Annotated in this window: 36 protein-coding genes and 1 pseudogene; 14 read left to right on the forward strand and 23 right to left on the reverse strand. The window is 73.5% G+C overall.

Annotation, left to right across the window (positions count from 1 at the left end; translation table 11 throughout):
* Positions 1 to 185: 185 nt before the first annotated feature.
* The 3 genes from AC07AL_RS23370 to AC07AL_RS23380 all read right to left on the reverse strand — a co-directional run bounded on the left by AC07AL_RS23370 (position 186) and on the right by AC07AL_RS23380 (position 2,979).
* Complete coding sequence (locus tag AC07AL_RS23370; RefSeq protein ID WP_400988649.1) at positions 186 to 389, reverse strand: EF-hand domain-containing protein; 204 nt, start codon at positions 387 to 389, stop codon at positions 186 to 188.
* 287 nt (positions 390 to 676) lie between these two features.
* The gene (locus AC07AL_RS23375; protein ID WP_400988650.1) at positions 677 to 1,468 is read right to left on the reverse strand and encodes a WD40/YVTN/BNR-like repeat-containing protein; all 792 of its coding nucleotides are present in this window, start codon (positions 1,466 to 1,468) and stop codon (positions 677 to 679) included.
* A 968-nt stretch (positions 1,469 to 2,436) separates the two neighbouring features.
* A complete protein-coding gene (locus tag AC07AL_RS23380; RefSeq protein ID WP_363586371.1) occupies positions 2,437 to 2,979 on the reverse strand; it encodes a CGNR zinc finger domain-containing protein in 543 nt (180 codons plus the stop codon).
* Positions 2,980 to 3,055: 76 nt separating this feature from the next.
* On the opposite strand from AC07AL_RS23380, the gene AC07AL_RS23385 reads away from it, so the two are divergent.
* Positions 3,056 to 4,660, forward strand: a complete 1,605-nt coding sequence (locus tag AC07AL_RS23385) for an FAD-dependent monooxygenase (protein WP_400988652.1) — start codon at positions 3,056 to 3,058, stop codon at positions 4,658 to 4,660.
* A 138-nt stretch (positions 4,661 to 4,798) separates the two neighbouring features.
* Here AC07AL_RS23385 and AC07AL_RS23390 read toward each other — a convergent pair whose 3' ends face one another.
* The 5 genes from AC07AL_RS23390 to AC07AL_RS23410 all read right to left on the reverse strand — a co-directional run bounded on the left by AC07AL_RS23390 (position 4,799) and on the right by AC07AL_RS23410 (position 10,961).
* Complete coding sequence (locus AC07AL_RS23390; RefSeq protein ID WP_400988654.1) at positions 4,799 to 5,275, reverse strand: SRPBCC family protein; 477 nt, start codon at positions 5,273 to 5,275, stop codon at positions 4,799 to 4,801.
* A gap of 279 nt (positions 5,276 to 5,554) precedes the next feature.
* The gene (locus AC07AL_RS23395) at positions 5,555 to 6,799 is read right to left on the reverse strand and encodes a DUF7507 domain-containing protein (protein WP_400988656.1); all 1,245 of its coding nucleotides are present in this window, start codon (positions 6,797 to 6,799) and stop codon (positions 5,555 to 5,557) included.
* 97 nt (positions 6,800 to 6,896) lie between these two features.
* On the reverse strand, positions 6,897 to 9,200 hold the full coding sequence (locus AC07AL_RS23400; RefSeq protein WP_363586375.1) for a condensation domain-containing protein: 2,304 nt from the start codon (positions 9,198 to 9,200) through the stop codon (positions 6,897 to 6,899).
* A gap of 62 nt (positions 9,201 to 9,262) precedes the next feature.
* The gene (locus tag AC07AL_RS23405) at positions 9,263 to 10,051 is read right to left on the reverse strand and encodes an SDR family NAD(P)-dependent oxidoreductase (RefSeq protein WP_363586376.1); all 789 of its coding nucleotides are present in this window, start codon (positions 10,049 to 10,051) and stop codon (positions 9,263 to 9,265) included.
* A gap of 91 nt (positions 10,052 to 10,142) precedes the next feature.
* Positions 10,143 to 10,961 (reverse strand): AfsR/SARP family transcriptional regulator, encoded by an 819-nt coding sequence (locus tag AC07AL_RS23410; protein WP_363586377.1) that lies wholly within the window; start codon positions 10,959 to 10,961, stop codon positions 10,143 to 10,145.
* A 286-nt stretch (positions 10,962 to 11,247) separates the two neighbouring features.
* Between AC07AL_RS23410 and AC07AL_RS23415 the strand changes: the two genes are divergently transcribed.
* The gene (locus AC07AL_RS23415; protein ID WP_350884975.1) at positions 11,248 to 11,775 is read left to right on the forward strand and encodes an NUDIX hydrolase family protein; all 528 of its coding nucleotides are present in this window, start codon (positions 11,248 to 11,250) and stop codon (positions 11,773 to 11,775) included.
* A 66-nt stretch (positions 11,776 to 11,841) separates the two neighbouring features.
* Here AC07AL_RS23415 and AC07AL_RS23420 read toward each other — a convergent pair whose 3' ends face one another.
* The 5 genes from AC07AL_RS23420 to AC07AL_RS23440 form a co-directional block, all read right to left on the reverse strand.
* Positions 11,842 to 13,560 carry an ABC transporter ATP-binding protein gene (locus AC07AL_RS23420; protein ID WP_363586400.1) on the reverse strand — a complete coding sequence of 573 codons (1,719 nt, stop codon included), beginning with the start codon at positions 13,558 to 13,560 and terminating at the stop codon, positions 11,842 to 11,844.
* Between the two features lie 11 nt (positions 13,561 to 13,571).
* Positions 13,572 to 14,561, reverse strand: coding sequence for an ABC transporter permease (locus tag AC07AL_RS23425; RefSeq protein WP_363622942.1), 990 nt, complete (start codon positions 14,559 to 14,561; stop codon positions 13,572 to 13,574).
* Entirely contained in the window at positions 14,558 to 15,631 is a 1,074-nt protein-coding gene (locus AC07AL_RS23430; protein ID WP_478318053.1) for an ABC transporter permease, read from the reverse strand. Before AC07AL_RS23430 ends, AC07AL_RS23425 begins: the two co-directional genes overlap by 4 nt.
* Positions 15,632 to 15,663: 32 nt before the next feature.
* The gene (locus AC07AL_RS23435; protein ID WP_363586380.1) at positions 15,664 to 17,382 is read right to left on the reverse strand and encodes an ABC transporter substrate-binding protein; all 1,719 of its coding nucleotides are present in this window, start codon (positions 17,380 to 17,382) and stop codon (positions 15,664 to 15,666) included.
* A gap of 144 nt (positions 17,383 to 17,526) precedes the next feature.
* Entirely contained in the window at positions 17,527 to 17,619 is a 93-nt protein-coding gene (locus tag AC07AL_RS23440) for an Ms4533A family Cys-rich leader peptide (protein ID WP_317620150.1), read from the reverse strand.
* A 350-nt stretch (positions 17,620 to 17,969) separates the two neighbouring features.
* On the opposite strand from AC07AL_RS23440, the gene AC07AL_RS23445 reads away from it, so the two are divergent.
* Together AC07AL_RS23445 and dhaL are read left to right on the forward strand one after the other, a co-directional pair.
* Positions 17,970 to 19,007 (forward strand): dihydroxyacetone kinase subunit DhaK, encoded by a 1,038-nt coding sequence (locus AC07AL_RS23445; protein ID WP_063345848.1) that lies wholly within the window; start codon positions 17,970 to 17,972, stop codon positions 19,005 to 19,007.
* A pseudogene (gene dhaL / locus AC07AL_RS23450) lies at positions 19,004 to 19,660 on the forward strand (dihydroxyacetone kinase subunit DhaL); the annotation flags it as partial. The gene AC07AL_RS23445 and the pseudogene dhaL, both read left to right, overlap by 4 nt.
* A 217-nt stretch (positions 19,661 to 19,877) precedes the next feature.
* Here the strand turns inward: dhaL and AC07AL_RS23455 are convergent.
* Together AC07AL_RS23455 and AC07AL_RS23460 are read right to left on the reverse strand one after the other, a co-directional pair.
* Positions 19,878 to 20,570: an HAD family hydrolase gene (locus AC07AL_RS23455; protein WP_363586382.1), complete on the reverse strand. Its 693-nt coding sequence runs from the start codon at positions 20,568 to 20,570 to the stop codon at positions 19,878 to 19,880.
* A 250-nt stretch (positions 20,571 to 20,820) separates the two neighbouring features.
* Entirely contained in the window at positions 20,821 to 21,762 is a 942-nt protein-coding gene (locus AC07AL_RS23460; protein ID WP_478318055.1) for a ScbA/BarX family gamma-butyrolactone biosynthesis protein, read from the reverse strand.
* A gap of 114 nt (positions 21,763 to 21,876) precedes the next feature.
* Between AC07AL_RS23460 and AC07AL_RS23465 the strand changes: the two genes are divergently transcribed.
* Together AC07AL_RS23465 and AC07AL_RS23470 are read left to right on the forward strand one after the other, a co-directional pair.
* On the forward strand, positions 21,877 to 22,536 hold the full coding sequence (locus AC07AL_RS23465; RefSeq protein WP_478318056.1) for a ScbR family autoregulator-binding transcription factor: 660 nt from the start codon (positions 21,877 to 21,879) through the stop codon (positions 22,534 to 22,536).
* A gap of 113 nt (positions 22,537 to 22,649) precedes the next feature.
* Positions 22,650 to 23,387, forward strand: coding sequence for an MgtC/SapB family protein (locus AC07AL_RS23470; protein ID WP_363586385.1), 738 nt, complete (start codon positions 22,650 to 22,652; stop codon positions 23,385 to 23,387).
* A gap of 25 nt (positions 23,388 to 23,412) precedes the next feature.
* On the opposite strand, the gene AC07AL_RS23475 is transcribed toward AC07AL_RS23470, so the two are convergent.
* From AC07AL_RS23475 to gcvPA, 5 genes are all read right to left on the reverse strand, one after another.
* The gene (locus AC07AL_RS23475; RefSeq protein ID WP_363586386.1) at positions 23,413 to 24,066 is read right to left on the reverse strand and encodes a GntR family transcriptional regulator; all 654 of its coding nucleotides are present in this window, start codon (positions 24,064 to 24,066) and stop codon (positions 23,413 to 23,415) included.
* A gap of 49 nt (positions 24,067 to 24,115) precedes the next feature.
* The gene (locus AC07AL_RS23480; protein ID WP_363586387.1) at positions 24,116 to 24,862 is read right to left on the reverse strand and encodes an SDR family NAD(P)-dependent oxidoreductase; all 747 of its coding nucleotides are present in this window, start codon (positions 24,860 to 24,862) and stop codon (positions 24,116 to 24,118) included.
* A gap of 99 nt (positions 24,863 to 24,961) precedes the next feature.
* Positions 24,962 to 26,101: an ATP-NAD kinase family protein gene (locus AC07AL_RS23485; RefSeq protein ID WP_478318058.1), complete on the reverse strand. Its 1,140-nt coding sequence runs from the start codon at positions 26,099 to 26,101 to the stop codon at positions 24,962 to 24,964.
* Positions 26,102 to 26,184: 83 nt separating this feature from the next.
* Positions 26,185 to 27,783 (reverse strand): aminomethyl-transferring glycine dehydrogenase subunit GcvPB, encoded by a 1,599-nt coding sequence (gcvPB, locus tag AC07AL_RS23490; protein ID WP_478318060.1) that lies wholly within the window; start codon positions 27,781 to 27,783, stop codon positions 26,185 to 26,187.
* Entirely contained in the window at positions 27,780 to 29,138 is a 1,359-nt protein-coding gene (gene gcvPA / locus AC07AL_RS23495; RefSeq protein WP_478318062.1) for an aminomethyl-transferring glycine dehydrogenase subunit GcvPA, read from the reverse strand. The genes gcvPB and gcvPA overlap by 4 nt, the downstream gene beginning before the upstream one ends.
* Positions 29,139 to 29,234: 96 nt before the next feature.
* On the opposite strand from gcvPA, the gene AC07AL_RS23500 reads away from it, so the two are divergent.
* The 7 genes from AC07AL_RS23500 to AC07AL_RS23530 all read left to right on the forward strand — a co-directional run bounded on the left by AC07AL_RS23500 (position 29,235) and on the right by AC07AL_RS23530 (position 39,280).
* Positions 29,235 to 30,641, forward strand: a complete 1,407-nt coding sequence (locus AC07AL_RS23500; protein ID WP_478318063.1) for an ABC transporter substrate-binding protein — start codon at positions 29,235 to 29,237, stop codon at positions 30,639 to 30,641.
* Positions 30,642 to 30,652: 11 nt separating this feature from the next.
* Entirely contained in the window at positions 30,653 to 31,585 is a 933-nt protein-coding gene (locus AC07AL_RS23505) for a carbohydrate ABC transporter permease (protein ID WP_350884942.1), read from the forward strand.
* The gene (locus tag AC07AL_RS23510; protein ID WP_478318064.1) at positions 31,582 to 32,472 is read left to right on the forward strand and encodes a carbohydrate ABC transporter permease; all 891 of its coding nucleotides are present in this window, start codon (positions 31,582 to 31,584) and stop codon (positions 32,470 to 32,472) included. The genes AC07AL_RS23505 and AC07AL_RS23510 overlap by 4 nt, the downstream gene beginning before the upstream one ends.
* A gap of 8 nt (positions 32,473 to 32,480) precedes the next feature.
* The gene (locus AC07AL_RS23515; RefSeq protein WP_478318066.1) at positions 32,481 to 34,583 is read left to right on the forward strand and encodes a beta-galactosidase; all 2,103 of its coding nucleotides are present in this window, start codon (positions 32,481 to 32,483) and stop codon (positions 34,581 to 34,583) included.
* Complete coding sequence (locus tag AC07AL_RS23520; RefSeq protein WP_478318067.1) at positions 34,580 to 36,796, forward strand: MGH1-like glycoside hydrolase domain-containing protein; 2,217 nt, start codon at positions 34,580 to 34,582, stop codon at positions 36,794 to 36,796. Before AC07AL_RS23515 ends, AC07AL_RS23520 begins: the two co-directional genes overlap by 4 nt.
* A 42-nt stretch (positions 36,797 to 36,838) precedes the next feature.
* On the forward strand, positions 36,839 to 37,561 hold the full coding sequence (locus AC07AL_RS23525) for a ribonuclease H family protein (protein WP_478318069.1): 723 nt from the start codon (positions 36,839 to 36,841) through the stop codon (positions 37,559 to 37,561).
* Between the two features lie 165 nt (positions 37,562 to 37,726).
* Positions 37,727 to 39,280, forward strand: a complete 1,554-nt coding sequence (locus AC07AL_RS23530; protein WP_363631983.1) for an alpha/beta fold hydrolase — start codon at positions 37,727 to 37,729, stop codon at positions 39,278 to 39,280.
* Positions 39,281 to 39,336: 56 nt separating this feature from the next.
* Here the strand turns inward: AC07AL_RS23530 and AC07AL_RS23535 are convergent, their stop codons facing one another.
* The 3 genes from AC07AL_RS23535 to AC07AL_RS23545 form a co-directional block, all read right to left on the reverse strand.
* Positions 39,337 to 40,446 carry a Rieske 2Fe-2S domain-containing protein gene (locus tag AC07AL_RS23535; RefSeq protein ID WP_478318070.1) on the reverse strand — a complete coding sequence of 370 codons (1,110 nt, stop codon included), beginning with the start codon at positions 40,444 to 40,446 and terminating at the stop codon, positions 39,337 to 39,339.
* Between the two features lie 356 nt (positions 40,447 to 40,802).
* On the reverse strand, positions 40,803 to 42,332 hold the full coding sequence (locus AC07AL_RS23540; protein ID WP_363586398.1) for an MFS transporter: 1,530 nt from the start codon (positions 42,330 to 42,332) through the stop codon (positions 40,803 to 40,805).
* 163 nt (positions 42,333 to 42,495) lie between these two features.
* Entirely contained in the window at positions 42,496 to 43,272 is a 777-nt protein-coding gene (locus tag AC07AL_RS23545; protein WP_363586399.1) for a hypothetical protein, read from the reverse strand.
* A 546-nt stretch (positions 43,273 to 43,818) separates the two neighbouring features.
* Here AC07AL_RS23545 and AC07AL_RS23550 point away from each other — a divergent pair.
* Positions 43,819 to 44,254, forward strand: a 436-nt coding sequence (locus AC07AL_RS23550) for an SDR family oxidoreductase (RefSeq protein WP_478318074.1), incomplete at its 3' end; no start/stop codon positions are given.

Below are 44,254 nucleotides of genomic sequence, written 5' to 3' on the forward strand. Positions count from 1 at the left end.
GCGATGATTGTCAAGGGGAGGCTGTCCCCCCCCCCCCTCCCCCCCCTCCCCCCCCCCCCCCCCCCCCCCCCCTTCTCCCCCCACCCCCCCCACCCCCCCCCCCCCCCCCCCCCGACCGCGCGCGGAGGCGGCGATCACCCCGGGGCTCGTTCCTGTCCTGCTCCCGAGGGCGGTCCGCCCGCGTGCTACTTGACCAGCGTGTGGAACTCCTCGAAGTCGAGGACGCGGTCACGGTTGCTGTCCGCCGCCATCGCCTCCTTGACCTTCTCCTTGAGCTTCCCCTGGTGGCCCTCGCTCTTGAAGTGGTTGGCGAGTTCGACGATGCTGATCTGCCCGTCGGAGTCGCCGTCGATCTTGTCGAACAGTTCCCTGGCCTCGGCTTCGGTCATGGCGCGTCCTTTCAGTCATCATCAGGATCCTGAAGATCCATCTGGCCGCAGCCACATTGGCAGAGGTGTGCCGCGCATTGCACATGAGCGTGGGGCCATGTGGGTGAAAGGGTGACAGGCTTTCAGTCAACCCCGGCGCCGACCTGTGCAGCCGGCCTGGTGCACGCTGACGAGCACCAGGAGCACGGGCTGCTACACGCCGAGGTCCGTCCGGGCGTTGCACTCCGGGGCCCCGGGCCGCCGGTTACCGGGCCGGACTCACCGAACCCGGCACACGGCGCTCCGGCCTACAGGGCCAGCCGGTGGACGCTGCCTCCGCGCAGACCGGCGTACAGGCACGGTCCGTCGGGGTCGACAGCCAGGGTGCGGACGTCCAGGTTGGGCAGGTCGCCGGAGGCGTCGTGCCAGGTGCTGCCGTTGTCCGTGGAGCGCAGGACACCTTGACCGGCGGTGATCACCGGCGGGTTTCCCGGGTACCAGACGCCGGCGGTGGCGGCGAACAGGGCGTTGCCGTGCTGGGCGAACGCCACCACGCGGACGGGACGGTCTCCGTGTTCAAGACGGGCGTCGTGGAACGTGGCGCCGCCGTCGGCGACCTCACGGTCGGCGGTGAGGTCCTCGAACTTCCAGGTGTCGCCTCCGTCCCGGCTCACCTGCATGCTGCCCTCCGCCGTCACCGCCACCAGGAACCTCCCCTCCCGGTGCGCGCAGACCGACCGGAAGGACTCACCCGGCGCCGGCTCGGTTGCGAGCCGCTGCCAGGTCGAACCCTTGTCGTCCGTGCGGAAGATGCCGCTCTCGTGCGCTTCGGAGAGGGCGCCGGTCGACAGCCACCAACGGCGCGGATCGGCGTGGCTGCCGACCAGGCAGGTGGTCACCGGACAGCGCGTCGGCGGCACGATGACCCGCCAGGTGCCCCCGAGGCCCCCGCTCCAGAAGCCACCCACCGTTTCGGGGGACGAAACCAGCAGCAGGGATCCGCCCTCCGGGCGCGAGATCGCCTCGACCGTCGCGGCCGAGGCGAAAGGACCCAGGGCCTCCCACTTGTCGCTTCCCGCTCGTACCGTGCTCGACGCCATCACATCTCCTCAGTTCCGGCCAGGAGGCCCGACCATCGAGGACCCTGCACAGAACATGACGAGCTGCATGCGTACGGTGATCCAGCCGCGCCTGCATGCCCCTCCTGCCTGAAGAAATAACCGAAATCCGCCCCTTCCGGTGCGTACGTTCTTGCGTTCCTCGTACACCGCTCGCGACGGCTTTATGTTTCAGGTCGGGCAGTGAGGCAGGGGGTGAAGCCCCGAAGGGCCGGCCGCTGGGTACAGGCCTGCCGGAAGGCTTCGGATCCTCCTTCCGCGAAGCCGCCGGTTTCAGTGGCGTGCGGTGGCCACTATCGGCCCGCTGTCGACGGTGGGCGGCGGCGCGGCCCGCTCAGGGTGCGTGGCCATCGGAGTGAACGATGCTGAGTCGACGCTCTGTCGGACAAGTCAGCAAGAGGTCGGCATCGGGATGGGTGCACCCTGCTGCACACGCGAACACATGAGAGCGCTCGTCATCCATGCGGTGTTGCGAGGGGACGTTCGGAGGCCTGCTCCGGGCCGTCTCGTGCGACTCGGGCGAGATCGTCTCAGATTCGTCACACGGCAACCCCGACTTTCGATCGGGGAGGTATCTCCGCAGGTCAGCGCATCCATGTCCCGAGCGTCAGCCGTACCTGCCGTGCGGCTGACGTGCGTCTGGTCATCCGCTCAACCACGCACCTCGCCCGGATCTCACCTTCTTCCCCTGCCCCTCTCTCGTCCGTACGGTCTCCCTACCGGATCGGCCGACATAGTTCGCCCAGTTCCACCGCGACTGCCTCTCCCGGGCCTCGTACCTGATCGCCGACGAGCGCACCGGCCGCGCCGGCGGCCTCCGCTCCTCCGTCGCCGCGAGCCTGCTGCGCCACCACGGCCACGCCGAGGCCTGCGACCTGCTCGGCGGCTACGCGGCCTGGGAGGCCGCCCGGACCGGCTGAAGGGTGGGGGAGGGGCGGGCCGGCGGGCCGTCAGTCGGTGGCGCGCTGGGCCCGGTGGGCGGCGACCCGCACCCGGGTGGCGCAGCGCGGGGTGCAGAAGCGCTGCGGGGTGCGGCGGCCGGTGTCGATGAAGAAGCGGTTGCAGTCGGGGGCGGCGCACTCGCCCCAGGCGCAGGTGCCGCGCTCGCTGAGCCACAGGCCGAGGGCCAGGGCGGAGGTGGAGAGCAGCCAGTGGGTGAGGCCGGCGGCCGGGGGCGCCTGGGTGTGCATCGACCAGGGGCGGCCGGGGAGGCGGACGAGGCGGGGGCGGGCCGGGTAGTGGTCGAGCAGGGTGTTGATCGCTTCGGCCGCCTCGTCCTCGTCGTGGAGGGCGAGGATGCCGATCAGCGGGGCGGCGGCTTCGCGCAGCTCCCGGGCGTCGGCGTCGGTGAGGCGGAAGGGCGGGCCTCCGTGGCGTTCCAGGAGGGCTTGCAGATCGGCGGCGCCCGCCTCGGGGTCGGCGCGGACGGTGTTCGCGAGCTCGGTGACGAAGTGGAGGCCGCGGGGGTTGCCGCCGTCGTGGTCCTGGGTCATGGGTGCGCCCCTTCCGATCGTTTGCGCATCCCATGGTAACGTCAAAATCAAAGATTAGGCGTTACGAAGGAGTGGCATGCGATTCCCGGCAACGACGTCCGTCCTGATCGTCGGCGCAGGCCCGGTCGGCCTGACCATGTCGCTCCTCCTCTCCGGGCACGGCGTGCCGCACCTGCTCGTCGAGGCGCACCAGGGCACCTCCCGCCACCCCAAGGCCCGTGGCGTGTCCGCGCGTTCGATGGAGATCTTCCGTAGGCTCGGACTGGAAGCCGACATCCGGCAGGCCGGGCTCCCGGCCTCGCACGTCTTCTTCTACCGTGGCCGCGACCTCGTCGACCCGGACTTCGTACGCACCGGCGTGGCCGGCGCCCCGGACGGTGGCGCCGAGCGCACCCCGTCGCCGGGGCTCATCTGCTCGCAGGACGCCCTGGAGGCCGTGCTGCTGCGCCGGGCCCGTGAACTCGCGCCGGACGGCGTGCGGTTCGCCACCCGGCTGCTCTCCTTCACCGAGTTCACCGAGTTCACCGAGTTCACCGAGCCCGCCGCCGTCGGCGCATCCGCAGGCGGCGGCGAGGGCGTGCACGCGGTGCTGGAGGACCGGGCCACCGGCGACCGGCACACCGTGCGCGCCGACTGGCTGATCGGCTGCGACGGCGCAGCGAGCACCGTCCGCACCGGCGCCGGGATCGCCATGGCAGGGCCGACCGGCCTCGGCCACTTCCTCAGCATCCGCTTCGAGGCGCCGCTCGGCGAGGTCGTCGCCGACCGGGCCAGCGCGTCCTACTTCCTCACCGAGCCCGGCCGCGGCGGCTTCCTGGCCGTGGACAACGACCGGCACTGGATCTACCAGCACCCCTACGACCCCGGGCGCGACGACCTCGCCGACCTCCTCGGCGACCACCGGCAGCTGGCCCGGCTGGTGCGCGACGCCGCCGGACTGCCCGACCTCGACGTCACCGTCCGGGACACCCAGACCTGGCGGCTGGACGCCCAACTCGCCGACACCTACCGCCGGTCACGGGTCCTGATCGCGGGCGACGCGGCCCATGTGACGCCCCCCACCGGTGGACACGGCATGAACACCGGCATCGGCGACGCCGACAACCTGGCCTGGAAGCTCGCCGCGGTCGTGGCCGGGTCGGCCGGCGAAGCGCTGCTGGACACCTACCAGGCCGAGCGCCGCCCCGTCGCCAGCCAGGTCATCGACCTGTCCCTCGCCAACTCCCGCGCCCGCACCGGCTACCGGATCGACGACGAACTGCTGCTCACGGCGGCCTACCGCTCCACCGCCGTCCACGCCGACCCCGACGCACCCGCTCGCCCGCCGCTGGACCCGGACGGCGAGCACCCCGACGGCGGGCCCGGTGGCCGCCTCCCGCACCTGTGCCTGGCCGGACTCCCCGGGGCGGCGTCGACGCTCGACCTCGTCGGCCCCGGCTTCACCCTGCTCACACCCACCGGCGACCCCGCCTGGCAACGCCAGGCCGACACCGCCGCAGCGGCAGGCCTGCCCGTCGTGCTGCGGCCACTGCCCGCAGCCGACTGGCCCGGCCTCTCCGGCCTCCCCGCCACCGGCGCGCTCCTCACCCGCCCCGACGGCCACATCGCCTGGCAGGCGCCACACCCGCCCGCCGGCGACCGCGAGTTGCGGGAAGTCCTGCGGCGGATCCTGTCGGCGTAGGCGGCCGGCCCGAGGCCACCGGCCGACCCGACGCCACTGGCCGGGACCGTCACCGAATGCCGGCGGAGTACGACCGCGTCACGGTCGACGACGACCCGCGCGGGTACGTCCGCCGGCAGTACCGGCTCTGGCGCGACGTCAGGCCGTAGGGGGTCCCGCCCCCAGCAGCTGGTCCAGCACCCGGCCGAAGACCAGGCGCCCGGCGCGGGCCACGAGCGGGTCGAGCGGCGCGGGCAGGCACGCGACCCGGAGTTCCTCCGTCCAGGTCACCTCGGATCCGCCGGTCTCCCCGGTCTGCCCGGTGTCCTGGCCGGGGGCCCGTACGCGCAGTTCGGCCCAGCCGAGCACCAGTCGGCCCCGCTTCTCCAGCCGGCACAGCCCGTCGCGCCCAGGTGCGGGGGCGGCCAGGCCGACGATCTCCATCGGGTCGTCGAACCGGAACGGCCCGATGACCGTCCGGGCCAGGATGGCGTCCCCCGCCTGCCCGCCACCGCCCCGCACCACGGTGACCCGGGTGAACGGCACCCGGTCCCCGTGCCGGGGCCAGGCGGTCAGCCGCTCCCAGCAGACGGCCGGGGGCAGCGGCGAACGGCGGGTCAGGACGAAGCAGGCCATGCCTCACCTTAGGGTCCGCCGCACCGCAGGTGCTGAAGACGGAGCCTGGCGCCCTTCGCCAGCAGGTCGCGGCCGATCAGGGAGATCGCGGCCAGGCCTTTGCGAACCGGCGCACCAGTGCACCAGTGCACCAGTGCACCGGTCCGGGCACTCCGGGAGCTGACCCGCCCGCCACGTTCACGTCCCCGCCGGAGCGTGGCCGAACCCCCCTCACCCGTCTGGGAGGGCCTGGCAGGCCCGATGGCGGAGTGAGAGGGGTCCGCGGATTTCCTCGTGCCGTCAGCGGCGTCGGCGTCGCGGCCTCGGCCTGCCGAACCAGGCGGCACCCGCCCCCGTGGCGATGAGGGCGGCGGCAATCCACGCTGCCGGGCCGACGTGTGCTCCGGTCTCGGGCAGTTCAGGCCCGGTCGCGGTCGCGGTCGCGGTCGCGGTCGCGGGCGTGGTGGTCGTGGTCGTGGAGGGCGACGGCGACGGCGGCGCGGTGGTCGTGGAGGGCGAGGGGGAGGCCGACGGCGACGGTGAGGAGGAGGGGGACGCCGACGGTGAGGGGGACGGGGACGGGCTGGCGGTGGTGATGTTCAGTCGGGCGGTGGCGGGGCCCGAGGTGACCGTGGCTCCCGTGGCGAACGGCCTGGTCCCGTCGACGCCGGAGGCCGTGGCGGTGTTGGTGACCGATCCGGCGCTTCCGTCCGCCGCGGAGGGGGTGTAGGTGGCCTGGCAGGTCTGACTCTGCCCGGCTGCGAGGGGTGTGCCGGGGCAGCTGATCGACGACAGCCCCGGGAGCGGATCGTCGACCGCGACCGCCGTCCACGGCACGGGGCCGGTGTTGGTGACGGTGTACTGGTAGGTGACGGTCTGGCCGACCTGCGCCGTGGTGATCGGGGCTCCGCCGGCGGTCGCCGACTTGGCCAGCGACAGGCCGAACGGGTCGGGGATGGCGACCTGCACCGTGGTGCCGGTCACCGTTCCCGAGGGGTTGGTGCCGACCGCCCCGACCTGGTTGGTGCAGGCGCCGCCGCTGTCGCTGGAGACGATGTTCCACCCGGTGGCGTACTGCGGCACCACCGCGCCGGCCACGGTGCGCTGTTGCAGCGCCTTGGAACACCCGCCACTGCTCGCCTCGCCCGCCGGGAGCGCGGGCAGCGCCGGGCTGCCCGTCACCGTCGGGTTGGAGAACCCGGCCGTCGAGCCCTGGGTGACGTCCGTGAGCAGTTCGCTGTACGTGCCTGCGGCGCCGACGTACACGACTGCCGGGTCACCGGTCACGGTGACGTCCGCGACTTGGGTGCCCTGCGGGCCGGTGAGCTGAAACTGGCAGGGATCGCCCGAGGTCCCGATCGGCTCGACGATGAAGTAGGCGACTCCGGAAGCGTCGGTGTCGGAGAAGGACAGCGAGCAGTTGCCGGCGATATCCAGCTGGGTCAACGTCGGTGCCGCGGACGCCGTCGTGGGGACGGCCAACCACAGACTTGCGATGAGCAGGCCGAGGCAGGCAAGGGCGGTTCTACGGGCGAGCCAGATCATGCTGGTGACGCTAAGTGACCCAATTCGGCCGTGGGGGCGAGCCACGCGCCCTGGTCACTCGTCCGGCTGATGGGAACGATCGGGCGTCGGGCGCGGATCACGGCGGGGGCGTGCCGCCGAGGAGGGGGGCCAGGGCGAACAGGTCGGACGGGGCGGCGTCGTCGGGGAGCAGGACGACCAGCGGGGGGCGGGCCGGCGGGCCGAGCCGGGCGACCTCGTAGGCGGTGACGCCGCTGCCGGGCGCGGCGACCAGGGCGACCGGGGCCGGGGACTCCAGCAGCGGGGCGAGGACCGGGCGGTAGGCGGCCGGTGAGGGCGGGCCGGCGGCCGGGCGGAGCACGCCGAGCGCCTGCGGCCCCGGCCAGCCGCGCGCGGTGCCGGGGTAGCGGGTGTGCGGGGCGTCGGGCGGGGGCAGCAGCAGCACCCAGCCCGCGCCCGGGCGGGCGGCCCGGCGCAGCACCTCCAGCCGGACGGCCGGGCCGTCCGTCGGCGCGTCCGAGGCCGGCGGGTGGTCGGCGGGCCCGCCGGGTCGGGGAGCGGGGTGTCCGGCGAGGGTGGAGCGCAGCACCTCCGTGGTGCTGAGGCCGCTCGGCAGGTCGGGGAAGGTGCGCAGCAGGTGGGCGCTCTGGCTGAGGAGTTCGACGGCGTCCCGGTCGGCCAGCAGGGCGCGGTCGTGGGTGGTGGTGAGGACGAGTCCGCCGGTGGCGTCGTAGTGGGCGGCGAGGGTGATCGGGTACGAGGTGAAGGTGCCGGCCGGTACGGGGTTCTCCACGTGGATGCCGTGCGCGGCCAGGTCGGTCTCCAGCCGCAGGTGGTGCGGGGCGGTCGGCTGGTGTTCCAGGACGACCAGGCTGTGCGGCCGCTGCCCGCGCGGGGTGGCGCTCCAGCGGTGGGCCTGTCCGGGCGAGACCCACTCGTAGGCGGCGAGGTCGAGCACGCCGTCGCGCAGGGCCGCGAGCAGTTGCGGCACCGTCGTGCCCGGGTGCACCCGGACGGAGATCGGCAGCGGGTTGCGCAGCGCGCCGGGCAGCCGGTCGATGCCGTCCAGCGGGATGCCCCGTCCGGAGACCGTCACCGCGAAGCCGACCCGCACCGCCCGGGCCGGTCGGTGCTCGCGGGACTGCGCCGCGCGGTAGAGCAGCAGTGCCCAGGCGGCCTGGAGGGCGCTGCTCTCGCCCGCCCCCCAGGCGGCCGCCCAGCCGCGCAGCCGGACCGCCTCGTACGGGGTGAGCCGGCGCCGGGCGCGTCCGCTGCCGCGCCGGGTCGGGTCGGGGGCGAGCGGGAGGACGGCGCCGGCGGCGGTCCGGGTGGCCCAGAACTGCCGGGCGGCGTCGCTTCCCTGGGCGTCGAGCCAGCGGGCGTGGTCGCGGACGTCGGGGCGGCGCTCGCCGCCGGGCAGGACGCCGCCGGTCAGGTAGGCGCGGTAGAAGGCCTGGAGGAGCAGCCGCACGCTCCAGCCGTCGAGCATCGCGTGGTGGTAGGTGAGCAGGACCCGGGTGGCCGGCCCCTCGTCCTGGTCCTGCGGGCCGGAGTCGAGCAGGGTGGCGCGCAGCAGGGCGGGTCGGCGCAGGTCGAAGCCGCGGTGCCGGTCGGCTTCCAGCAGGTCGTCCCAGCCGACCGCGCCGTGCGGGTGCCGGGTGACTTCGGGGACGGCCCGTTCGTGCAGCACCATCCAGGGGTCGCCGGCGGTGTCGTCCCAGTCGAAGGCGGCGCGCAGCACCGTCTCGTGGTCGAACACGGACTGCCAGGCGGCGGTGAACCGGTCGGTGTCCAGCGGCCCGTGCCAGTTCCAGGACAGCTGTTCGACGTGCCGCCCGCCGTGGTCGGCGCGCCCGATGACCTGGCGCAGCATCTCCCGTTGCAGCGCGCTGGTCGGCACCGTGACGGGCTCCGGCGGGTGCGCCAGCGCCTCCCGCAGCCGCTCCACGAGTTCGGCGGCGCGCGCGGACGGTCCGGCGGCGATGCCGACGAACAGGCGCCGGAGGCCGTCCCGGCGGTCCTCGACCAGGACGGCGCGCAGCCGCGCTCCGGCGGCGAGGGCGCGTCCGAGGTCGGCCAGGACCCGGTCGAGCCCGTCGGGGCCGTCCACCGTGCGCTCCCAGAGCGCGTCCGCCCGGTCCTGGGGCGTGGGACTGGCCCCGTCGACGGCGCGCAGGGCGGCGCGCAGCACGTCGGCCTCGTAGGCCTGTTGCAGCTCGACCAGCAGGAACTCCGGGGGCCGGCCGGCCCCGCGTGGCTGCGGCGGACGCCACCGGCGGGTGGCGGTGCGGGCCAGCGCGGCGTTGACCGCCCCGGTGTCGAGCCGTCTTGGCGGACGGGCGGCGGGCAGGCAGGGCTCGGGCGACGGGGCGCCGGCCACCAGCAGGGTGACGGGTGCGCTGGAGAAGTGACGGTTCGTCATCGCTGATCAGCGGGCACCGGAGCCCGGTTCCTTCCCGTGGGCCGGCCAGGGTTGCGCCGGGGTTACTGGGTGGCGAGGCCGCCGCAGACGTTCAGCGCCTGGGCGGTGATGCTGGCGGCGGTCGGGGAGGTGAGGTAGCCGGCCAGCGAGGCGACCTCCTCCGGGGTGGTGTAGCGGCCGAGCGGGATGTGCGTCTGGAAGTGCTGGTGGATGGTCTCGGGGGTGGTGTTGTAGGCGGTGGCGTACTCGTGGTGGATCCGGGTGGTGTGCGGGGTGTGCACGTAGCCCGGGCAGATGGCGTTGACGGTGGTGCCGGTCGGGGCCAGTTCCTTGGCGAGTGCCCGGGTGAAGCCGATCACGGCGTGCTTGCTCGCGGTGTACGGGGCGCCGAGGGTGACGGCCTGCTTCCCGGCGGTGGAGGCGATGTTGATGATCCGCGGGTGCGCGGTGCCGGTGAGGTGGCCGTGCTTGAGGGTCTCCCGGGTGACCAGGAAGACGGCGTTCAGGTTGGTGTCGATGACGTCGTACCAGAGGTCGTCCGTGGTGGTGGCGATCGGCCCGCCGCCGGTGCGGCCGGCGTTGTTGACCAGCACGGTGATCGGGCCGTGCTCGGCCACCACGTGCCGGATCAGCGCGCTGACCTGGGTGGGGTCGCGCACGTCGCAGGTGGTGCCGTCGGCCTGGTGGCCCTCGCCGCGCAGGGTGGCCAGCGCGTCGGTGATGTGCGGGCCGGTGCGGGCGCAGATGAAGAGGCGGTGGCCGCGGCTGCCGAGCTCGCGGGCGATGGCGAGGCCGATCCCGCGGGTGCCGCCGGTGATCAGGGCGAGGGGTTGCTCGGGTGCGGTGGTCATGGCGGGTCCTGGGGGTGAGGGCGGGCTGGGAGCTCGGGCCGGTGGTGGGTGGTCGGTGGTCGGGGGTCGGTGGGGTGGTCGGGGCGGGAGCTCAGGCCGGGTAGAGGTTGTAGGTGGTCGGGTGGGCCGTGGTCGGGGTGTTGAGGGTGGGGTCGAGGGTGAGGATCGCGTGGTGCAGGTGTTGCAGGTGCGGGGAGGGCTGGATGCCGAGCTCGGTGGTGAGGCGGTGCCGCAGGTGGTGGTAGGTGGCGAGGGCGGTGGTCTGCCGGCCGGCCCGGTAGAGCGCGACCATGGCCTGGGCGTGCAGGCCCTCGTGGTGCGGGTGCTGGTGGGTGAGGTGGGTGAGTTCGGGGATGAGCTCGTTGTGCCGGCCGAGCCGCAGGTCGGTGTCGATGCGGCGTTCCAGGGTGATCAGGCGGCTCTCCTCCAGGCGCATGATCTCGATGGCGAGGATCGGCCCGGGCCGCACGTCGACCAGGGCCGGGCCGTGCCAGAGCGCGAGGGCCTGCCGGAAGTGGGTGGCGGCCTGGTGGTCGTGGCCGTGGTTGAAGGCGTGCTGCCCCTGGGTGGTGAGCAGGCTGTAGGTGTGGACGTCGAGGTTGTCCGGGTGGGTGGTGAGCTGGTAGCCGCCGTGCCGGGTGGTCAGGATGTCCTTGGCGGTGATGTGCGGGGTCGGCCCGAGGCCGTGGGTGATCCGGCGGCGCAGTTGCAGGATGTACGTCTGCATGGTGGTGAGCGCCTGTCTGGGCGGGTCGTCGCCCCAGATCTCCTCGATCAGGGTGGCGGTGGGCAGGATGCGGTTCGGGTAGAGCGCGAGGAGGGCCAGGATCTGGCGCTGCTTGGCGGCGGTGGGGACGACGGAGATGCCGTTGAGGTCGGCGGTGAGGGGGCCGAGGACCTTGAGGTGCATGGCGGTTCTCCTCTCGGGCGCGGGGCGTCCGCTCGGGTGGGCGTCATTCGGCTGCTTGTTCGGGTCGACGGAATGGTGGGGCGGACGCGTCGCACCCTAGTTGGGCCGAGGGGTGGGGGCCGGATTCCTCAAGTGCCCGTCGAGCGCGGTTCCGGGCGCTCTGGTGGGGCGCCTCCGGGCGGAGCGGTGCGGCGGGCCGGTGCGGCGGGCCGGCGCTCGACGGTGTGACGGGCGGGGCGCCCGGCGCGGACGGGGCCCGGGAACGTACGATCGGCGAATGGCTGACATGACGGAAACCACGCCAGGCTGGCTCGCCCCCGAGGAACTAGAGACCACCCGCGCCAAGATGCCGATCCTGTACGTCGAGGCCGTGCCGGTCCGCGTCGACGACGCCGGCGAGGTCACCCAGATCGGCCTCCTGCTGCGGATCGGACCGGACGGGACGGTCAGCCGCACGCTGGTCTCCGGCCGGGTGCTGCACCACGAGCGGATCCGCGACGCCCTGCTGCGCCATCTGGAGAAGGACCTCGGCCCGGTGGCGCTGCCCCGGATCCCGGCCTCGCTGCAACCGTTCACGGTCGCCGAGTACTTCCCGACCCTGGGGATCACCGAGTTCCACGACCCGCGTCAGCACGCGGTGTCGCTGGCGTACGTCGTGCCGGTGGCCGGCGACTGCCGGCCGCGCCAGGACGCGCTCGACCTGGTCTGGTTCAGCCCGCAGGAGGCCGCCTCCCCGCTGGTGCAGCAGGACATGCCCGGCGGTCAGGGGGCGCTGCTCAAACGGGCCCTGGCGCACGTCGGCTGCCTGAGCTGAGCACTCCGGCCGGGGCCCGCACCTCACCGGATGCGGGCCCCGGCCGGGAGCCGGTCAGGGAGCCGGTCAGGCTCCGGCGGATGCCAGGCGCGCGTTGCGCCGGGCGGTCGCCTCGACCGGGTCCAGCACCGGCACGGCCGCCAGCAGGCCCTTGGTGTACGCGTGCTGGGGGGAGTCGTACACGGCGTCGGCGTCGCCCTGCTCCACGATCCGCCCGGCCTGCATCACCGCGACCCGGTCGCTCACCTGCCGGACCACGGCGAGGTCGTGGGCGATGAAGACCAGCGCGAGGCCGAGGTCGCGCTGCAACTCGCCGAGCAACGCGACCACCTGGGCCTGGGTGGTGACGTCCAGTGCGGAGACCGGCTCGTCGCAGACGATCAGTCGCGGCTGCGGGGCGAGCGCCCGCGCGATGCCGACCCGCTGGCGCTGTCCGCCGGAGAACTCGTGCGGATAGCGGTGGTACCAGTCGGCGTCGAGGCCCACCCGTTCGAGGAGCTCGCCGACCCGGGCGCGGATGCGGCGCTCGTCGCTCCCACCGGCGATGCGCAGCGGGTCGGCGATGGACTCCCCGATGCTGCGGCGCGGGTTGAGCGAGGACACCGGGTCCTGGAAGACCATCTGCAACTCCCTCCGGAGTGGGCGCAGTTCGTTCTCCCCGAGCGCTCCGATGTCCCGGCCGCGGTAGTGGAGCCGGCCGCCGGTCGGCTCCAGCAGCCGGACCAGCATCCGCCCGAGTGTGGTCTTGCCGGAGCCGGACTCGCCGACGATGCCCAGCGTCTCGCCCGCGTGCACGGTGAGCGAGACGCCGTCCACGGCGGCCACGGGGGCCGCGCGCCGGGTGAGGCCGCCGCGGGTGGCGAACTCACGGCGCAGGTCGGTGGCTTCGAGCAGGACGTCGCCGTCGGTGCGCCCGGCGGCTCCGTCGGCGGCGGTGCCCGCGGCAGGCCCGGCAGAACCGGCAGGCCCGGCGGGCCCGGTCGGTGCGCCCGGAGCGTCGACCCGGGGCACCGCCGACAGCAGCGCGCGGGTGTACGGCTCGCGCGGCGCGCCCAGCACCTCGGTGACCGGGCCGTGTTCCACCGCCCGGCCGTCCTTCATCACCAGCACCCGGTCGACGCTCCCGGCGACCACCCCCAGATCGTGGGTGACCAGGACCAGCCCGGCCCCGGTCTCGGCCCGCAACTCGTGCAGCAGGTCGAGGATCTGGGCCTGGACGGTGACGTCCAGCGCGGTCGTGGGCTCGTCGGCGACCAGCAGCCGCGGCTCGCAGGCCAGGGCCATCGCGATCAGCACCCGCTGGCGCATGCCGCCGCTGAACTCGTGCGGGCGCGACCGCGAGCGCCGTCCCGGGTCGGGGATGCCGACGCGGCCGAGCACCTCGACGGCGCGGGCCCTGGCGGCCCGGCGGGAGACGGCCCGGTGGACCCGTACGACCTCGGCGATCTGGTCGCCCACGGCGTAGTACGGGTCGAGGGCGGAGAGCGGGTCCTGGAACACCATGGCCGCCAACCCGCCGCGCAGCCGCCGCAGTTCGTCGCCCTCGGCGGTGACGGCGTCGATGCCGGCGACCCGGACGGAGCCGCCGACCCGGGCGCCGGTGCCGCGGTGCAGGCCGAGCAGTCCGTAGGCGACGGTGCTCTTGCCCGACCCGGACTCGCCGACGATGCCGAGCGCCTGCCCGGCCTCCAGGGTGAAGCCCACGCCGTCGACGGCGCGTACGTGCCCGTCGCCGACCGGGAAGTCGACGACGAGATCCCGGACGTCGACCAGGGGAGGAGCCAGGGGTTCGGCGCTCACGTCAGGACCACCCTTCGATCGGTCACCGCGTAGAGCACGTCCGCGACGACGTTGGCGAGGACCACGGCGAACCCGGTGACGAGGGTGAGGCCGACGACGGTCGGCAGGTCGATCAGGCTGACCGAGCTGACCAGCAGCTTGCCGAGCCCCGGGAGCCCGAACAGCGACTCCGTCAGCACGGCGGAGCCGAACATCGTCCCGAGGTCCATGGCGGTGAGCGCGATCACCGGGGTGAGCGCGCCGCGCAGCGCGTGCCTGGTCACCAGGCGCCGCTCGCTGACGCCGTACGCCCGGAAGGTCCGGATGTGGTCGTCGGCGAGGGTCTCCAGCATGGACGAGCGGGTCAGCCGGGCGTACTTGGCGGACTCGATGAGCGCGAGCGAGACCCAGGGCAGCAGCAGGCCCCAGAACCACTGCTGCGGGTCCTCGGTGAGCGGTACGTAGCTCGGGAACGGCAGCCACTGGAGCTGGGCGCACAGGACGATGAGCAGCACCAGGCCGATGACGAAGACCGGGATGGAGTTGCCGGCCAGCGTCAGCGCGGTCAGCAGCCGCTCGCTGAGCCGGCCCCGGCGCAGCGCGGAGAGCAGCCCGGTACCGACCCCGAGGGCCAGCCAGAGCACCATCGCGCCGAGTGCCAGCGAGGCCGTCACCGGGAGCCGGGCGGCGATCATGTCGGTGACCTGCTCGCCGCTGCGGTAGGAGACGCCCAGGCACGGCGCCGGGCAGTGCAGCAGGCCCGTCCCGGCGCTGAAGTCGCGGCCGGCGACGACGCCCTGGAGGAAGTGGGCGTACTGGAGGTAGACCGGTGCGTCGAGGCCGAGGCGTTCGCGCACCTGGAGGACCTGGGCGGGGCTGCACTTCTCGCCGCAGGCCAGCTGGGCGGGGTCGCCGGGGGCGATGTAGAAGACCGCGTAGACGATCAGCGAGATGGCGAGCAGGACGCCGACCATGCCGATGGCCCTGCGGAGCAGGAAGCGGGTCATGCGGTGGCCTCCTCGGTGGCGGCCGACGGGCCGGGGCGGGCGGGGTCCGGCGTGCCGCTGCCCGGCGATGCGGTGCCCGACGGTCCGCTGCCCGACGAGCCGGCGCCGCGCGCCGTTCCGACCCGCAGCCGGGAGGCCGCGCGGGGGTCGAGCTCGGTGCGGACGGCGTCGCCGAGCACGGTGAAGGCGAGCACCGTGGCGAACAGCAACGCGGACGGGAGCAGCACGTACATCGGGTCGGCGCGGAACCAGGTGGTCGCGCCGGAGAGCATCTGGCCCCACGACGAGGTCGGCGGCTTGACGCCCACGCCGAGGAAGGACAGCCCGGCCTCGGCGATCACGTTGGACGGCAGCAGCACCGCGGCGTAGGTGATGACCGGCGCGGCCAGGGACGGCAGCAGCTCCCGGCGGGCGATCCGCCAGCGGGTGGCGCCGGCGAGCCGGGCCGCGGCCACGTAGTCGAGCTGGCGGAGGCTGAGCGTCTGCGCCCGGACCAGCCGGGCGGTGCCGGCCCAGCCGAGCAGCCCGATGACCAGGGTCAGCAGGAGCGGGCGGGGGAAGTCGGAGGGCACGACCGCCATCAGCGAGATGGCGAAGACCAGCGAGGGCAGCGCGAGCATCACCTCGGTGGTGTTGCCGATCAGCTGGTCGAGCAGCCGGCTGCCGAGGCCCGCGGCGAGGCCGAGCAGGACGCCGATGGCGACCTGGACGAGGGTGGCGCCGACGGCGACGAGCAGCGAGATCCGGGCGCCGTGGACCAGTCGGGCGAACACGTCGCGCCCGGTGCCGGGTTCGACGCCGAGCCAGTGCTCGGCGCTGACGCCGCCGAAGGAGCCGGTGGGCACCCCGCCGGCCGCCGAGTCGAGCAGGTCGTTGTGGTAGCTGGTGGGGTCCTGGCCCTCGATCGCGCTGAGCAGCGGTGCCGCTGCCGCGATCAGGGCGAGCAGGGCGATGACGAGGACGGCGGCGAGGACGGCGCGCCGCGCGAGCAGCCGCCGCCACACCGTCCGGCCCCCGGCGGCCGGGGAGGCCGCGAGGGCCTCCCCGGCCTGGGGTTCCTGTGGAGCCATGGTTGTTCGACCGATCCGTCCGATCCCGTCCGCTACTTGACCGCGACCTGGGAGATGTCGAGCACGCCGGTCCAGTCGCTGATGACGATGTTGCGGACGTCCTTGCCCGACAGCCGCTTGTAGACGGGGTGGAACAGCGGGACGGTCAGGGCCTGGTCGCCGATCCGCTTGTCCAGGGCACCCCAGCGCTTGGCCGCCTCGGCGTGGTCGGTGATCTTGTTGATCTGGTCGATCTCGTCGTTCACCGACGGGTCGTCCAGCTGCGCGGAGTTGAAGTTGTAGCCGTCGGTGACGATCTGCCGGCCGTCGAAGATCGGCGCGAGGAACGGGCCGCCGGAGGGCCAGTCGGCGCCCCAGCCGGAGAGGAAGAGGCCGGGTTCGGTGCTGACGGTGTGGATCGTCTTGGAGTACCTGGTGGAGTCCAGGGCGTCGAGCTGGACGGTGATCCCGGCCGCCTTCAGGCCGTCCTGGACGGCGGTGGCCAGGTTCGGGCCGTAGCCCTTGCCCGATTCGGTGGAGTGGGTGAGCGTGATGGTCAGGCCGTCCGGGTAGCCGGCCTCCTTCAGCAGCTCCCTGGCCTTCTCCGGGTTGCCGGTGGCGCCGGCCGGGAACGGGTCGTAGGGCGTGTACCCGAAGGTCTCCTGGGCGGGCAGGTAGGTGGTGGCGGCCTCGGCGAGCGAGGAGCCGCCGGCGGCGTTGACGACCGAGGTGCGGTTGAGCGCGTAGGCGACGGCCTGCCGGACCTTGGGGTTGTCGAAGGGCTTGACCTTGGGGTTGAACGCCAGGTAGTTGACGTAGCCGAAGTGGCCGGTGCCGACGCGGGCGGCGAGCGCCTTGTCGTCCTTCACCTGGGCGAGCTCGGAGGGGCCGAGGTTGGTGTCGGTGGTGACGGCGGCCGCGTCGGCGCCGGTGCCGGCGGAGAGCCGCTGGTTGATCACCGCCGGGTCGAGCCCGGACTGCACGTCGACGGTGTCCGGGTACGCCTTGCGCTGGTCGTCATTGGCCGCGGACCAGTTGGGGTTGCGCTTGAGGACGAGGTGTGCGCCGTCGTTCTCGTTCTTGACGACCTGGTAGGGGCCGGAGGAGACGGGGTGCTCCTGGTACTTCGTCCCGGTGTCCTTGGCCTTCGGGACGGGGGCGAACTGCGTCTGGGTGGCCAGGTAGGGGAAGTCGCCCTCGGGCTTGTTGAGACGGAAGGTGATGGTCTTCTCGTCCGGCGTCTCGATCGCGTCCAGACCGCGGCCGTCCTTGTACGGGCCCTGGTAGTCGGCGGCGCCGACCAGCCAGTCCCTCAGGAATGGCGCCCCGCCGGAGAGTTCGGGGGCGAATGACCTTTCGATGCCGTACTTGATATCGGCGGTGGTGATCGCCGAGCCGTCCTCGTACTTCAGGCCGTCCTTGAGGTGGTACGTCCACACCGTCGCGCCCTCCGAGGGGGTGCCGGTGTCGGTGGCGAGGTCGGGGACGACCTTGGTGCCGGCCGCGCCGTCGGCCCGGTTGCGGGTGGTGAGGGTGCGGAAGACCAGGGAGGGCACGTTGCCGCCGCCGGAGGTGTAGAGCCGTGCGGGGTCGAACTGGTCCTGCGGGTTCTGGTTGAGGACGGTGAGGGTGCCGCCCTGCTGCGGCGCGGCGTCCTTGCCGGTGCTTCCACCGCCGTCGCCCTTCGGTCCGCACGCCGCCACTCCGACGGCCAGGGCGACGGTGACGGTCGCCGCGGCGAGGCGGCGGGGGGTGAAGGTGGTTCGAGACATCGGAAAGGGGGCCTTTCGCTACCGATGGTGTACGGAGGAAGGCGGGCGACAGTGAGGCCGTGAGGAGAGTGAGCGGCACCGCGCCCGCAGGAAGGGGCGACGTCCCGGGGCGGCGATCACCGCTACGCGTCGGGACAGGCGGATTCAGCGACAGAGATTGTCGGAAACGCAGTGCGCGGCCACGCCGATCAGCGCCAGCTCAATGGCGGCGCACTCGATCGGGTGACGGTCAGACATGCCGAGAAGACTGTATGACTTTAAGCGGAATGTCAAAACTCCGGATAGCATCCGGCCGCCGCGGGAACGCCGGGAACGGATTACGGCCCGGGCGCCGGGAGATCGTGCGGAAGCGGGGGGAAACCGGGGCCCGTGCCCGCCGGACCGGCGGGCGCGACATCACCCGAGTGGGTGCCGCGACCCTTCGGGGCGCCGGCGCCCCGAAGGCCCGGAACCGCCCGCCGGGCGGCCGTTCCGGGCCCTCGCGCACTTCCGTCTGCGGGTTGCCGCGCGCGGGCGCCTGCCCAAGCATGGGTGAACGTGATCGGCGATCGCGCGCAGCGCGGCCGCCCTACCGAGCGGAGCCGGACGTGGCCCCTTACCTCGAAACCGATCAGGACGCCCTGGTGGCGAGCGCACTCGCCGGATTCGCCCGGGCCCACCCATCGCTCGTCGTCCACGACCCCGACCTCGGATTCGTCCGCGCCCGTGACCGGGCCCCCGGGCGCCGGGTCGGACTGCTCTCCGGTGGCGGCTCCGGGCACGAGCCCCTGCACGTCGGATTCGTCGGCCGGGGCATGCTCGACGCCGCCTGCCCGGGCCGGATCTTCGCCTCACCGCACAACCGGCAGATCTTCGAGGCCTCGCGCGCGGTCGCCGGCGAGGACGGCGTCCTGCACATCGTGAAGAACTACACCGGCGACCGGATCAACTTCGGCATCGCGGCCGAACGGCTGCACCGCCAGGGCATACCGTGCGCCAGGGTCCTGGTGGACGACGACCTCGCCTCCGAGTCCGAGTCCGTCGCCGCCGGCCGGCGCGGGACGGCAGCCACCGTCCTGGTGCAGAAGATCCTCGGAGCGGCCGCCGACCTCGGGCTCGGACTGGCGGAACTCTCGCTGCTGGGAGCGGAGTTGGCCGGGCGCTGCCGCAGCATCGCGGTGGCCGGTGCCGCACACACCTCCCCGGCCACCGGCCGGCCGGCCTTCGAGGTGTCGGACCGGACGGTCGAGTTCGGCGTCGGCATCCACGGCGAACGGGCCGAACTCTCCCTGGAGTGCGAACCGCTGGCCGTCCTGGTGGGCCGGATGGCGCTGCGCCTGCTGGAGGCGCTGCGCCCGGCCCGCGCCCCCCTGGTCGCGCTGGTCAACGGGCTGGGCGCGACCACCGGCCTGGAGCTGTACGCGGTCCTGTACGAACTGGCCGCAGTCCTGGACGCCGGCGGGCGCCGCCTGGCGCGCAGCCTGGTCGGCGACTACGTCACCGCCCTCGACATGCGGGGGTTCTCGATCACCCTGCTCGCCGCCGACGAACAGACGCTCGCGCTGCTCGACGCCCCCGCGTACACGGCGGCCTGGCCGGTCGCGCAATCGGCGCCGGCCCCCGGTCACCAGGAGGTCAGGAGATGACGGGCACGAAGGCCTTCGACGGCCTCTTCACGGCGGGCTGGATGCGGCGGTTCGCCGAGACCGTCGCGGTCACCGAGGAGGAGCTCACCCGGCTCGACCAGGCCGCCGGGGACGGCGACTTCGGCGTCAACCTGCTCACCGGCGTGCGGTGCGCCCTGGCCGCGCTGGACCGGCTGCCACCGGGGCGCCAGGCCGCGGCGGTACCGCTGGGCGCGGCGGCGGGCGCGTTCCTGGACGAGGTCGGCGGGACGAGCGGGCCGCTGTTCGGCCTGGTGCTCCAGGAGCTGGCGGCGGCCGTCGGCACCGGCCCGCTGACCGGCCCGGCCCTGGCCCGGGGAGCGACGGCGGCGCTGGAGGCCGTCCAGCGGGTGGGGGAGGCGCGGCCGGGTGACAAGACGCTCGTCGACGCCCTGCACCCGGCCGCACTGGCCCTGCGCGGCTGCACTCCCGATGCCCGCCCGGACGACTGCCTCGCGGCGGCCGCCGCCGCCGCGGCGGCGGGCGTCCGCCGGACCAGGGCCCTGCGGGCCCGCCGCGGCCGGGCCAGCTATCTCGGCGAACGGGCCTCGGGAGTGCCCGACCCGGGCGCCGTGGGCATCGCGCTGCTGTTCGCCTCGGCGCACGCGGTGCCGCGGACGCTGGACGGAGTGCTGCGCGATGACAGCGCTGCTGACCGCGCGTCCACCGGCAGCGTGTCTACCGACACCGCGCCGACCGACACCACGTCCACCGACACCGCGTTCGGCGGGCCCGATCCGCTGTGCGGCCCCGAGCCGGCCCCCGCCGGACCGTGACCGCCTGGCCGGGTCCCCACCCGGCTTGCGCTCCGCCGGGCGCTGCTCCGCCGGGCGCTGCTCGGCCGGGGGCCGCTCAGCTGGTGAGGGCGAGAGCGCTCCGGCGCCGGACCCAGTCGAGCAGTCCCGGCTCGCCCAGGGTGGCGACCCACAGGTCGACCGCGTCCCGCGCCTCGGCCGACGGGTGCGGTCCGACACCGATCACCCGCAGCCCCGCCAGGACGGCCGAGCGGATGCCGCAGAAGGTGTCCTCCACGGCGAGGCAGTCGGTGGGCTCGGCGCCGCAGAGCCGGGCGGCGGTCAGGTAGACGTCCGGCGCCGGCTTGGGCCCGATCCCCTCGGCCGGGACCACGATGTGCTCGAAGTGTTCGAGCAGTCCGGCGCCGCCGAGTCCGGCCTCGATCACGTCGCGCGGGCAGTTGCTGGCGACCGCCAGCGGGACGAACCCGCTGAGCCGGCCGACCAGTTCGGCCGCGCCCGGCATCGGGACCGGGTCGGCGTCGACGAGCGCCCGGAAGCTCGCCAGCAGCCGGTCGGTCAGCTCCGGCGCCAGCGAGGGGTCGCCGGCGGTCTCGGCCATCAGCCGCCCGCAGTCCGAGTAGTGCAGCCCGGCCGCGCGCGCCGTGAACTCCGGTCCGGCCGTGAGTCCGTAGCCCCGCAGCACCTCCGCACGGGCCTCGTGCCAGTGCGACTCGGTGTCCATCAGCGTGCCGTCGCAGTCGAAGACGACGGCTGCAGGGGTCCAGTCGTTGATTCTCTCCACGGTCATGCCTACGCCCTTCAGGTGGGATTGGCTCTGTGGGATTCGCCGGGGTGCGCGTCGGGACGAGGGGGGGCGGCCACGGCCTGGGGCCGTCGCCGCTTGCCGACCTGTCCGGGGCCGGAATCTGGAGCGCGGCAAAACGACGCGCATCGGCGTCCGGGCCGGAGAAAACGACCCGGAACATAACGATCGCAACGTTACGATCGATATGTTTCGCGGTCAAACTTGGCGGCCCTAGATTTGCCGGGTCTTTACTTCAATAGCCCAACGACCCCACGGCGGTGATATGACCGTTCTGACGAATATGAAAAACACACAAATGCTCGTACTCGGTGATGCCGACTTCCGGGAGGGGGGCGAACTCGGTGAACCGCACGGCCTTCATCCGGTAGTCGACGGGGTGCGACAGCCGCCCCGCGCTCCGCAGTGCCGCGGCCTGCCGGGCCGCCTCCAGCAGCACCATGCCGGGCATGTGGTCGGACGGGTGGTCGAAGAAGAACGGGTGCGCCGGATCGGCCGGGCAGATCAGGAGGGGGCCATCCGCCCACGAACGACCGGCCGCGCGCGTCACCAGCACGTCGGAGGGCAGGGCGACGCCGACCTCCGCCGGTGACGGGGGGTCGGGGGGCGGGCCGGAGTCCGCGGGGTCCCCGGCCAGCGCGGTGCCGCGCAGGGCCGGGTAGGCGGGCCGTTCGACGAAGCGCGTGCCGCCCTCGATCCGGGCGAACACCACTCCCCGCGCGGAGCAGTCGACCCGCAGCCGCATGCCGGTGGGCCGGTGGTTTCCGGCCGAGGTCCGCAGGTCGTGCACCAGGGCCCGGCAGAGGACCGCCGCCGGGCCGTCGCCGCGCGGCTCGGCCGCCGGGTCGACCCGGCAGGACACGTCGGTGATCAGCAGGTGCGTGTCGGCCGGTACGCCGTAGTGGCGCAGCGGCAGGTAGATGCCCAGCTGGCGGGCGGTCTCCACGGCGATCAGCGGGTCGTGCCGCTCCCCGCGTCCGCGCGGGAAGGTGGGGTGGGAACGGGGCCACTGGGCCGCCGCCTCGAAGCGGTCGCCGCCTCGGGCCCGGACGTCGGTCAGCAGCACCTCCGCCACGGCGGCGCGGTGGACCAGTTCACGGGGGACCGTGCGGGACCAGCTGAGCGGTCGGGCAGGATGCCGGGCCGCCGAGGAGGGGAGGAAATCCAGCATCTTCATATTTACAGAAAATATCAATCCCCTTGGTTTCGCATGTCGTCAGTTGGCGATCCGGCCCGCGGATCACTACAGTGCGTGCGAAAAGCCGAGGTGATCTTGAAAAGGCAGAGGCGCGTGCAGAATCGGGCGGAGACGACACGGAGGTCAGTCCTCGAATCAGCTGCGCGATTGTTCGACGAACGCGGGTACGCGGGCACCAGCATCAGCGACATCAGCGCGGCCTCAGGCAGGACGAGCGGGGCCATCTACTTCCACTACACCAGCAAGGAGAACCTGGCCCGCGCCGTGATCGAAGCGCACTTCGCCACCTGGCCGGAGCTGGTCGCGCGCCACACCCGCACGCCGGTGCCGGCGCTGGAGCAACTCGTCCGGCTGAGCTTCGCGGTGGCGCGGGCCTTCCGCGACGACGTCGTGGTCAGGGCCGGCGCCCGGCTCTGGTCCGAGCGCGCGGCCATCGACGCCGACCTCCCGGTGCCGTTCGTGGGGTGGATCGACACCGTCCGCGTCCTGCTCGAACGGGCGGGCAGCGAGGGCGAGCTCGCCGCCCGGGTCGACCCGTCGACCGCGGCCCACGGCGTGATCTGCGCGTTCTTCGGGCTGCACACCGTCTCCGACGCGATCGACGGACGGCGCACCATCGAGGAGCGCCTGTGCGACCTGTGGGAACTGCTGCTGCCGGGCCTCCAGAAGAACCCCGACCCGGCCGCCCTGCTCGCCTCGGTCCGGCCCAGGCCGTCCGTGCGCGCCGACGGGTGGGGACTCGACGGGAATTGACGCGGAATCGACCCCCGGCCTGCCGGGAGGAGGCCACGCCGCCGGGCACCGGGCCCTAGCATGAATCACCACGTCCGGGGCCGGCGGTGCGGCGGAGAAGAGGCGTCAGGGCTATGGCAGCGGTTCAATGGGCGGCCGGGCCGTCCGGTCAGGGGTCGGTCCAGGTACTGGAGTTCCTGTTCGCCTTCCTGCTCTCCGGCCTGATCGGGGTCGAGCGGCAGATCCGCCAGAAGTCCGCGGGCCTGCGGACGTACACGACGGTGGGCAGCGGCGCGGCGCTGTTCACCCTGGTGAGCAAGTACGGTTTCGCCGACGTGGTGCGCGCGGGCACCGTCGAGCTGGACCCGTCCCGGATGGCCGCGCAGATCGTGTCGGGGCTGGGCTTCATCGGCGCCGGGGTGATCTTCGTGCACCGGGGCTGGGTGCAGGGCCTGACGACGGCGGCCACGATCTGGCTCACCGCGGCGGTGGGCTCCGCCGCGGCCGCGGGCCTGCCGCTGCTCGCGGCGCTGACCGTCGCGGCGTACTTCCTCGCGTCCTACGCGATCAGGCCGTTGCTCAACCGCCTGCCCGCGCTGCACCGGCCGCCGGTCTCGTACCGCATCGTCTACCGTCCGGGCAGGGGGGTGCTGCGGGACGTGCTGGACCAGTGCACCCGGGCCGGCTTCGCCGTCTTCGAGCTGCGCACGCTGTCCGGCACGGACGGGGAGCTCCCCGGCGAGGTCTCCGAGAAGCCCGTCGAGGTCGCCCTGTCGGTGCAGGGGCAGGGCGACGCAGGCGGGCTCACCGCGCAGATCGCGGCCGTGGCCGGAGTGCTGACCTGCGTCCGCGGCCGGTCCGACGAGGAGTGACGTCCCGGCCGCGGGGGAGAGCGCGTCAGCGGGCGCCGAGGGCCGGCAGGCGCTCCATGATCCGTTCCATGCCGCTGGTCCAGTTCGCCTCCAGGGCGGCGACGGCCTGCTCCACGTCGTCGTCGAGGAGGCACTGGGCGATCCGCTCGTGCTCCTCGGCGGCGCGTTCGAGGATCTCGTGGTCGCCGACGACCACCCGCTCGTAGCGGTGGAGGGTGAGTTTGAGCGAGTCGATCAGCTCGCGCAGCCGGGTGTTGGAGCAGCCGGAGAGCAACAGCGCGTGCCAGGCGTCGTCGTAGCGCTCTATGGTGCCGTGCGGGGCCTGGGGCGCGGAGAAGGCGCGGGCCTCCGCCAGCAGCCGGGGCGCGATGGCCGAGAGGTACGCGCGGTCGGAGGTCCGCAGCGCCAGCGACTCCAGGGCGATCAGGATGGCCGTGAGGTCGAGGAACTCCTGCCGGCCGGTGGGTGCGAAGCGAAAGCCCTTGCCGCGCTCGCTGGTGATGATGCCTTCGCGCTCCAGACTGATCAGCGCCTCGCGCAACGGGGTGCGGCTGACGCCCAGTTCCTCCGCGAGGTGGACCTCGTTGATCGACTCGCCGGGGGTGAACCGGCCGTGGCCCAGCCGCTCCAGGAGTTCGTCCTTCACCTGTTCGCGCAGCGGACGCCGCTCGATCGCCATCGGGCTTTCCCTTCTTCCTCGGTCCGTAGCGTACCGGCCGGGTGACTGGTCAGGCGGTCCCGGCGCCGTCCACGGCGATGATCGCGCCGCTGACGAACGTGGAGGCGTCACTGGCGAGGAAGGCGACCGTCTGGGCGATGTCCCGAGGCTGGCCGATGCGGCCGAGCGGTCGGTCGGCGGCGTCGGCGTAGAAGGCGTCCGGGCTCTCGCCGAGCTGGCGGGCCTCCTCGGCGAGCATACCGGTGTTGGTGTCGCCGGGGCACACGCAGTTGACGCGGATGTTGTCGGGGCCGTGGTCGATGGCCATGGCCCGGGTCATGTTGACGACGGCGCCCTTGGAAGCGCAGTAGGAGACGGCCCGGCCGCCGCCCCGGATGCCCCAGCCGGAGCCGGTGTTGATGATGCTGCCGCCACCGTTCGCGGCCATCAGCGGCACGACCAGCCCGCTGAGCAGCATGACGGAGCGGACGTTGACGGCCATCACCAGGTCCCAGTCGTCGTCGGCGATGTCGCAGACGGTGGACCGGCGGATGATCCCGGCGTTGTTGAACAGCACGTCGACGCCGCCGTGCAGGTCGACGGCGGTGCGTACGGCCCGTTCGCAGTCGGCGCGTTGGGAGACGTCGCAGCGGACGAAGGTGCCGCCGGTCTCCTTGGCGGCCCGTTCGCCGCGGTCGGCGTCGAGGTCGGCGAGGACGACGGCCGCGCCGAGTTCGGCCAGCAGCGCGGCGGTGGCCCGGCCGATGCCGGAGGCGGCGCCGGTGACGATGGCGCGCTTGCCGTGGAGGTCGATCACTGGGGGCTCCTCTTCAGGGGGTCTCAGGAGGTCTCAGGGGGGCGGGTCTCAGGAGGTCCGGCCGGCCCGGCTGGTCAGATGGTCGGGCCGGTCAGGCGGTCAGGCGGTCAGGCGGTAGACGGCGCTGGCGTGGCGGCCGGTGATCACCCGGACGTGCCCGGACAGGGCATCGTCCAGCTCCGGGTCACCGGTGTCCAGCAGCAGCGGGCGGCCCGCGAGGGCGGCGAGCTTCGCCTCGGTGGCGAGGACGAGCAGCCGCTCGCGGCCGGTGGCGCGCAGCAGTTCGGGGGTGAACTGCTGGTTGCCGCGGCCGAGCAGGAAGCCCTGGCCGCCGATCGGCGAGAGCGCGATCCACGGGGCGGCGGGCAGGGCCAGCAGCTGGTCGGCCCGGGCATCGCGGATCACGACCCGGGCGCCGCCGCCCGGTTGGAGGCGGAGCACGTCCACGCCGGTCAGACAGGCGTCCGCCGCGCCGAGCGCGGTGGCGACGGCGTGCGTCGTGCCGCCCGGGCCGAGGGCGAGCAGCCCGCCGGGGCCGACGCGTTCGGCGACCTCGGCGGCGATGCCGCCCAGCGCCTCGGGGTCGGCGGCGGAACTGCCGGTCTTGCGCTGCTGGACCCGGGCGGGCAGGACCGGGACGGTCAGCCACCCGTGCAGGCGGGCGGACACCCGGCCCTCCCGTAGCGCCGCCTCGTCGCGGTCCACGACCTCGGCGGACGCCAGCCGGACGCCGCCGCCCACCCAGGCCGCGGCCACCTCGGCGGCGGCGCGGGGGTGGACGGCGAAGACGGCGGAGTGCATCTTGACCCCGGCCGGGATGCCGAGGACGGGCGGTCCTGGCTCCGGACCGAGCGATCCGAGCGATCCGAGCGATCCCAGCGCGTCGAGGACGTCGCGGGCCGTGCCGTCGCCGCCGCAGAACAGCAGCAGGCCGGCGCCGGCCGCGACGAGGGCGCGGACGGCCGCGCGGGTGTCCGCCGCCGTGGTGCCCGGGCCGGTGGGCCGGTGGACCACCGTCGCGTCGAGGCCGGCCGCCCGCGCCGCGTCCGCACCCATCGGCCCGGCCGCCGTGAGCAAGGTCGAGTGCGTTGCGAGCACAGCAAATTGACGGAGCATCAGCTCCGTGCGGGAGGTCGCGGCCGGCCGGGCGCCGAGGGTGCGGGCCCGCTGCTGGACCTCGGCGCCGTCGCTGCCCTTGAGGCCGACCCGGCCGCCGAGTCCGGCGACCGGGTTGACCACGAGCCCGATGGTGGGGCCGGTCGTCGGGTTCCCGCCCGCCGGGCGGACGGCGGGAGTCGGACGACCGGCCCCGGGGCCCGCCGTCACGGCCGCTCGCCGAGGACCTTGCGGCGGTAGGCGCGCCAGCTGACGGCCCAGACCGCCGGGTCGTCCAGCGGTTCGTGCCGGATGCGGTGCACGGTGGAGTTGTGCGGGGCCGTGCGGACGGTCTCCGGGTCCTCGTAGGCCTCGCGGGCGACCTCGGCGAGGATCGCGGCGTACTCGTCGAGGTCGGCGCGGGAGTAGGACTCGGTCGGCTCCAGCGTCATCGGCTCGGGGACGACGTACGGGTGGTGGCTGGTCCAGTAGTGGGTGCCGAAGTCGGCGGCGCGGTACCCGAGGTCCTCGCTGTGCAGGCCGGTGTCCTCGTTGAGCTGCTGCCAGCTGTAGCGGACCTGCTCGACGCGCGGGCGCCCCTTGGCGTAGGGCACGGAGACGCCGCGGATCCGCTGGACCTGGTGCATCAGGTAGTTGTTGTTGAGCACGGCGGTCTCGGCCACCTCGCGCAGCCCCGCGGCGCCCATCGACATGATCCAGGCGTAGGCGCGGACCAGGTTCGGGACGACGCCCAGGTAGGGGCGGATCTTGCCGATGGACTCCGGCCGGTCGTGGTCCAGGACGTACCGCTCGCCGTCGAACTCGACGGTGGGGCTGGGCAGGTGGGGCGCGAGCTCGGCGGTGACGCCGCAGGCGCCTGCGGCGGGGCCGCCGCAGGCGTGCGGGGTGGAGAAGGTCTTGTGCAGGTTGAAGTGGCACAGGTCGAAGCCGGCCTCGCGGGCCCGGGTGATGCCGAGGACGCCGTTGGCGTTGGCCTGGTCGTAGGCGCACAGGCCGCCGGCGGCGTGCACGATGCGGACGAACTCGGCGATCCGGGGGTTGTAGATCCCGGTGTCCTCGGGGTTGGTGATGAGCAGCGCGGCGGTGCGCGGGCCGACGGCGGCGCGCAGCGCCTCGATGTCGGGGTAGCCGTCCGCGTCCGGGTGCAGGGTGATCACCTTGAAGCCGGCGGTCTTGGCGCAGGCGGCGTTGGAGGGGTGCGAGAAGGCGGTGGTGATGACCTCGTCGCGCTGCTCCGCCTCGCCGCGGGCGGCGAAGTGGGCGCGGATGACGGAGACGTTGGTCCAGATCGCGGCGGAGCCGGCGCCGGGTTGCAGCGAGACCCGGTCCATGCCGGAGACCTCCTTGAGCAACTGCTCAAGCCGGTGGACGAGTTCGAGCACCCCTTGGACGGTCGAGGGGTCCTGGGCCGGGTGCAGGGCGGCGATGCGCGGGTCGCGGACGAAGGCGTCGTTGACCTTGGGGCTGTACTTCATGGTGCAGGTGCCCTGGCCGACGTCGACGTTGAGGTCGGCGCCGAGGTTCTCCTGGGAGAGCCGCAGGTAGTGGCGGAGCACCTGCTGCTGGCCGAGTTCGGGCAGCGCGGCCGGGGTGGCGCGGCGCAGCGCGGCGGGCAGGCGGTCGGTGGGGCTGCCGACGGCGGCGGTGACGCCGGGTCCGGGGGTCGGTGGCAGGACGCCGCGCTCGCCGGGCGCGCCCAGTTCGAAGATCAGCTTCTCGTCCCAGCGGGCCTGGTGGAAGCGGCGCAGAGCGGGCTTGGGGGCGATCCGCGGGTCGGTCCCGCCGCTGTTCTGACGATCCGTCACTTGACGATCTCCTCAAGGGCGGTGGCGAGGCGGTCGATGTCGGCCTGGGTGTGGAGCTCGGTCACGCAGTAGCGGCCCTCGTGCTCCCCGGCCGGGGAGCCGGCGTGCAGGCCGCGGGCGAGCAGCGCGGCGGCGACCTCGGCGGCGGTGCGCCCGCCGGTGTAGCGGAGGGTGAAGTCGGCGAAGTGGACGGCCTCGGGGTCGGCGAGTTCCACGCCGGGGGCCTGGGCGAGGCGCCGACGGGCGTAGGCGGTGTTGGCGAGGATGGTCTCGCCGATCTCGCGCATGCCGTGCGGCCCCATCAGCGAGAGGTAGACCCCGGCGGCGATGCCGTGCAGGGCGGCGGCGGTGCCGACCCACTCCTTGCCCTCCTCGCGCAGGGCGAAGGAGGTGCGCTCGTAGGCGACGTCGCCGAAGCCGTACTCGCCCGGCACGTCGGTGGGGGTGAGGCCGAAGAGGCGGCTGGGGTACTCGGCCACCAGGCGTTCGTCGTCGGCGCTGGCGATGAAGCCCGCGTTGCCGCCGCCGAAGCTGGGGTGGATGCCGAGCGGCTGGAGGTCGCCGCAGGTGAGGTCGGCGCCGAAGGAGGCGGGCGGGGCGAGCACGCCGAGGCTCAGCGGGTTGGCGCCGATGACGGCCAGCGCGCCTGCCTGGTGGGCGAGTTCGACGTACTGCGGCAGTTCGGGGTCGACCCGGCCGCAGTGGTCGGTCAGTTCGGCGAAGACGGCGGCGGCGTCGCCGGCGGCGAGGGCGGCGCGGACGGCCCCGGGCTCGGCCGGGACGAGCACGAGGTCGTGGACGCCGCGCACGTAGTCGCGGATCCGGGAGAGCTTGTCCGGGTCGAGGTCGCCGACCAGCAGGAGGCGGCGGCGCCCGGTGGCCCGGCCGGCCATCCGCAGTGCGGTCGCGGCGGCCTGGAAGCCGTCGTAGGTCGGCACGTTGACGACGTCGACGGCCAGCAGTTCGGCCATCAGCGACTGGTACTCCCACAGGGCCTGGAACCGGCCGTGGTCCTCGTACGGCTCACCGGCGTAGGCGGTGAGGAACTCGCTGCGGTTGACGACCTCGTCGACCACGGCGGGCACGTGGTGGCGGTAGCAGCCGGCGCCGAGGAAGCTGCGGCCGGGCGGGACGGCGGCGTTGCGGGCGAGCAACTCCTCCATGTGAGCGACCAGTTGCGCCTCGGAGCCGAGCGGCTCGGGCAGTCGCAGCGGGCGGTCCAGGCGGAGCTCGGCGGGGATGTCGGCGTAGAACTCCTCGACGCTGTGCGCGCCGATCGCCGCCAGCATGGCCTTCTTCACGTCGGGGGCGGAGTTGGGGATGTACGGGTGGGTCCGGGGGGCGCGTGCGGTCATCCTGGCACCTTCCGCGATTTCGGTCACAGGCCTTGACGGCACTGTGTGTGCTGAGTTCTGTATACAGCATTCGGCATTCACTCTTCAGGAGGCAAGATGTCGGGAGGAAAGAACTCAACCGGCACCCGGCACAGACGCCTTGACGCTCCGGTGGGCAGCCGGGCCGGATCCGGACCGGGCCCCACCCGGCGCCGGGTCCTCGGCGCCGGGCTCGCGGGCGGCGCGCTGCTGCTGACCGGGGCGACGGGCTGCGCCACCGGCGGCGCCGGCGCCCCGGACGCCAAACGGCTGGACGCGAGTTCGGGCGGCAAGGTCGCCGGGAAGATCACCATCTGGTCCTGGGACGTCGCAGCCAAGGCCATGCAACGGCTCGGCAAGGCCTTCGAACAGGCACACCCCGGCACCACCGTCGACGTCGTCGACATCGGCTACGACAACGCCTACGACAAGATCACCGTCGGGCTCGGAGCCGGCAGCGGACTCCCCGACGTGCTGACCGTCGAGGGCCACAGGATGCCCACCTACATCGGCAACTTCCCCCACGCGCTGGTGGACCTGACCAGCCGGGCCGGCGGCCTCGCGAAGGACTTCGCACCGTCCGCCTGGCGCACCGTCACCGACGCGGGCGGCCGCGTCCTCGCACTGCCCTGGGACAGCGGCCCGTGCGCCCTCTTCTACCGCCGTGACCACTTCCAGCAGGCCGGAATCGACCCCGCCACCCTCACCACCTGGGACGACTACCTCGCCGCCGGCACCACCCTCAAGGACCGCACCGGCAAGAAACTGCTCATCCTGGACGCCAAGCAGGACAGCATGTTCGCCCTGCTGCTCCAACAGCAGGGCCAGGGCTGGTTCGTCGACGGCAAGGTCGCCGTCGCCTCACCCGCCGCCGAACGGGCGCTCACCCTGATGAAGCAACTGGTCGACCGGGGCCTGGTCGACTTCGAGAACGGCTGGGACGGCCTGGTCTCCGGCACCCACGACGGCAAGGCCGCCACCACCCCCACCGCCGCCTGGTGGGACGGCACCCTCACCGGCGACATGGCCGACCTGAACGGCAGGTTCGGCGTCGTCCCCCTGCCCGCGTTCGACCCCGGCGGCTGCCGCACCTCCAACAGCGGCGGCTCCACCCTCTGCGTCACCGCCCAGAGCAAGAACCCCGAACTGGCCTGGGAATTCCTCTCCTTCCTGCTCGCCGGCCGGGCCAACCAGGCCTCGATGATGGAGCACGAAGGCCTCTTCCCCGCCTACCTCCCGGCCCTGGACGACCCGTACTTCCAGCAGCCGGACCCGTACTACGCGAACCAGCCCGCCATGCGGCTCCTCGCCGACCTCGCCCGGTCCATCCCCACCGTCGAGAGCACCGCCGACGACTCCAAGGCCGGCGACATCGTCAACACCGCCGTCAACCAGGTGCTGCACAACGGAGCCGACCCCGGCACCGCGCTGCGCTCCGCCGCCCGCCAGATCGCCACCGCGACCAGTCGCCAGCCGGCCCCGTAGGGACACGCGCCATGACCAGTCTCCAGGCCCCCGCCCCCCGGGTGGCCGCCGCGCCCGCGCGCACCGCGCCCACCCGGCGACGACGGCTGCCACGCTCCGCGGCCTGGCTCTTCGCCGGGCCCACGGCCGTGCTCTTCATCCTCTTCTTCGCCTATCCGCTCGGCGCCAGCCTCTACCAGAGCTTCACCGCCCGCCGGGACGGCGCCACCGTCTGGGTCGGCCTGGACCAGTACCGGCGGATGCTGGACGACCCGGCCTTCCTGCACTCCCTGGTCAACACCGGGATGATCCTGGCCGTCCAGGTGCCCGTGATGATCGGCCTGGCGCTGGTGCTGGCCGTCCTGCTGAACCAGTCCTGGCTGCGCTTCCGGGCCGGCTGGCGGGCCGTCTTCTTCCTGCCCGCCGTCACCACGCTGGTCGCCTACGCCGTCGTCTTCCAGGTGCTGCTGCGCACCGACGGCGGCCTGGCCAACCAGCTCCTGCACGCCCTGGGCGCCGGCCCCGTCGACTGGCTCAACTCGCCCACCTGGGCCAGGATCTCCCTGATCGGCTCGGTCACCTGGCGCTGGACCGGCTACAACGCCGTCATCCTGCTCGCCGGCCTGCACGCCATCGGCCGGGACCAGTACGAGGCCGCCGCCCTTGACGGCGCGGGCACGCTGCGCACCTACACCAGCGTGATCCTGCCGCAGCTGCGGCCGGTGGTGCTGTTCTGTGTCATCACCTCTACCATCGGCACGCTCCAACTCTTCGACGAGAACTACGTGCTGACGCGCGGCGGCCCCGGCGACGCGACCCTCACCCCGGTGGTCTACCTGTACAAGGTCGGCTTCCAGCAGCTCGACTTCGGGTACGCGGCCGCGATCGCCTGGGTCGTGGTGCTGGTCATCGCCGCCGTCTCCCTCCTCCAGTTCCGGTTCTACGGAAGGGAACGCCGCCGATGAGCGCCACCTCCGCCCGCCCCCGGCCCGCCCGACCGGCGGCCGTCCGCCCACCGGTGGCCCGCCCGCCGGCCGCCCGGCTCGGCCGCGCCGTCGTCCTGGCCGTGCTCGCCCTCGGCGCCGTCGTCAGCCTGGTGCCGTTCGCCTGGATGCTGATCGCCAGCACCCACAGCAGCTCCGAACTCTTCCACTCCCCGCCGCCGTTCCTGCCCGGCGGGGAACTGCTGCGCAACCTGGCGCACCTCCAGCAGAGCATCGGCTTCGGCCGGGTGCTGCTCAACAGCCTCGGCGTGGCCGTCGTCTACACCGCGCTGAGCTCCCTGCTGTCGGCCATGTGCGGCTACGGGCTGGCCAAGTACCGGTTCCGGGGTCGCGGGCTACTGCTCGGGCTGGTGCTGGCGACCATGATGATCCCGCTCCAGGTGCTGCTCGTCCCGCTGTTCCAGATGATGGCCAGCGTCGGCTGGATCGACAGCTACCAGGCGGTCATCCTGCCCTTCCTGGCCAACTCCTTCGGCATCCTGCTGATGCGCCAGGGCTTCCTGGACTTCCCCGACGAACTCCTGGAGTCGGCGCGCATCGACGGCTCCGGCGAACTGCGCACCTTCTACCAGGTCGTCCTGCCGTGCGTGCGGCCGCAGTTGGGCGCGCTCGTGATCTTCACCTTCATGGGCCAGTGGAACAGCTTCATCTGGCCGCTTCTGATGCTCAACACCGAGGACAAGTACACCGTGCCGGTGGCGCTCAACACACTGACCGGGCTGACCCGCGTCGACTACTCCGGCCTCATGCTCGGCTCCCTGCTGGCCACCCTCCCGCTGGTGCTGCTCTTCCTGGTGTTCCAGCGGCAGTTCGTGGCCGGCCTGCTCGGCGGAGCGCTGAAAGGATGACCCCCCGCATGACCTCCCGTACTCCTTCCCACGCGGCCGCGCTGACCCGCGTGCCCGGCCTCCTCTACGGCGGGGACTGGAACCCCGAGCAGTGGTCCGAGGAGGTGTGGGCCGAGGACGTGAAGCTGATGGCCGAGGCCGGGGTCAACCTGGTCACCGTCGGGGTCTTCTCCTGGGCGCGGATCCAACCAGCGGCCGACAGCTGGGACTTCGGCTGGCTGGACCGCCTCCTCGACCTCGTCCACGGCCACGGCATCGCCGTCGACCTGGCCACCGCCACCGCCTCGCCACCCGCCTGGCTGGTCCGCGCCCACCCCGAGCTGCTGCCCGTCACCGCCGACGGCGTCCGGCTGGAGTTCGGCTCGCGCCAGCACTACTGCCCCTCCTCCGCCGTCTACCGGGCCGCCGCCGCCCGGCTCACCCGGGCCCTCGCCGAGCGCTACCACGACCACCCCGCACTCGCCCTGTGGCACATCCACAACGAGTACGGCGACCACGTCCAGGAGTGCTTCTGCCCCGCGTCCGCCGCCGACTTCCGGCGCTGGCTGCGCGAGCGGCACGGCGACGTCGACGAGCTCAACCGGTCCTGGGGGACGGCGTTCTGGTCGCAGCGCTACGGCTCGTTCGACGAGATCGAACCACCGCGCGCCGCGCCGGGGCCGGTCAACCCGACCCAGCTGCTGGACTGGCGCCGGTTCTGCTCCGACGCGCTGCTGGCCCTGCACCGCACCGAGAAGGCCGTCCTCGACGAGGTCTCACCGGGCGTGCCGGTCACCACCAACTTCATGTCGATGCTCAAGTCGCTGGACTACTGGGAGTGGAGCCGCCACGAGGACCTCGTCTCCGACGACGCCTACCCCGACCCGGCCGACCCCCGCACACACGTCAACGCGGCCATGAACTACGACCTGATGCGCTCCCTCAAGGGCGGCAAGCCGTGGCTGCTGATGGAACAGGCCCCCTCGGCCGTCAGCTGGCGGCCCGTCAACCTGCCCAAACGGCCCGGCCTGTACCGGCTCTGGTCGCTCCAGGCGCTGGCCCGGGGCGCGGACGGCGTATTGCACTTCCAGTGGCGCGCCTCCGTCGCCGGGGCCGAGAAGTTCCACAGCGCGATGCTCCCGCACCGCGGCACCTCCTCGCGCGGCTGGCGGGAGACCGTCAGGTTCGGGGCCGAGCTGCGCCGGCTCGGCGAGATCGCGGGCAGCCGGATCCGCGGGCGGGCGGCCGTCCTGCTCGACTGGGACAGCTGGTGGGCGCTGGAGCTGGACGACCACCCCTCCGCGCGGATGCGCTGGCTCGACCTGCTCCGGCCCTGGTACGCGGCCCTCCACGACCGCGGCGTGACCGTCGACTTCGTCCCGCCCACCGGCGACCTCGACGGCTACCGGCTGCTGCTCGCCCCCAACCTGTACCTGCTCGACACCGCCACCGCCGCCCGGCTCACCGCCTTCGTCCAGGCGGGCGGCCACCTGGTCTGCGGCCCGTTCAGCGGCATCAGCGACCGGCACGACCACCTCCACCCCGGCGGCCACCCCGGGCCGCTGCGGCCGCTGTTCGGCCTCGTCGTGGACGAGCACTGGCCGATCCCCGACGGGGCCGCCACCACCGTCCGGCTCGATGACGGCGGGCCGGAGCTGCGGGCCGAGCACTGGAGCGAATGGATCGACACCGAGGGCGCCGAGACCGTCGCCCGCTACGCCTCCGGCGAGCTGGCGGGCCTGCCCGCCGTCACCCGGCACCGCCACGGCACCGGCAGCGCCTGGTACCTCGGCTGCCACCTCGGCGCGGACGTCGGCCGGGTGCTCGACCTGCCGCTCGCCGAAGCCGGGGTCGGCGCCGAACTGCCCGGCCTGCCGACCGGCGTCGAGGCCACCCGCCGCCGCGCCGCCGACGGCACCGACTACCTGTTCCTGCTCAACCACGGCCCCGCCGCATGCCGGGTGGCGCTGGACCGGACCGGCACCGACCTGCTCACCGGCGCCGACACCGGCCGGGGCGTCACCCTCGCACCGCTCGGCGCCGCCATCGTCCGGGTTCCCGCAGCCGGCCCCGATCCGGCCTCCCCGTCCACGTCTCCGTCTCCGTCCACGCCCGCCGAGGAGCGCACATGACGCCGTTGTCCCGCCGCCGACTCCTGGCCGCCACCGCCGCCACCGGCACCGCCCTCGCCGTGGCGGGCGGCGTCGCACCGGCCGCCCACGCCGACGACCGGCAGGCCGCCCCGTCCGACCTGGCTGACCCGTCCGCCCTGTCCGACCTGTCCGACCGCTACGCCGACATCCTCGACCTGCACGGCACCCCCGCGCAGGCCTACCCCGGCGACGCCACCGGCAACAACCCGATCAACGTCTTCGCCGACCTCGGCGCCTGGCACGCCTACGCCCTGCCGCGCCCGCAGGACCCGCTCGGCGGCTTCACCGGCCCCCTCCACCTCGCCCAGGAATACCCGTGGTGGCTCAGCGACGGCCTCAACCGCCTCCAACTGACCGAGCAGGGAAGGATCCTGGACCTCGCCGCCGGCGGCGCCCCCCGGCTCACCTCGCTGCCCGGGCTGCTGCGCCAGTCCTACGACCTCGGCGGCCGCCTGGCGCTCACCCTCGAACTGCGCTTCGCCAGCAACCGCACCGCCCTGGTCAGGGCCCGGCTGGCCAATGGCGGCCCGGCCGAACGGACCCTCCAGGTCGCCTGGACCGGGACACTGCTGCGCCCGGCCACCGGCCCCCAGCACGACGCCCCCGCCCTGGTCGCCGCCGAGCGCGGCGTCGCCGTCCGGTTCGCCCGGGTACGGCAGACCTGGGACTACCTCACCGACGGCACCGAGCGCTTCGAGGTCCGCCACGCGGCGCCGGTCCGCACCACCGTCAGCGGCGACGGCCACCGCACCGAACTGGCCGGGCCTGTCCGGCTGGCCCCGGGCGCGGCCCGCACCCTGGACTGGGCCGAGAGCTACACCTTCACCGACGCCGAGCACTCCCGCGCCGTCGCCGAGGCGGACGCCGCGCTGCGCGCCCCCGACCGGGTCGCCGCGGCGGGCGCCGCCCGCTGGGCCGGGTACGTCACCCGGGCGACCGAGGGCGTCCCCGCCGCGCGCCGCCGGACGGCCGTCAAGTGCGTGCAGACCCTGGTCACCAACTGGCGCAGCCCGGCCGGGCGGATCCGGCACGACGCGGTCACGCCCACGCTCTCGTACAAGTGGTTCAGCGGGGTCTGGGCCTGGGACACCTGGAAGCAGGCCGCCGGCACCGCCGTCTTCGCCCCCGACCTGGCCGCCGACCAGATCCGGGCGATGTTCGACCACCAGATCCGGCCCGACTCCGCCGACCGCCCGCAGGACGCCGGGATGATCCCGGACTGCGTCTTCTACAACGACCCGAGCACCGGCGGCGGCAACTGGAACGAGCGCAACTCCAAGCCCCCGCTGGCCTCCTGGGCGGTCTGGGAGGTCTACCGGCGCGGCGGCGACCGGGCGTTCCTGCGCGAGCTGCTGCCCAAACTGACCGCCTACCAGGACTGGTGGTACCGCACCCGGGACCACGACGGCGAAGGCCTGTGCGAGTACGGCGCCACCGTCGACCCGGGCAACGCCGCCCCGGCGGACTGCCTGGCGGCGGCGGCCTGGGAGTCCGGCATGGACAACGCGCCGCGCTTCGACGCCGCCCTCGGCACCGCCGTCGTCGCCAACCGCAACGCGCAGGGCGCCCTGCTGGGCTGGTCGCTCACCCAGCGCTCCGTCGACCTGAACGCCTACCTGGCCGCCGACCACCGCGCCCTGGCCGCCATCGCCGCCGAACTCGGCGACCGCACCGCCGCCCAGCGGCTGCGCGGACGGGCCGAGGCGATCGACCGGGCCGTGCGCGACACCATGTTCGACCCGGCCACGGGCTGGTTCCACGACACCGACCTGGCCACCGGCGCCCGCCTCACCGCGCGCGGGCGCGGCATCGAGGGCGCGATCCCGCTCTGGTCCGGCACCGCCTCGCCCGCCCAGGCCCGCGCGGTCCGCGGGCTCCTGCTCGACCCGGCCGAGTTCGGCACCGCGCTGCCGTTCCCGACCGTCGCCCGCAGCTCGCCCTCCTTCGACCCGGCCGGGTACTGGCGCGGGCTGGCCTGGATCGACCAGACCTACTTCGCCATCGAAGGCCTGCGCCGGTACGGCTGGAACCAGGACGCCCGCCGGGCGACGGACCGGCTGCTGGCCGCGGCAGCCGGGCTCGGCGGCGACGGTCCGCTGCGGGAGAACTACGACCCGCTGACGGGGGAGGGGCGGAACTCGACCAACTTCAGCTGGTCCGCGGCCCTGCTCCTGCTGCTGCTCCGCGTCTGACCGATTTGGCCCGGGCCTGCCACGTCCTGGCATGATCGGGGCATGGTCGAACGAGTCATTGCAGCGTGTGACGGAGCAGCCAAGGGCAACCCCGGTCCGGCGGCCTGGGCCTACGTGGTGGCGGACGCCGCCGGGGTGCCCCAGCGCTGGCAGGCCGGTCCGCTCGGGCACAGCACCAACAACGTGGGCGAGCTGACGGCGCTGGAGCAGCTGCTGGCGTCGACGGATCCGGCCGTCCCGCTGGAGGTCCGGCTCGACAGCACGTACACCCGCGACGCGGTGACCAAGTGGCTGGTCGGCTGGAAGCGCAACGGGTGGAAGACCGCCGCCGGCAAGCCGGTCGCCAACCGCGAGCTGATCCAGCACATCGACGAGCTCCTGACCGGGCGGGACGTCACCTTCATGTACGTCCCTGCCCACCAGGTGAACGGCGACCCGCTGAACGCCATCGCCGACAAGGCCGCCAGCGACGCCGCCCGCCGGCAGCAGGCCGCGGGCGGAACCGCCGCCGACCTCCCCGAGCCGGACCCGGCCCGGACCACCCCGGCGCGGGCCGCCCGCCCGGCCTCCTCGTCGGCGGGCTCGTCGGCCGGTTCGTCGGCCGGCTCGTCCACGGCGAAGAAGCGCTCCTCGGGCGGTTCGCGGACCCTGGCCGCCCGCTTCCCCGGCACCTGCCCCTGCACCCGCCCCTACGCCAAGGGCGACACCATCACCAAGGTGGGCAGCAGCTGGGGGCACCCGGAGTGCGCGGGCGCCCACGCGTAGGACCTGTCCGACGCCGGACGGGCCGACACCGGCCCGTCCGGCCCGCCCTGGTCGAACTCACCCCCGGGGTGGAGCCGGGTGGAGCCGGGTGGAGAAGCATCCCGGGTGAATTCTCCACCCCCGCGCCGAGGCTGACGGAACCTCACCAGTCCTAGCGTCGGACGCATGACCCGACCTACCGGCCGCACCACGGCCCGCGCCGGCGGCGCGCTGCTCACCGCCGCCCTCCTGCTCGCCGCACCACTCGCGCCGACCGCCGTCGCGGCCCCGGCGGCGCAACTCGCCTGGGGGTCCTGCCCCGCGCCGACCCCGAACGCCAACGGGGTGCCGTTCACCCGTGACCCGCGCCAGCAGTGCGCGACCCTGCGGGTGCCGCGGGACTACCACGACCCGGCCGAGGGCACGATCACCCTCACCGTCTCCCGGCTGCGCACCGCCGACCCCGCCCACCGGCGCGGCACCCTGGCCGTGGTGCCGGGCGGGCCGGGCGGCTCCGGACTCGACTACCCGGGCGAGATGGCGAAGCTGCTGCCGCCGGACGTCCTGCGCTCGTACGACCTGATCGGCTTCGACGAGCGGGGGGTGGGCAACAGCGCCCCGGTCCACTGCGACCTGTCCGCCGCCGAGCGGGACGCCCAGCTCAACTACCCCTTCCCCGGCCCCGACGGCTCGATCACCGCCAACCTCGACCAGGCCCGGCGGGTGGCCGACGGCTGCGCGGCCGCGAGCGGCGGCTACCTGGCCGACGTGACCACCGCCAACTCGGCCCGCGACCTGGACCGGATCCGGGCCGCCCTGGGCCTGCCCCGGATCTCCTACCTGGGCAGCTCGTACGGCACCTACCTCGGCCAGGTCTACGCCACCCTCTTCCCCTCGCACACCGACCGCGTGGTGCTGGACAGCACGGTGCCGCCGGGCGGGCTGGAGCAGGGGTTCAGGCTGTTCAGCGAAGGCTTCGCCGACTCCTTCCCGGCCCTGGCCCGCTTCGTCGCCGCCCAGGACGCCACCCTGCACCTCGGCGCCACCCCCGAGGCGGTCCGGGCGAGCTACCTCCGGCTGGCCGGCGAGGTTGACCGCGACCCGCTGCCGCTGTCGGGCGGCCGGCTGCTCACCGGCGGCGGCCTGCGCAGCGTCGTCTACGCCTCGCTGGTCAAGCCGAGCTACTACCCCCTCGGCGCGCGGGTCCTGCAACTGGCCGAGGAACGCGACACGACTCCGGCCCAGGCCCAGGCCCCGACGCCGGAGGGCGCGACGGTCGCCGCCGGGCCGACGGGCGCGGGCACCGGCGGATCGGGTGGCAACCCGCTGCCGCAGGTCATCCCCGACAACTTCCTCGCGGCCCAGTTCGCGGTGATCTGCGGCGACTCGGCCTGGCCCCGCGACCCGGCCGTCTACGCCGCCCGCACCGCCGCCGACCGGGCCCGGTACCCGCTCACCAACGGCATGAGCGGCAACGTCTGGCCGTGCGCCTTCTGGCACTACGGCCCGAAGGAACCGCCGGTCCGGGCCGACCCGGACGGCCCGCGCAACATCCTGATGCTGCAGAACCGGTACGACCCCGACACCACCTACAACGGCGCCCGGCAGACCCAGCGCGCCTTCGGGCACCGGGCGGCGATGGTCACCTTCGACACGACCGCGCACGGCGTCGACTTCACCGACCCCCGGGTGCTCGCGCCGTTCACCGCCTTCCTGCTCGGTGGCCGGCTCCCGAGCTGAGCAGACGGCCGGCCGGGGCCCCGACCCGGGCCCCGGCCGTCCGTCCGTCCGTCCGCTCAGGGCTTGGCGAGCCCGCTGCGGGCACCGTTCTCGGTCCGGACCGTGAGGGCGGTCGGCGCGGGCAGGTGTTCCTGGGGGTCCGGCGGGTAGAACTGCCGGGCCCAGTGCCGCAGGGCGCCGATCGGCCCGTCGCCGGGGGCGAGCCGGGGCGGTGACAGGTACTTCTTGGTGGACCAGATCGGGAAGTCGGCCGCCGTGAACTCGCAGCTCCGCTTGAACATCGGGCCCGCCAGCAGGCTCGACAGCGACCGGCTGACCGCCCTGCCGACCGCGGGCGGCAGCCGGGACGGCTCGTCGAAGGAGAACCGGCTCGCCTGCCGGAACTGCATCCGGCCGGGCGCGACCATGGTGGCCATCACCAGTGAGCACATCTTCAGGCCGAGGGCCGGGGTGTGCACGTCGGTGTGCAGGCAGGCGAGGCCGTAACCGTCGACCTCGATCTCGACCTGGCGCCGGCCCAGCAGCGGGAAGTCCTCCTGCACCCGCATCGAGACGTGGAAGCGCGTGCCGTCCCAGTCGATCGGGGCCGCCAACTCGCCGCTCGGCCAGCCGTGCAGGGTGACGAAGTGGCCCAGGTCCACCGCGTTCTCCATGACGTCCTGGGCGTAGCCGGCCATCTCCCAGGCGGCGTGCCGGGACGGCTGGTGCCCGAGCGTGTGCCACGACGGGATCTCCCAGTCCGGTTGCCGGCCGTCGTGGTGGCGCCAGACGAAGACGGCGTCGTTCACCTCGCGGACCGGAAGCTGCGCCAGGGAGGCCTTCGGCGGCGCGGAGCCGTACCCGGTCCGCACGCACCGGCCGTCCGGGTCGAAGGCGAAGCGGTGGAAGGGGCAGACCAGGTCGTCGCCCTCCACCGCGGCCAGGCCGAGGTGGGCCCCCAGGTGCGGGCAGTACGGGCGGATCGCGCGGATCCGCCCGCTCCGCAGCCGGTACAGCACGACGTCCTCCCCGGCCAGCCGCCGGGTGAGCACCGTGCCGGGCTTGAGCTCGTCGGAAAAGCCGACCGAGGCCCACCCGTCCGGGTACGGCAGGCCCGGCGGCAGCGCGACGTCGCCCGCGGTCGGGCCCTCACCGATGGGCTGGACGTGCTTTAAGGACTCGCGCATGAACTCTCCTCCTGGCCCGCCAGGCTCCGATCTCGGCAGCTCAGCCGGCCCTCCCGGGCGATTCGTCTCCGAACGGAACGCCCCGCATGCTAGCCGCAGACCGATGGGGCCCGCACGAACAACATGGCTGATGCCAAAGAAGTCTGATGATTCATCAGAAAATCTCCGATGCGACCTTCGACGGCCGGACGGCTGAGCGATTCCCGGCCGGGCCGATCCACCGCACCGCCGTGCAGCCTGCCCGGCGTCGGCGCGCAGGCGGGGCTCGAAGACACGCCCTGGACTTCGGGACGGCGGCAAACGCGGTGAGGGGTGCGCGAGTTGACACGGATCCTGGTCATCGGCGGCGGCACCAGCTAACGATCCGCCGCTTCGACGGCGCTCAGCGGGGCCGCCAGGTCCTCCAGGCTGCGCCGTTCCGCCCGTACGCCGATCGCGGCCTCGACCAGCCCCGCGGCCGTCATCAGGGCCGCCCCGATGCAGAACGCGAGCGTGGTGTCGGAGACCTTCCCGCTGCTCACCAGGCCGTTGAAGAGCAGCGGGCCGCTGATGCCGCCGACCGCCGTGCCGACGGCGTAGAAGAAGGCGATGCACATCGCCCTGGTCTCCAGCGGGAAGATCTCGCTGACCGTCAGGTAGGCCGCACTCGCCCCCGCCGAGGCCAGGAACAGCACGGCCGTCCAGCAGGCCGTCATGCCGGCCGCGCTCAGCGCACCCTGCTGGAACAGCGCGGCGGTGCCGAACAGCAGCAGGCCGGAGCCGATGTAGGTGCCGGCGATCATCGGCACCCGCCCGACCGAGTCGAAGAGGTGGCCCAGGAGCAGCGGGCCGAGGAAGTTGCCGACCGCGATGACCGCGAAGTAGTAGCCGGTGTCGCCCTCCGGCACGTCGAAGTAGAGGGTCAGGATGACCGCGTAGCCGAAGGTCACGGCGTTGTACAGGAACGCCTGTCCGATGAAGAGCGCGAGGCCGAGCACCGTGCGGCGCGGGTAGCGGCTGATCACGGTGCGGGCGAGCGTGACGAACCCGAGCGGGGCGCGCTCGCGGATCAGGATCGGCCGGTCGGTGACGGCCGGAAGCGGTCGGCCGGTCTCCCGCTCCACGACCCGCTCGGCCTCGGCCACCACCTCCTCGGCCTCCGGCGCCCGCCCGTGGGTGAACAGCCAGCGCGGGCTCTCCGGGACGTGCCGGCGGACGAGCAGGATCACCAGGCCCAGCACGACACCGATCCCGAAGGCGAGCCGCCAGCCCACGTCGGTGGCGAACAGCGCGGTGTTCAGCAGTGCGACGGAGGCGAAGGCGCCGAGCGCGGCGCCGATCCAGAAGCTGCCGTTGATGATCAGGTCGACCCGGCCGCGCACCCGGGCCGGGATCAGCTCGTCGATCGCCGAGTTGATCGCCGCGTACTCGCCGCCGATGCCGAACCCGGTGAAGAAGCGGCAGAGGAAGAAGAACCAGGCCGTCCAGGACAGCGAGGTCACGGCGGTCGCCGCCAGGTAGACGGCGAGCGTCACCATGAAGAGCTTCTTGCGCCCGAGCCGGTCGGTCAGCCAGCCGAAGAACAGCGCGCCGGAGCAGGCGCCCGCCACGTACACGGCGGCCGCGATCGTCGTCACCTGGGTCGTCGAGATGGCGATGCCGCTGCCGGGCTGCGCGAGCCTGGCCGCCATGTTGCCGACGATCGTCACCTCGAGGCCGTCCAGGATCCAGACGGTGCCCAGGCCGATCACGATCCGCCAGTGCCAGCGGGACCACGGCAGCCGGTCCAGCCGGGCCGGCACGTTGGTCTCGATGACCCCGGTTCCGGCGGACCCGGACCCGGACCCGGCCCCGGGGGCCGCACCGTCGTGCGGGTTCCGCGCGGATGACTTCGCCGGATCGGCCATGCGGGGCTCCTTCGCTCGCCGTATCGAGACGCCCCGTCTGCCCGCTTTCCGCAGGATCGAACGCGGGCGTCCTCTTCGCTACGCTCGGTGAGCTTCGACGCTCCCTCCGTCATCATCCCCCGGGGGCGGAGGAGCCGCCCGGGGAGGCGCTGCTCCTGGCGGGCTACTGCTCGACGTACTTGCGCAGTACCTGCTGGTAGTCCGCGAACTCTGGCTCGGTGTGCAGCTTGGAGACGTCCTTCTTCAGGTAGACCATGCTGGGGCAGCTGGGTTTGGCGCTGCCCAGCAGCTGCTCGGTGCCGACCTTCCTCCCCGTCCTGGCCTCGTACACGGTCACCTCGTACCTGCCGCGGTAGAGCTTGAGGGTGTCCGAGGTGAACTTGCAGTCGGTGAGGAACTCGCCCTCGTCGGGTGAGCCCAGGCAGGCGATCAGCTGGACGCGGTACGGGTCCAGGCGGGTCCCGCTCCAGTAGTCCGGCGAGCCGGCGGCGGGGGAGGCGGGGTGCGAGGAGCCGGACTCGCTGACGGTGAACATCGCGACCGGGTGCGGTCCGGCGCCGGTGTGCTCGGCGGTCTTGGGGAAGTACTTGCGCGCGATGTTGGAAGCGCAGCCGGCGTCGAGGTCGGAGATCCGGCTGAGTGCCTTGTCGCTCGCCTTCGGCTCGAAGATCACCCAGTACACGCCGTACCCGAGGAATCCGACCATCGCCAGCGCGACCACCCGTGCGGCGATCGTCCGTCCCTTGCGCCGGCCGGGTGTCAACTGCCGTGCGGCGCCGGTGGCGGCGCGCTTCCTGGTCGCCACGGCGTAGGCGAGGAAGAGGATCGGGGACGCCGCCACCACGGCGAACAGCACGCCGATCGGGGCGTTTCCGCCGTTGAACGCGATCATCGAGAAGACCACCGAGATTGCGGCGAGCAGGACTATCAGCTTGGCCATGAACATGCCCTCCCACGGGTCGACAGCAGCCGCGAGACTACCGCTGCCGGGGTGGGGCGCGGGCGCCCGGACCCGGTCCGGACGCGCTCCCGGGGCCCGCCGCTGTCGCCGCGCCGGTGTTCCGCCGGAATTCCACCCGCATTTCCGCACCAGCGGTGATTTTCTTCCCCGCCGCTTTCCGGAGCTCTTTCGAAGTCGATTTCCGGAGGTGGTGGAGAGGAGGTCGAGAGGTGCTGGAAAGGGCTTTCCGGCGGGGGTGCGGTGTGTTGTGGTGGGGTGGTGGTGGAGCCGGTCCGCACCTCCGTGGCGGACCGGACCGGCCGGACAGCCGCTGGTGGGCGGCGTAGACGCTCGCGCATGGATGTGAGTGCGGTGGCTATGGTTCGCCGACTCGGGGTGGATTTGAATGGTGCCATGACGACGAACCGGCCGGGCTCGCAGAGCGGTAGGGGCCCGCGGATCGCGTCGGACCTCCCGATCGCCGCCGGCGCCTTCGGGACGTCGGTTCCGTCAGTTTCCTCCGTCTCTCCGAATGAGGTGCTCGTGATGGCTCGTAAGGGTGTTGTGGATCTTCCGGTCGGTGCTGGTGTGGTGCTGGTGGTGGGTGGGACGGGTAAGACCGGTCGGCGGGTGGCGGATCGGTTGGCGGGGTTGGGTTACGGGGTGCGGGTGGGGTCGCGGTCGGGGGCGGTGGCGTTCGACTGGCATGACGAGGGGACGTGGGAGGCGGCGCTGGAGGGGGTGAGTGCGGCGTATCTGACGTACTACCCGGATCTGGCGTTTCCGGGGGCGGTGGAGGCGGTGGGGGCGTTCGCGCGGTTGGCGGCGCGGCGTGGTGTGGGGCGTCTGGTGCTGTTGTCGGGGCGTGGTGAGGAGGCGGCGGAGGCGGGGGAGAAGGCGGTGATGGAGTCGGGGGCCGCGTGGACGGTGGTGCGGTGCGCGTGGTTCAACCAGAACTTCAGTGAGAGTTTCTTCCTGGATC

The sequence above is a fragment of the Kitasatospora sp. NPDC043949 genome (genome assembly GCF_056435365.1).

Excerpts from the sequence above, each read along its gene's own strand:
- AC07AL_RS23370 (WP_400988649.1), bottom strand. The coding sequence starts at position 389 with ATGACCGAAGCCGAGGCCAGGGAACTGTTCGACAAGATCGACGGCGAC.
- AC07AL_RS23375 (WP_400988650.1), bottom strand. The coding sequence starts at position 1,468 with ATGGCGTCGAGCACGGTACGAGCGGGAAGCGACAAGTGGGAGGCCCTG.
- AC07AL_RS23380 (WP_363586371.1), bottom strand. The coding sequence starts at position 2,979 with ATGACCCAGGACCACGACGGCGGCAACCCCCGCGGCCTCCACTTCGTC.
- AC07AL_RS23385 (WP_400988652.1), top strand. The coding sequence starts at position 3,056 with ATGCGATTCCCGGCAACGACGTCCGTCCTGATCGTCGGCGCAGGCCCG.
- AC07AL_RS23390 (WP_400988654.1), bottom strand. The coding sequence starts at position 5,275 with ATGGCCTGCTTCGTCCTGACCCGCCGTTCGCCGCTGCCCCCGGCCGTC.
- AC07AL_RS23395 (WP_400988656.1), bottom strand. The coding sequence starts at position 6,799 with ATGATCTGGCTCGCCCGTAGAACCGCCCTTGCCTGCCTCGGCCTGCTC.
- AC07AL_RS23400 (WP_363586375.1), bottom strand. The coding sequence starts at position 9,200 with ATGACGAACCGTCACTTCTCCAGCGCACCCGTCACCCTGCTGGTGGCC.
- AC07AL_RS23405 (WP_363586376.1), bottom strand. The coding sequence starts at position 10,051 with ATGACCACCGCACCCGAGCAACCCCTCGCCCTGATCACCGGCGGCACC.
- AC07AL_RS23410 (WP_363586377.1), bottom strand. The coding sequence starts at position 10,961 with ATGCACCTCAAGGTCCTCGGCCCCCTCACCGCCGACCTCAACGGCATC.
- AC07AL_RS23415 (WP_350884975.1), top strand. The coding sequence starts at position 11,248 with ATGACGGAAACCACGCCAGGCTGGCTCGCCCCCGAGGAACTAGAGACC.
- AC07AL_RS23425 (WP_363622942.1), bottom strand. The coding sequence starts at position 14,561 with ATGACCCGCTTCCTGCTCCGCAGGGCCATCGGCATGGTCGGCGTCCTG.
- AC07AL_RS23430 (WP_478318053.1), bottom strand. The coding sequence starts at position 15,631 with ATGGCTCCACAGGAACCCCAGGCCGGGGAGGCCCTCGCGGCCTCCCCG.
- AC07AL_RS23435 (WP_363586380.1), bottom strand. The coding sequence starts at position 17,382 with ATGTCTCGAACCACCTTCACCCCCCGCCGCCTCGCCGCGGCGACCGTC.
- AC07AL_RS23440 (WP_317620150.1), bottom strand. The coding sequence starts at position 17,619 with ATGTCTGACCGTCACCCGATCGAGTGCGCCGCCATTGAGCTGGCGCTG.
- AC07AL_RS23455 (WP_363586382.1), bottom strand. The coding sequence starts at position 20,570 with ATGACCGTGGAGAGAATCAACGACTGGACCCCTGCAGCCGTCGTCTTC.
- AC07AL_RS23460 (WP_478318055.1), bottom strand. The coding sequence starts at position 21,762 with ATGAAGATGCTGGATTTCCTCCCCTCCTCGGCGGCCCGGCATCCTGCC.
- AC07AL_RS23470 (WP_363586385.1), top strand. The coding sequence starts at position 22,650 with ATGGCAGCGGTTCAATGGGCGGCCGGGCCGTCCGGTCAGGGGTCGGTC.
- AC07AL_RS23475 (WP_363586386.1), bottom strand. The coding sequence starts at position 24,066 with ATGGCGATCGAGCGGCGTCCGCTGCGCGAACAGGTGAAGGACGAACTC.
- gcvPA (WP_478318062.1), bottom strand. The coding sequence starts at position 29,138 with ATGACCGCACGCGCCCCCCGGACCCACCCGTACATCCCCAACTCCGCC.
- AC07AL_RS23500 (WP_478318063.1), top strand. The coding sequence starts at position 29,235 with ATGTCGGGAGGAAAGAACTCAACCGGCACCCGGCACAGACGCCTTGAC.
- AC07AL_RS23505 (WP_350884942.1), top strand. The coding sequence starts at position 30,653 with ATGACCAGTCTCCAGGCCCCCGCCCCCCGGGTGGCCGCCGCGCCCGCG.
- AC07AL_RS23510 (WP_478318064.1), top strand. The coding sequence starts at position 31,582 with ATGAGCGCCACCTCCGCCCGCCCCCGGCCCGCCCGACCGGCGGCCGTC.
- AC07AL_RS23515 (WP_478318066.1), top strand. The coding sequence starts at position 32,481 with ATGACCTCCCGTACTCCTTCCCACGCGGCCGCGCTGACCCGCGTGCCC.
- AC07AL_RS23520 (WP_478318067.1), top strand. The coding sequence starts at position 34,580 with ATGACGCCGTTGTCCCGCCGCCGACTCCTGGCCGCCACCGCCGCCACC.
- AC07AL_RS23525 (WP_478318069.1), top strand. The coding sequence starts at position 36,839 with ATGGTCGAACGAGTCATTGCAGCGTGTGACGGAGCAGCCAAGGGCAAC.
- AC07AL_RS23530 (WP_363631983.1), top strand. The coding sequence starts at position 37,727 with ATGACCCGACCTACCGGCCGCACCACGGCCCGCGCCGGCGGCGCGCTG.
- AC07AL_RS23535 (WP_478318070.1), bottom strand. The coding sequence starts at position 40,446 with ATGCGCGAGTCCTTAAAGCACGTCCAGCCCATCGGTGAGGGCCCGACC.
- AC07AL_RS23540 (WP_363586398.1), bottom strand. The coding sequence starts at position 42,332 with ATGGCCGATCCGGCGAAGTCATCCGCGCGGAACCCGCACGACGGTGCG.
- AC07AL_RS23545 (WP_363586399.1), bottom strand. The coding sequence starts at position 43,272 with ATGGCCAAGCTGATAGTCCTGCTCGCCGCAATCTCGGTGGTCTTCTCG.